Below are 56,581 nucleotides of genomic sequence, written 5' to 3'. Positions count from 1 at the left end.
CTTCGAGGCCGGGACGGCCTGCGCTGAAGTGCTGGTAGTCATGACTTATGCCTCGATTTCCTTGGAGCGGGTCGCGCGCAGCTGGAAGTACGCGATGACGACCACGACGACGACGAAGATGACGGCCTTGGCCTGACCCACGCCCTCGACGTTCATACGGTTGAACAGCGTGTTAACGATGTTGAGCGCGACCATCTCAGTTTGTCCGCCGGGCGCGCCGTTGGTGAGCGCAAGGTTCTGGTCGAAGAGCTTGAACGAGTTCGACAAAGTCAGGAAGAGGCAAATAGTGATGGACGGCATGACCATCGGGATGGTGACATGGCGAAGCATCTCCCACTTGTTGACGCCGTCGAGCTCGGCTGCCTCGATGAGCTCCGGTGGGACATTCTGTAAGCCGGCAATGTAAATAATCATCATGTAGCCGATGAGCTGCCAGTTAAGCAGCATGATGAGGCCGGCGTAACCGAACTTCCAGTCCGCACTGATGGTCGTGGCATAGTGCGAAAGCACGGCGTTGATCATGGTTTGCCAGGTATAACCCAGCACGATACCGCCGATGAGGTTCGGCATAAAGAAGACCGTGCGGAAAAAGTTGGTTCCGCGGAGTTTGCGGGTCAGCATCCACGCCAAGAGGAAGGCGAAGACGTTGACGGTGATCACAGAAACGATGACCACGAGGACGGTGAAACCGAAGGCCGAGATAAAACCTTCGCGTTGGGAGAAAGCTTTGGCGTAGTTGTCGATGCCAACCCACTTGGCGTTGGTGATGGTGGTGAACTTCGTAAAAGAGAGGAAGAATCCCACGATGAACGGCACCAAGAAGGCAATCATGAATGCCAGAAGGGTGGGCAAGACAAAGACTGGGAAGTACTTCTTCAGCGTTGCTTGCATGGTGGTGAAACCTTAATTTCAAGTGGTGCCACACGCTCCCTAGCGGGAAGGCGTGTGGCGAAGGGGGTGGGGACTTTAGGCCTAGCCCCAGTTGGATTCCTTCTCAGCAGCCCAGTTGTCCTTGAACTGCTTGACGACGTCCTCCCACTTCAGGGTGCCGGAGGCGTACTGCGACAGGGCCTGGCCGAAGTCATCCTTGAACTGCTGGGACGGGAAGTACTGGAAGTTCCACGGGTAGGTGGTCAGATCCTTGTTAGCGATAGCTTCCGCGACCTGCTCAGCGAGGGGATCATTCGGGGTGTCCTCGGCGGTGTAGCTTTCGAACGGTGCGATGAAGCCGAGGTCCTTAACCACGTGCTCCTTGCCAGTCTCGGAGGTAAACAACCAGTCCACGAAGTCCTTGGTGGCCTTCTGGTCGACCTCGGAGGCCTCAGAGTTCACACCCAAGTAGTTCTCGGTACCGACGTTGATGCCGTAGTTTTCTTCGTCCGGCAGGCCCATGTACATCGGCAGGAACTTGATCTTGTCTTCCTTGACCACGTTTCCAGAGGTCTCAGCGATCTGGGACCATGCCCAGTTACCGTTCTGGACCATGGCGGCCTTGCCCTGCGCAAACTCAGCCATGGAGTCAGACACGGTCTTGGAGGGGGCCAGGGTCTTCGCCACGGTGGAATTATCCAGGTAGAGGTCGAAGAGGTTCTTGAATTCCTTGTTGTAGGAGAAGTCGATTTCGTTGGTGTCCTCGACATTCTTGTCCTGGTACTCCTGCCAGATAGGAGCATTAGCCAGGTGAGTCTGCCAACGCCAGTCTTCGCCGGAAGTCAGCGAGGTGGAGGCGAAGGCGCCCTCGATGCCAAGCTCATCCTTCTTGGCCTGCATGTCCTCGGCGACTTCCTTGAGCTTCTGGTAGCTCTTGATTTCGTCGGTGGACTTGATCTTCGCGCCGGAGGTGGCGATGTACTTGTCGAAGATCTCGTCGTTGTAGATGATGCCGAAGCCCTCGACGGCGAACGGAACGCCACGTACCTCGCCATCTTCGGTGGTCAGCGGCGGAATGTCGTCGGTAAGCTGCTTGGCTACCTCGGTATCCGACATATCTGCCATGTAATCCTGCCAGGTGATGAAGCCAGCGGGGCCGTTGACCTGGAAGAGAGTCGGGGCTTCGTCCTTGCCAATCTCTGCCTTGAGGGTCTGCTCATAGGAGCCGGAGGCGGCAGTGACGACCTTGACCTTGACGCCGGTCTCTTCAGTGTAAGCCTTTGCGATCTCCTGGTATGCGGCGTCCTGTTCGGGCTTGAAGTTCAGGAAGTAAACATCGCCTTCCTCGTCGGTAGAGCCGGAGCACGCGACGAGACTTGCGGCGGCGAGCATGGAAGCCATGCTGATGGATGCGATGCGAGTAAGACGCTTCATGAGGTCCTCATCTTTCTTGATGAAAAGCGGGATGATGAGCCGAGATGGATACCCGGCCCGTATTCGGTTGTGTCTGGGATTCCTTCCGTGACGAAGGATTCTTCCCAGCGCCACCAAGTGCTTCATAGCGGATCGCAATCCAACTATGAACTGGTTAGCCTGTCTCCTACCTTAGTGAGGTATTCCACATAATCAAAAGAAAACGGACCTAGAACGCCCGATTGTGACTATATCCATATTCGGGCACGAAATCTTTCCCCATTTAAGGGGCAATCGGGCTTAAAACATACAAATCAATATAATAATCAGCTGAGAGCCGCGTTTTCGATCTGTGGTTTTGGAGGCCACTGGGGCACGCAAGCGGTTATGACAAGTCTCCGTTTGTGGGCTGTGCGTGGAGAAGCCGCGCCTCGTCTCGGCGGGCGGGCAGCACGGACTCAAGGTAGGATGCCGTCGCCTCCGGAAGGGACACGTCCTCTCCCCTCTCTTGGGCAAGGAACCAACGGTGGTCCACGATTTCGTGAAAAATCTGCGCGGGTTCGAGCTTCTGCAACATCTCTACGGGGACAGCGGCGATGGTCGGCTCGTACTCTTGCGTCATCCACAGGTGCGCGGCCTGGGTAAGCCCCACGTGAGGCCCACATTCGACGGCTTGGTAGGCCTGGATGGAACCCAAGAGGCGCTGGGCTTGGTGTTCCTCGACGCTTAATCCCGTCAAACTCAATAACTGCGCGCGGTAGTGGCCGGGATCGACCACCACTGGGCGAATCCGCACCACGTGTTTCGAATCGTCCTTCGTGACCTTGAGCTCGCCTACATCGAAACCCAGCTGATTGAGGCGGTCAATCCGCTCGGAGACGCGCCAATACTCGCTGGCGTCCACGGATTCTTCGGCGGTTAGTTCCGTCCACAGCTCGAGGTAAGAGCTCTCAACCAGGCTGCCTAGGGCGATGACATCGATGGAGGAATCCAAGCATTCTCCTGCTTGCAGGTCCATGAGTTCACCGATGATGTTGACGCGGGCGATGTCGACGTCGTAAAGCCTGCGTGATTCGGAGAGATTGGGCTGGAACTCCCCCGTTTCGGCGTCGACAAGATAGGCCGAATAGGTCTCGGCGTCCCGCCGGAAGAGGGTGTTCGACAGCGATACATCGCCCCAATAGAAGTTCAGCAGATGCATGCGCACGAGTAGCACTGACAGGGCCCGGATTAGCTTTTCCGCCTCGACTACCGTGAGGTGTCGCGAGAAGATCTCGCGGTACGGTAGGGAAAACTCCAGGTGCTCAGTGACCAGCGCCGCGGTGAGCTCCCCGTAGCTCTCTTTGGCTGGGTGTCGGCCGGTAATCACGGCAACAGGGCGCACACTGGGTGCGCCAAGACGCTGCAGTTCGCGCAGCATTTTGTATTCGTGGTGGGCGGTACGCGCGCCGATTTCCTTGACCGCGACGATGCCGCGGTTAATCCCCACGAAACGCACGATGTGCCGGGAAATACCCCTAGGAAGGGCCGCGATGAGTTCAGCGGGCCACTGTTCCAGGGGCGTATCCCACGGCAGCGTCAGAAGTGCCGACGCGTACGTCGAGGAGGTGATACTCATAGACTCTTTCACGTCGAGTCACTCCACCTTCGTAGCTGAATTAATCCTGGCTCTATGCCTATCCGTGCTGCTTGGCTCGCAGTAGCCGGGCACGGGCTACGGCAGGCGCTTTCCAGTCGAGGCTGAGAAGTTGTGCTGGCCGCCTTCGACGATGCGTGCATAGAAAACGCTGCCCGGGGCGGGTGCGGTGTTCGGTGCGGAACGAACGACGATCTGGCCGGATTCGGGGACATCCTCGCTCGAGGAGCCGAGGTCACCTTCGCCCACCAGCTTGCCGTAGAGGAAGGAATCAGAACCAAGTTCCTCTACGAAGTCGAGCTTGATGGGAATGGAGTGGTCGGTGGATTCGCCCTCCGGGATGATCTCTAGGGCCTCCGGGCGGAAACCGATGGTGATGCGATCATTGTCTTCCGGGGTCATGGCCGCGATGGTTTCCGGGGACAGCTTGATGCGGGCGTGCCCCGAGGTAGCGTCACCATCCTTGACCGTAAAGGTACCGAGGTTCATGGCTGGGGAACCGATGAAGCCGGCGACGAAGACATTGGCTGGGCGGTCGTAGAGCTCGCGGGGTGCGCCGACCTGCTGCAGGTAGCCGTCCTTGAGTACCGCGATGCGGTCACCCATGGTCAGTGCCTCGGTTTGGTCGTGGGTGACGTAGACGGTGGTGACCCCGAGCTTGCGCTGCAAAGCCGCGATCTGGGTACGCGTCTGCACACGCAGCTTGGCGTCGAGGTTGGACAGTGGCTCATCCATGAGGAAGACCTGGGGATTACGAACGATGGCGCGGCCCATGGCTACGCGCTGGCGCTGACCACCGGACAGGGCCTTCGGCTTGCGCTCCAAGAATTCGGTCAGGCCCAAGGTAGCGGCGGCTTCATCGACGCGCTTGTTGATCTCGTCCTGGGATTTGCCTGCGATCTTTAGCGCAAAACCCATGTTCTCGCGCACGGTCATGTGCGGGTAGAGAGCATAGTTCTGGAAGACCATAGCGATGTCTCGGTCACGCGGTGCGACGTGGGTGACGTCCTTGTCGCCGATGAAGATGGCACCGTCCGTGACGTTTTCCAAGCCGGCCAGCATGCGCAGCGTAGTGGATTTTCCACAGCCGGATGGGCCGACCAAGACGAGGAACTCGCCGTCAGCGATTTCCAGGTTGAACTTCTTGACGGTGGGTTCTGTAGCTCCTGGATAGGTTAGGGATGCATCTTTGAACGTTACGGTTGCCATAGCAAACTCTCCTCCATCGGCAGGTACGTGCCGAACGATCCGTAGTGTGAGAATGAAGTGAAACAAGTCACTGTGCACCGGATAAAGTGCCACTTACGACATTAGCACCGATGGTGGTTATTACCACAAAAGCCCGAAAGCCATGACAGGCCTTCGGGCTCGTGGTGAGGAAAGCAGTTTTAGCGGTTGAGTGTGCCCTTCACCAAGTTGGATACCTCGGAGACAAAGTCGGAAACAGCAGTCTTAGCGTTGCTGAACTTGGGGCCAAGCTCCATGTCCTTTACCGTGCGTGAGGTGATCTTGGATACCTCAGAGGTAAAGTCGCTGACCTGCTCGGAGCGGTGCGCAACGCCCCACTTGGTGACCTCCAGCAGGGAATCCTTGACAAAGGAGCCGTCAAGCTTCGACTCACCCAGCTCGCGCTCGGTAAAGGTAATCGGTACCTCGCGGACATCGAAGCCATCCTTGATGGCGCGGAAGGCAACGTCAACCTGGAAAATGTAGCCGGCGTTAGAGAGCTCATCGAAGTCTAGGTGCTCGAGTAGCTCGCGACGGAAGGCACGGTAACCGGCGGTCATGTCGTTGATGCCGGTGCCCAAGGCGACCGAGATGTACTTGTTGCCCAGGCGGGAGAGCAGCTCGCGGTTGGCCGGCCAATTGACGGTCTCACCGCCCGGAACATAGCGAGAGCCGATGACCAAGTCAGCACCCTTGTCAATTTCCTCGAGCAGCAGGTGCAGCTGCTCCGGCGCGTGGGAGCCGTCTGCATCCATCTCGCACAGCACCTGGTAGTCCTTCTCTAGGCCCCACTTGAAACCGGCGATATACGCGCCGAGAAGTCCGCCCTTGCCCTCACGGTGGAGAACGTGCAGGTGGGAGTCCTCAGCGGCCAGCTTATCCGCCGCGTCACCGGTGCCGTCCGGGGAGTTATCGTCCACAATCAGGATGTGAACCTCCGGCGTTGCCTTGCGCACACGCCCGGTAATGAGCGGTAGGTTCTCAATCTCGTTGTAAGTAGGGATGATGACCAGGGTAGATTCGCGGGTCGAGCTCACTAGTTCCTTGCTCCTTTAGATTTCTTTTTCAGGCGCGCTGCGTCGTCCGGACAAGCGGGTGGAATAGATCGCATACAGCGCACAGACCGTTCCAATAATAGCCATGAGCCATTGCAGGAGCGAACCATAACGCACCGCAAATGTGCGCCCTTCTCGCAGCGGAAGCTCTTCTTCGAGATATGCCGGTTCAAAGATACCGCTGGCTTGGCTCACTGAGCCATCCGGGTAGACGATCGCCGAGACTCCGGACGTAGCCGCCACAACGACGGCCCGATCCGCTTCGATCGCGCGCAAGCGGCTCATGGCCAACTGCTGGTAGGTCATGTCGGAGTCACTAAAGGTGGCATTGTTCGTCGGTGTCGTGAGGATCTGCGCCCCGTTGTTGATGGCGGTTCGGAACGCCTGGTCAAAGCTGACCTCATAACACGTGGCAACGCCCACTGCGGTCCCAGCCATGGTGACCACGCCCGGACCGTCGCCGGGCTTCATGTCGCCCGCCAGGTCCACCAGATCGGTGATCTTCCTAAAGAAATCACGCATCGGCATCGTCTCACCAAAAGGCTGCAGGTACTTCTTGTGGTGGTACTCCCCTGCCGAGCCATCCGGATTAAACACCTGCATGGTGTTCCGTGCGCCAACCTCATCCTGGGTCAGCGTTCCGACGAGGATTGGGGCATCGATGTCGCGGGCGGCGCCGTCGATAAGCTCCCGAGCGTCCTCATTGGCAAAAGGATTGATATCGGAGGAGTTCTCCGGCCAAATGACGATATCCGGTCTGGACCCATCCTGCGCGGCCTGCTCGGTCACGCGGACGTGGTTATCCAGCACCGCGCGGCGTTGGGCGGCAAAGTCAAGGCCCAGCCGTGGCACGTTTCCTTGCACCGCGGCGACCGTCACCGTGCCTGTTGTGCGGCCCGGGCGGTCCACGCTCTGTGCCGCTAGCAAGCCAGCTAGCAGTGGCACCGCCAAAAACGCACATGCCAGGCGCGGTGAGCGGGCAAGCCCCACCAATCCTGCGCCTACGCAGACCACCGCGCAGGTAATGAGTGCCGGCCCGCCCCACGAGGCAAGGTTGGCGAGTGGGCCCTCTATTTGCCCCCAGGCGAGGCGCACCCACGCAAAACCGCCAAAGGGCACTGAGGAGCGCAGCATTTCTACCGCCACGTAGAAGAACGGGAAGAGAGCGAAACCGTAGTTTAAGCGCAGCAGCGCCGCCCCGCCGATACCAAGGAGGATGCTGTACAGAGACAGGAATAAAGCGAGCGCAATATAGGGCATGTTGCCCACTAACTCACCAATCCATGGCAGCGTGAACAAGTACAACACCGCGCTATGTACACAAGCGACGAGGGCCGCCCACCCCAGACCGAGGGGTTTTCTCCACGGTGAGAGCGCTGCCACGAGCATCGCCATGCCGATTATGCCGGCGGCCCACCAGCCGCGTGGCTCAACGGCAAGGTAGGTCACCGCGCCCGACGCAGCAGCGAGAGCGAGCCGGGCCACAAGTACCAGCACTACTTCTTTCCGTCCTCAAAGTCTTCGGGCTTGACGTGTTGGGTCCACGTGCGGATTTCATCTTCATCCAAGACCTCATGCGACTGGCCAGTTTGATCCATGCCCCCCATTCCATCACCGCTGGCGCCTGCGTCAAAGGTGCCGAAGGAACCATAGGAATCGCGGTGCTGGGCCATGGGTGAGGCTTCGTACACGCGCACGCCCATGTTTTCGATCTTCCGGAACATCGATGCCGCAAGTAGCGTGCGGATGATGGACCGCGTGGGCGCAAAGATAAGCAGTGCTCCGAAGACCGTGGAGACAAATCCGGGCAGTGACAGCAGGATTCCGCCCACCATGGTCAGGCCAACGTTGCCTGCCGTCTTGCCCGGGGTGGGATCCTCCATGACGTACACACCGTCATCGGTTTGACGGATGCGGCTGACCATCATGCGGCGGACTTCCCAGCTGGCGATAGTCATGCCGAAGAGCATGGTCAGCGCCAAGGCAAGCAGCGCCCACAGCACACCAATCCACTCGGCAACGGCCCAAAAGGCCATAGTTTCTAGGAGGATGTACGCGATGAAGAGAACAAACGGCATGTCGCCCACCATACTTGCTGGGCTTGGCGCTTCGCAGGAGACCCTCCCGGAGCGACTAGACTGTCCCACCATGTCCCTCCCTGAGTCGAAGCATCCCGAATCCGCTACCTTGCGCTTCCATCCCGCCGGCGGCGTCGTCACCCCCGAGCAGTGGCTCGCTCTGGGCCAGGCCGCCAGAGAACATGGCGATGGCAATGTGTACCTAGAGCAGCACAGCGTCATCGGCCTGCGAGGCGTCGCCAATGCGCAGGTGCTTGGCGACGTCCCCCTGCCCACCACCGCCGCTCACGTGCTGGCCTCTCCCCTCTCGCTGCGCGCCCGTCAGGTAGCGCAGCGGATCGCGGAAGCCTTAGCCGACGTCGATCAGGATGCCCCTGCGATAGCCCGTGCCGCGCTTTTTGGTGTGGATAGCGGTGCTGGTGATCTCCTCACACACGGGGTGGCGGCTGGCCTTCAGCTCTCTGGTGAGGAGGCGGAAGACGATGAAGATACCGCCACCGCGCGCCTGATCCGCGACGGTGAGCCCACCGGGCCGCTGCTGGGGCTTGCGGATGCCATTTCCCAACTCGTGGACTTTGCGGAAAAGGTCTCTGCAGATCACCTGCAGGACTTAGAACGTGTCTCGGATGCGGCAGGGTCAGCTCCCACTTCGCCTGCGCTGCCCATCGGCTGGCTGACTGAGCACACGAAGCCCGGCCGCGTCGATCTGGGCGCGGGCCTGCAGCATGGCGTGCTGCCCGGAGAATACGCTGGGCTTATCGCCCAGCTGGGCGCGTCCATCTCGGTAACCCCCTGGCGCGGATTGGTCATCCACGATCTAGCCGAGGGAGATGCTGACGTTGTGTTGCGCGTCCTTGCACCGCGCGGATTCATCTTCGATGCGAATTCTCCTGCCCTCGGGCACCGCTAGCGCGGCATGTGCCGCCAGATGGGACGCGGTACCAGCTTCATCACCCACGCTAAGAGCTGAAGAGGCCGTGGAATCCATAGCGTGCGGGAAGCCGGCCGCGAACCTGCCGAGGACTCAATGGCCTTGACCACCGCTTGGGCCACAACGTCAGGGGTAACGGACAAGGGCGCGGGTGTCATGCCTTTAGTCATCGACCCAATGACGAAGCCGGGGCGCGCGGTGATCAGCGCTAGGCTGCTGCCCTGCAATCGATCCGCTAAGCCTTGGCAGAAGGCATCCAGGCCCGCCTTGGTCGAGCCATAGACATAGTTGGCCCGGCGGGCCCGCCACCCAGCGATGGAGGAAAAGGCCACGATGTGCCCTCTCGTCATGACGTCGGCAAGCACGGTGAGCATGGATACCTGCGCTGCATAGTCCACCAGCGCTATGTCGAAGGCGTGGGCTTCGTCGTGCTCCGCGCGCTCCTGATCGCCCAGAATTCCGAAGGCGACGACGGCCGTGGTGATCTCTGCCCCTGCGAGTGCTGCGGCTTGTTCGATGACCGCGCGGTGGGAGGAAACTTCCGCAGCGTCGAAGGACAGCGTGTGAACGGACGACGCCCCGCTGCTGAGGAGTTCGGAGTGCAGCCTGTCCATACCGTGTTCGCCCCGCGCGGCGAGAACTACCGGGCGACCCTCACACAGCCGACGTGCAAGCTCCCCACCGATGTCGCTGCGCCCGCCAAGAATCAGTAGCGCGCCAGTTTCTCCCATTAGCGCAACCCCCGCGGTGCCTGGTTCAGGGACTCGTAGCCGGACTCGGTGATTACCACGATGTCCTCAAGGCGCATTCCCCACTTGCCCGGTACGTAGATACCCGGCTCGATCGAGAAGGCCATGGACTCGGAAAGTTCCAGCCCGTTTCCTTCCATGATGAAGGGCTCCTCGTGCGTCGACAAGCCAATGCCGTGTCCGGTGCGGTGCGTGAAGAACTCACCCCAACCGGCGTCTTCGATCACGCTGCGCGTCGCTCGGTCGATCTCCTGGGCGGTCGCACCCGGGCGCGCAGCAGCTCGGCCGGCAGCCTGGGCCTTCTCTAGGACCGCGTAAGCCTCGCGAAACTCTGCCGGCGCGGCAGCAGGATCGGCGCCAACGACGTAGGTGCGGGTGCAGTCGGAGTGATAGCCCGAGGGCAGCGTGCCGCCAATATCCACCACCACGGGATCACCAGCGGCGAGTACTCGGTCCCCAAAGTCATAGTGTGGATTGGCTCCATTCGGACCGGAGCCCACGATGATGAAATCCACCTCGCGGTGCTCGCGCAAAATGAGCTCCCGCACATCTGCGGCTACGTCGGCCTCGGTGCGCCCCGGCTGCAGGAGGCGCGGCACCTCGGCGTGGACAGCGTCGATAGCCGCCGCTGCAGCGCGTAGCTCAGCCACCTCATCTGGATCCTTGCGGGTAAAAAGCTCAGCGAGGGCCTCGGTGGCCAGAACATACTTTGCGGGGTGCTGTTCCTTCGCAGTACTAGCTTCGAGGTTGCCAATTGCGGACTGAAAGCGCAGCACGTGATCGGCGGTGAGTGAGGATCCCAAGGCAACGGTGGAAGGACGCGCACCTTCCAAGGCCAGCGCATAGGGATCCTGCCCATCGCTCCATCCCACCAGCTGGGTCGCAACGCCCTGAAGCGACTCAATGTCGGTGCTGGGGGCGACGATTACCGGTTCGGCATCGGGACGGATAACCAAGCAGGTCAGGCGCTCGTGGGAGGAGACCCACGAACCGGTGAGGTACGCGAATTCGGCACCTGTACCCACTAACAGGATGTCGATGTCCTTAGCAGCTGCGATAGCGCGGGACCGGCTCAGTCGGGACGCATAATCAGTCATGACAGTTAGCCTACCGCCCGCCTTTGTCCAGTTAAGCTGGGAGGCGTGAATTCCCATCCCGCTGCCGTCAAGCTCCGGACTCGCACAAGCTATTGCTCGGGAGTGCTCATCGATGCGTCCTTAAGACCCCGCTCCCAACAGGCAACCCGGTTGGTTCTGACCTGCGCGCACTTCTTCCGCGACGGCCTTGACAAGGGGGATCACTACAGGGTGAGTGGCGGGTTCAACCGGCGCGTCGCCGTCGTGCGCACGATTGACGGAACCGACATGGCGCTGTGCTTGCTCGACCGGCCGGCCCCGCCCCGGGACCTTCCTGGGCTTGCGGAAAACACCCCGCCATTCCGCGCTCCAGTCACCACCTGGGGATATGGCGGAAAAGCTCGCCGTGCCCAACAGCGCAGTGGGCTTTTTCTCCTTCCCTTCTTCCGCACCTGGTCCATTGACTTCCTCACAACCGTCTCCCCCGCCGGATTTGTCTTCAACACGATTCCGGCAGTCAAAGGTGACTCGGGCGGTCCAGCTTTAGTCGATGACGCTGTTATCGGTACGCAAGCTCTCATCCTTAACCCGTTGGGGCGCAACCTCAAGCTCGCCACCGTGGCGCTCGTTGCGCCCCACCGCCAAGCAATCGGTGCGGCAGCCACGGCGCTGCTTCGCGGTGGCACCGAAGACTAGGCGCTAAGCCTAGGCGCCGATGGCGACGACGCCGCGCTGGATCGCGTCGATGGCGCGCCGGGCATTGCGACGAATTTCGTCCTCGTAGCCCGTCTTTGCCACCTGCTGAAGCAGGTCAATGACCTGGCGGCACCAGCGGACAAAGTCACCGGGGGTTAGCTCTGCACCAGACTCGTTAGACGCGCCCATGCAATAGGCCAGCGGCGCGCCCGCCGTCCACTGGTGGATAGCTAGCGCGAACGACGGCTCCGGCTCCCTCGTTTGCGGCAGGTTATGGCGTTTCTCATCGGCGACGAGCTCGCTATAAATGCGCCATGTAGCGTCCATGGCGTTAGCCATTGCGTCGGTAGCCGCACCGGGTTCCCCGCGAGTGGTCTTGCGGTTTTCAAAGACACAGAGGGAGGCCACACCGGCCAGCTCCGCCGGGTCGAGGTCGTTCCAGATACCGCGCTTGAGGCATTGCGCCACCAGTAGGTCCGATTCGGAGTGGATTTTAGCCAGACGCTCGCCCTCATCCGTGATGACCGGCTCGCGGTTTTCGCCGTAACCATCAAACTCCACGTAGTCCATCTCCGCCAGAAGATCCACGATGCGCTCGAAGGTGCGGCCAAGAGTATCCGTGGCGCGCTCGACCTTATCCTCAAGCCTGGCTAGCTCGCGTTCGCGGCGCGCCAGCTTCTGCGCCACCCCGGCCAGCTGCTCGCGGTCGGTCGCGGGCCAATGGTGCACCGGATGTTCGCGGAGGGCATCGCGCAACTGCGCGATCTTCTTGTTGGGGCGATTCCGCGGCTCAGTGCGCATCTTCTTCGGACGCTTGTAGTAGTCGCGCTTGAAGGACTCCTGGACAAATCGGGTATGGCGGCGCGGGTTCTTCTGCGCTGCGCGCGGGAGCTTCATGTGCCCAACGACGATCGGCGGATTATCGATACCGGCGGAATCGATGCGTCCAGACCATCCCGTTTCAGTGGTTACCCAGGGGCGTGGATCAGCAGTCTGGTTGGCCGGGGTAATAACGACAGCCAGCGTTGGCCGTTTCTTGGTTGCGATGGCGATGACTTCACCCACCTGCAAGCGAGCCAGTACTGCGGCAACTTCCTTGTTTCTCTCCTCCTTCTTGAAGGCCCGCGCTGACTTCTCCTCCTCGGTCAGCGCTCGGCGCAGACGCATATAGTCCATGAGAATCTCAGCGGGGTCTTCGCCATCGGTGGCAGGCGGAGCCAAGTTAACTACGGCCTGCTCCAACTGTGCGCGTAGTTCGCGGACGCGGTGCTCAGCGCGCTCAATCTCTCGGGTTTCCTCCACAACGGATCCATCCGCCTGGAACTGGGCGAAAGACTTCTCCAGCAATCGGAGCGAGTCATCAAAGCCAAGCATGCCCAGCAGGTTGATAGCCATGTTGTAGCCGGGCTCGAAAGTGGAAATGAGCGGATAGGTACGAGTTGACGCAAGCCCCGCCACCGCGGTGGGATCCATAGCGGGTGCCCACTGAACGACGGCATTGCCCAAGGTATCGATGCCTCGCCTACCGGCGCGGCCGGTGAGCTGTGTGTACTGGCCCGGTGTCAGGTCCACGTGTGCCTCGCCGTTAAATTTCACCAGTTTTTCCAGCACCACGGTGCGCGCCGGCATGTTGATTCCTAGGGCCAACGTTTCGGTGGCGAAGACTGCCCGCACGAGGCCCTTGACGAACAGTTCCTCTACGATGTGCCTAAAGGCCGGCAGCATTCCTGCGTGGTGAGCGGCGAAGCCACGCGAGAGTGCTTCGCGCCAACGTTTGAAATCAAGGACCTTGAGGTCTTCTTCCGGAATGCCTTCCACGCCCTTATCGACGATGGCCTTGATCTCAACAGCCTCCTCCTGGGAGGTCAGCACCATGCGGGAGCGCAAGCACTGATACAGAGCACCGTCGCAGCCCGCGCGGGCGAAGATGAAGGTAATTGCCGGCAGCATCTCCATTGATTGCAGCTCTTTGAGAACCTCCGGGCGGCCAAGCGGACGGTAACGGTCCTGCGCACGAGGCGCGCCGCTGCGCCGATCACTGTGCCGGTCGCTGCGCCCGCCGCCTTTGTGACGGGCGCGGGCGCGGAAGCTCGCACGGTTCTGGGCATAGTCTGCGCGGCCATTATCGGTATCGCCGGCCTCCAGACGTTGGATACGCCGTGCGAGCTCAGTGTTTACCTGGCCGCCTGAGTCGGGTTCAAAGAGCGGATAGATTTTGCGGCCGACCATCATCCACTGGTCCAGCGGTACGGGGCGCTTATCGGTAACGATGACCTTGGTATCTCCGCGCACGGTGGTTAGCCACCGGCCGAACTCCTCGGAGTTGGACACCGTTGCGGACAAACCGATAATGGAGACATGTTCCTCCAGGTTGAGGATGACCTCTTCCCACACTGCGCCGCGCGAAGCATCCGCAAGAAAGTGGATCTCATCCATGACCACATGGGTCAAGCGATCCAATGCACCTGAGCCCGCGTAAATCATGTTGCGCAGGACCTCAGTGGTCATCACGAGGATGTCCGCGGAGGAGTTAATGGAGACATCACCGGTCAGCAGCCCGACCGCATCCTCACCATGCGCGTCAACTAGGTCGTGGTACTTCTGGTTACTCAGCGCCTTGATGGGTGTGGTGTAGAAACAGCGGGTCCCTTGGCGCAGCGCCAAGGACACGGCGAACTCACCCACCACGGTTTTACCCGCGCCGGTGGGCGCACAGACCAGAACACCGTGGCCAGCTTCGACGGCTTGGCATCCTTGGATCTGGAATTCATCCAGTGAGTACGGAAGCGCTTGGGTGAACTCGTCCAGATGCGTCAGTGTCATAAGTCCCCAGGGTACCTGTCAGGGACGGCGTACTAGTGCGCCGGTCCCCGGCGCCAAGCAGAACGATTGAACAAGTTCGCTAAGAAGGCTGACGAGGTTAGAGAACGTCGTCGAAGAAGCCGCTCTGCGGGGGCTGAGTATTCGTCTGTTGAGGCTGCGGTACCCGAGCGTCAGGAGTCGAAGCCGGGGCGACAGGCCCGGAAGATACCGGCCGCGACGACGCAGAAACGCTCGTGGATGCAGACACCGGAGTCGGTGCGCCAATGGCACCCGGACCTTCATCCAGCGACGAGGCAGTTTCATCGTCCAAGTCCATCCAGTCTGGGCGCTGGCGCTTTTGGCGCTTGTCGTTGATGCGGCAGAACTGGAAAGCTATCTCCACAAGAACCACGAGAGCACCGGCCAAAACCAACATTGAGAAGGGTTCTTGGCCCGGTGTAACAACCGCGGCGAAAATCATGATGACGACAATGATGATGCGGCGCTTATCTTTGACGTGGTCATATTCCAAAACACCAATCAGATTAAGGCAAACCACGAGTAGTGGGATCTCAAAGCTCACGCCAAAGATGAGGAGCAACGCCAGCAGGAAGTAGAAGTAACGCTCACCCGTGAGCGCTGCGGTCTGGTACTCCGAGCCCATGCCCATGAGGAACTCCAGACCCACGGAAAGGATGACGTAGGCGAGAACCGCGCCGAGCACGAAGAGCAGGACCGCAGTCGAGACAAACAAAAAGGTAAAGCGGCGTTCGTTCTTGTGCAGGCCGGGCACGATGAAGGCCCATATCTGGTAGAGCCAGACCGGTGAGGACAGCACAGTGCCGGCTAACGCGCCAACCTTGAGTCGGAGCATCAGCATTTCGAAGGGGCTGGTTGCGAGCAGACGGCATTCGCCGTCCGCGGAGAAGGAAACACGGCTCTCTTCGGGGAGTGAGCAATAGGGACCGCGCAAAATCTCACCTAGCGGTGACATGCCAAACGGGGCGTGTTGGTACCAGATGAATCCGATGATGGCACCCACAACGAGGGCGAGAAGGGAAATGACGATGCGTCGGCGCAGCTCCTGGAGGTGCTGAACTAAGGTCATCTCCCCCGTTGGGTTCTTGGGCTTGCGGCGTAGCTTTGAGCTCCATTTTTGCTTCGGCGCGTTAGAAGCAGGATTCGACGGTGTACTCGCGGTACTCAAAGCAAGACCTCCACAGAAAAGCCCACGACGGCAGGCGAGGCCTCAGCACGCCGAGGGACTCGGAGTGTGGTCTGCCTGCCGGGAAAGATTATTAGTTCTGGTTTCCGTCAGCCGGCTTGGAAGTGCGCGGCTGCATCTCCGGGCTGTTCCAGAAGTCCTCGTCGGACTGCTTGGAGCCCGCGATCTGGCCCTGCTGCTCAGAGGTGTTGTTCTCCTCTTTCATCTCCTTGACTTCGGACTTGAAGATGCGCATAGACCGGCCCATGGAGCGAGCCAGCTCCGGCAGCTTCTTAGCGCCGAACAACAGCACGATCACGAGAACAACAAGGCCGATTTCCAAAGGTCCCACGGTCATTGAGGGTGCCCCTTCTTTCTTGGTCGATGAAGCGTGCTTGTTCACACAGCGCGACGCTGAGCGACGTGCACGCGGGAGAGCTCTTAGTCTGGCAGTTGAGTATAACGCTCCAGTGCTCGTTTTCTATGCTCCGAAATGGCGTCAACGAGCTTCTGCGGCCCCACAACCCGCATGCGATCAGCTTGGCCGAGCGCGAAACGGCTAAACCACGCCTCCGAGCCGACCGGCATCGTTGCAGCTATGAGGCCATTTTCTAGGGTCTCGCCAAGGGTGATGTCGTAGTGTTCCGCTAGCCAGGTGAATTCTTGGTGAATCTCCAGCTCCGCAACAAGAGTGTGATCTAGACCAAAGGGTGAATCTGGGTTGAAATCCAGTTCGCGCACATGTGGGGTGGCGGTTGCGTCAAGCACCTCAACATCACTCATGCGGTCGAGGCGGAACGTTCGGTGCTCCCCCACCGACTCGTCCCAGGCCACCAAATAGGGTTCGCCGTCCACGATAAAGATGCGGGCCGGGTGCACGGTGCGCTCGCTGGTGCGGTTGGAGGACATACTCCAGTAGGTAAAACGCACTTGCCGGCGCTTGTCGACGGCCCCCGCCAACGCCGCTTGCACCTCGGACTCCTCGGGATCGGTCGTGGCCAGCGAGTCATAAATGGCGGCGGTCTTTTCGTCCATGATTGCCCGCAGCTTCGCGGCGGCGGAATGGACGGCGGTGACGTCGACAAGCCCCGGCATCGCTTCCAAAGATTCCAGGGTAAGCAGCAACGCGCCGGCCTCAGTTGGGGTCAGTCGCAATGCCTGGGTCAGGCCCTGGTCGTTGTAGATCTCGATGCCATCGCGGTAGCTAAAGCTTAAGTCGATAAGGTCCTCGGTATTGCGGCCCACACCGGAGCAGAAGAGACGGTCGATAGCATCCTTAAGCTCAGCAGGGGTCATCCCTAAATCCTCGGCAGCCTCCATCGGGGTCAGCCCCGGGTGGTTACGCAGGTAAGGGATGAGGTTGAGGGAGCGAACAAGGGACTGCAGCTTGCGGGGTTGATCAACCATGGCGGGCCTCCTCGCCAGACGCTGATGATGGGGCATCACCGACACTTAAGAGTGTGATGATGTCGGCACGAACCTCGGGTGGCTCGATAACCACGACATCTGGTGCATAGCCCGCAGCGGTGCGCACCAACCAATCGTGGTGTACGTTGGTGAGTTCTAGAAGTCCATCCTCGCGCCTGCGTCCGGCGTCGACAAGCTCGGCGGCCTGCCCCTCGGGAACCTCGAGGACTGCATTTACCGTTTCGCCCCGCTCCAGCGCCTCTACAACGAGATCCTGCAGTGGTGCAGTGGGCTCGAGGTGCGTGGCCGCAGCGCGCGAGCGCCTGACGTTGTCCACGCGGGTAGCGCGAAAAGTTCGGGGAGCCTCGCGGTCCACATCCCAACCGACGAGATAAACACGATCCCGGTGGTTGACCAGCCCCCAGGGATCCATATGGCGGCGAACCGCCTCGGCAGAGGGCGTGGCGTAGTAATCGAAGGAAATGCGCAGCCCAGCACGCACTGCGGTGATGACTCCAGTGACGAGCTCTGGGCTCAACCTGGACATGTCGTTGACTGCGGTGTACACCGGCGCTCCGCTCAAGTCGCGGGAGGCGCCTGAGGCTGCGATCTTGGTCCACGCGGAGAGACTGAAATCGCTTAAGCCTCCCGGAGTGCCGATGCCGCCGGCTACGCCGAGAACCATGGCCTCCTCCGGCGTGAAATCGACGGGAGGTAGCTGGTAGTTTTCGGGATCGAGCCGGTACAGCGAACCTTCCGCGCCGCTGCTGTGTACTACTGGCACACCGGCGCGCTGCAGGGTCACGATGTCGCGGGAAAGCTGCTTGTGAAAGGCTTCATCGCTGCGTGACTGGTAGCCCTCGACGTGGCTGCGGATCCACGCCGCGCTGCGGTCCGGAACCCCGCCTTGGTGCGCTGCCCCATGCAGGGCAAAGGTGAGGTTGGTGAGCCTTTCGATAGCGCGGTCTCTGACCGGCGTCCGGGCTGCAGTGCGATCTACTGAAGGCATAGTGGCAGGTTCCTTGATCAGCTCTACGGCTCTACGAGCCTGGGTGCGAACGCATGTAGTCTAACAACCCATCTAGGCGCGGGTCCTCGGACACAAAGGGGTCGGAGAACTCCTCGGTCATCGGTTCAGGCCGGTTGACCTTCATCCGCGTCCAATCCACCGTTACCGCGGCATCGAGCTCGCGGGCAACAGCGAGAAACTCCCCGCGCAGCTTGGCACGGGTGGTCTGCGGGGCGGTGTCGACTGCGGCGTTGATTGCAGCATCGTCGATCCAGCGTTTCACCATGCCGCGCTGCTCCAATACGCTGTAGAGGCCGCGACCTGGACGGATGTCATGGTAGGTCAGGTCAATCTGTGCCAGCTTGGGGTGCGACCAATCCCCGCCCAGGCGCTCGCGGTAGCGGTTCAGCAGGCTGCGCTTGATGACCCAATCGATCTCGCGGTCAACGCCGGAGAAATCCTGAGTGTCAATGGCCTGGAGGGTGCGCTTCCACAAGTCCACGACCCGGGCCAACTCAACCGTCGGAGTGCCTGCGTCCTCGCGGTGATCCAGCCAGCGCTCGGCAGCGGTACAGAGCTCCTGCTGCACGGCGAGCGCGGTGGTGCTGCCGCCTCCCTCAAGCGGAAGCTCGGTGCGGCCGGTGGGGTCGAGCGCGATGGCCCTAATGTGTTTAATTGGCTCGAGTACCGAGAATGCCGGCACCTCAAAACCGGCTTCCAGCATCTCCAGCATGAGCAGCGTGGAGCCAACTTTGAGGGCCATCGTGGGTTCGGCCATGTTGGAGTCGCCAACGATAACGTGCATGCGGCGGAAACGCTTGGAATCACCATGCGGTTCGTCGCGAGTATTGATGATGGGGCGCGAGCGAGTCGTCGCAGAGGACACACCTTCCCACACCTGGTCGGCACGTTGGGAGAGCACGAAACGCGCGGGTTCCTCTCCCTTGGCAGGTCTAACCATCCCTGCGCCACAGATGAGCTGGCGGGTGATCATGAACGGCAGCAGAGCTTTGCCGAGGTCCTTGAGCACCACGTGGCGGCCGATGAGGTAGTTCTCGTGGCAGCCGTAGGAATTGCCGGCCGAGTCCACATTGTTCTTGAACAAGTAGACAGCGCGCTTCTCCCCCTCCGCCGCCAGTGTTTCCTCCGCCTGCACGGCCATGCGATTGACCACAGCATCGCCGGCGCGCTCATAGGCAATGAGCTGGGTTAAGCTATCGCACTCCGCGGTAGCGATCTCCGGGTGGGAACCCACGTCGAGGTAGAGGCGGGAGGCGTTGGGACTAAAGATATTGGAGGAAGAGTACTTCGACACGATGGGCCGAAAAAGCACGCGGGCGATCTCATCCGGGGACATCACCCGCTGTCCATCGCTTGCGCTCGCTGTAATGCCGTACTCGGTTTCGATGCCCATAATCCGCCGTGCATAAACGGGGGCGCTATCGGAGGGCTGCTCCACCTTTATTCGCCGCCCTTTTGGACGTAGGAGCGCACGAACTCCTCGGCGTTGGACTCCAAAAGGCCGTCAATCTCATCGAGGAGGTCATCGGTACCCGCGCTGTTGATGCTGACTTGTCCGGCGTCGAACTCCGGAGTGTCGCCTCCTTGACCGTTGCCGCCACCGGCGTTGATCTGAGACTGCTGTCCGCTCATTCTTAAGAGCTCCTTTCGCGAGTGGAAAATGCTGCGCTAATACAGTGTAGGGTACTCGATTCGCACCCCGAGCTGGCGCAAACTATTAACGAAGTCGGCGGCGCTGTCCGCAGATTCCAGCAGAGCGCCCACCTCGTCCTGCCCGAGTCTTTTTGTGTCGTCGAGTGCCACGCAGGCAGTACCAGAGTTGGCTCCCTCGGCCTCACCGATGCGGAAGGTCAGCGACTGCCAGGACGCCGCCAAGACATCCTCCCCGAACTTTCGGGTGGCGTGGCCGCGCAGGTAGGCGCGGGTATCCGCGGGCGGCGTTTCCGCTGCAGCAGCAATCTCTTCCTCGCTGACCAAGGTACGCATCTGCCCCTTGCGCACGAGCGCATGGTAGAGGGACTTTGCCGGATCGATGTCGGTGTACTGCAGATCGATCAGCGCCAGCTTCGGATCATCGGCCGCCACGCCGCGGTCCAGGTAGCCCTTAATCAAGCGGTATTTTGCTACCCAATCCAGCAGGTGGGCGGCCTTGAGCGGGTTGTCGGCCAGAAGCTCGACAACCTCGTCCCAGACGGTGAGTACCTTTTCATCCGCTTCGGAGGCGGCGGTAACCCTTTCCCGGTAGATGGCCAAGATGTCGAGGGCGGTGAGGCGGCGGCCGTCGTGAAGCTTAAGCTGATGGGTCAAGGTAAGGTCGCGGCTCACCCGCTGCACCTCCTCCACCGGTTCCATAAGGCGCATGTCACTAAAGTCCACGCCGCTCTCGATGGCATCGAGTACTAGCGAGGTCATGCCTAGCTTGAGCAGCGTCGAGGTGTGGGACATCGTGGCGTCACCGATGATGACGTGCAGGCGGCCGAAGTCCTCGGCCACCGCGTGTGGCTCGTCGCGGGTGTTAATGATGCCGCGGTTGAGGGTGGTTTCTAGGGAGATTTCCTGCTCGATGTAGTCCGCGCGCTGCGAAATCTGGAAACCTGGCTCCTCTCCATCGACGCCCACACCCATGCGGCCGGCACCGGTGACCACTTGGCGGGCAACGAAGAAAGGAATCAGCCCCTGGGCAATATCATCGAAGTCGGTGTTCCGAGAGTACTGGTAATTCTCGTGGCTGCCATAGGAAGCCCCCTTGCCGTCCACATTGTTCTTGTAAAACTTCAGCGGCGGGCAGGGATCGTGTGTGGCCAACACGGACGTGCCCTGCGCGGTCAGCGATGCTACGGCCTCCCCTGCACGGCGCAGGATGAGGTCACCGGCGGCGTCGTAAAGCATCGCATCCCAGGCATTCGTGCACTCCGGTGAGGAGTATTCGGGGTGGGCGTGGTCGACGTAGAAACGCGCGCCATTGGCGGTCACCACGTTGGCCACACCCAGCGCGTTCGGGTCCACCACCGGCACGGTGTGGTAGCGCTTGAGATCGAAGCCGCGGCTATCGCGCAGCGGGTGCTCCTCCCGAAAATCCCAGCGGGAGCGCGCGCCGGTATGCAGGGCGGCATAAGCCACAACAGCATGGGTGGAGGTCACGATCGGTGACAGCGCCGGGTTGGACGGCGTGGAGATTCCATACTCAGTTTCGGTTCCTAGAACACGGCTCATGGCTACACTCCCATCAATTCGACCTGGGTGACATACGCGCCAGCAGAGGTACCTGCGACGATCTTTGCCCACTCTTCCGGGTTGGCGGAGGTGGGGACGTATTCCGATTCAGCCTGTTCCGCGGCTATAGCCTCGTGGAGGTGCGCTGCGGTTATGCCGGTGGACTTCGCCCCATCGGTGGCAGTGGCTGCGTCCAACGCTTCCTTGATCGCCAGCTTCTTGGCACGGGAGACGATGTTGGCGATCATTGCGCCGGACACGAAGTCCCGGTAGTGCAGCACACGCGGATCCGCGTTAGCGAAGTGGAGTTTGACGAACGGCCGCTCGGCGTAGAGATCGTCGACCGCGGTATCGATGAGCTGGGAAAGGTCGCCTTCGTGCGGGACTGATTCTGGAAAGTGGCGCGCAAAGATTTCCCGCGCGCCCTGCTTGGTCGGGCGGTTGACGCGAATCTTGATATCGAGGCGCCCCGGGCGCATGATGGCGGGGTCGATGAGTTCCTCGCGGTTGGTGGCGCCGATGACGATGACGTTGCTGAGCTTCTCCACACCGTCCAGCTCCGTCAGCAGCTGCGGGACGACGGTGGTCTCCATATCGGAGGACACGCCGGAGCCACGCGTGCGGAAGATGGATTCCATCTCATCGAAAAAGATGATGACCGGGCGCTGGCTGCCATCCTCGGTGGGCTCGGAAGCAAGCTCGCGGGCGCGTTCGAAGATGAGGCGGATGCGGCGCTCAGTCTCGCCTACGAATTTGTTGAGCAGTTCTGGGCCCTTCACATTGAGGAAGTAGCTGGGGGCACTAGCTGCCAGTGATGCGGACAGCGAATGCGCCACCGCCTTGGCGATGAGCGTCTTTCCGCAGCCTGGCGGGCCGTAGAGCAGCACGCCCTTGGGCGGCTGGAGGTCATACTGGCGGTAGAGCTCTGGGTGGAGGAAAGGCAGCTCGACGGAATCGCGGATAAGGGAGATCTGCTCGTCCAAACCGCCGATGTCCTCGTAGGAGACGTCAGGAACCTCCTCCAGCGTGAGCTGCGCTACCTCAGTCTTGTGCACGCGTTCGGTGGCTACACCTGATTTGGGCTCGACCAAGAGGGTATCGCCGGCGCGCACGGTATCCCGCAACGCTGCGGCGAGGAGAATAACCTGCTCTTCACCAGAGGAATTAATGACCACGGCGCGGTCGGTGCCGAGACGCTCTTGTAGCGTGGCCAGCGCGCCGGTATTTACAGGGGCGCAGGCCTCCACGATAACGAAGCCCTCGCCCAAGCGCACCTGCTGCCCTACTTTCAGGGAGCCGGGCTCGAGGTTCGGCGAAATCTTGACCCGCATGGCTCGACCGTTGGTATAAACCTCAGCGTCGCGGCGCGAATCGTGCGCACGCCCGGAATAGCCCAGAAAGACACCGTATGTGGAGGCGGGCTCCGCAAGGGCGTCAACCTCCGCGAGCATCTGCTGAAGCTTCGTGCGAGCATCCTTCAACAGGGCAGCAAGCTTGGCATTGCGTTCAGCGAGCTGCTCTATCTGGCGACGCTGCTGGCCAAGTTCCTGGGAATGAGTGGCATCGTTCATAGATCCCACCCTAGCGCGCAGCAACCCACGATTAGTGTGAAAGGGTTTACTTTCGGGCGCGGCGCTGTGGGCGGGGTGGCGTGACGCCGTCGGCAAGCCGGCGTGTCCAGATCAGAAACGCTGTGTGCGCGTTCATGCGGTGCTCCGGGCGGGTGGCCAAGCCCTCCACCTTCCATTCGCGCACGAGGGACTCCCAGGCCCGCGGCTCCGTAAAGCACTTGAGCTCGCGGATGCCCTCCATCACCTTCATCAGCTGCGGCACGGTGGCGACATAGGTCATGAAAACGCCGCCCGGGATGAGGATATCGCGCACCTTCTCGAGGTGCTCCCAGGGCTCGAGCATGTCCAGGATGACGCGGTCCACCGGGCCACCCAGATCCTCGACGGTGACATCGGCCAAGTCCCCCAGACGCGGGCTCCACCATTCGGGCTGCTTACCGAAGTATTCGGTGACGTTGTCCACGGCGTATTCCAGGTGATCATCGCGCACCTCATAGGAGAAAACGTGGCCTTCCGGCCCCACGGCGCGCAACAGCGTCATCGAGAGAGCGCCGGAACCGGCGCCGGCCTCGAGCACGCGTGCGCCCATGAAGATATCGCCTTCGACCAGAATCTGCGCGGAGTCTTTGGGATAAATCACCGCGGCACCCCGTGGCATCGACAGGACATGGTCCACCATGAGGTGGCGAAACAAGAGGAAGGAGCTGCCCAGAGTCGAATCGATGACGGAGCCTTCATCCATGCCGACGACATCATCGTGGTTGATGATGCCCTTGTGCGAATGGAACTGGCCTCCCTCCTCGAGGACGATGGTGTAGTGACGCCGCTTGGCATCGGTGAGCTGCACGCGGTCGCCGTAGCGGAAGGGGCCAGAATAAGCCATGGCGTGGGTACCTTTCACATAGTTTGGGTGGCTAGGATTAACCCACCAAGTATGCCTCAAGGGCGTTACCAAGCCATAGTTGGTCGCGCTCGCCCACCAGCTCGCGGGCTGAGTGCATCGAGAGCATCGGCACTCCCACGTCGACGGTGGGAATACCCAAGCGGGTGGCGGAAATCGGCCCGATAGTGGAGCCGCAGGGCACGTCGTTATTGCCTACGAAGCGCTGGTAGGGCACCTCGGCGCGGCGGCAGGCAGATTCCCACAGGGCCACGGTGTTGGCGTCGGAAGCGTAGCGCTGGTTGCCGTTGATCTTGGTCACCGGCCCCTGGCCGATGATCGGGTGGTGGGTGGGATCGTGCTTTTCCGCGTAGTTCGGGTGCACGGAGTGGGCGGCATCGGCCGACACACAGCTGGAGCGCGCGAACATTTGGAAGCGCTGCTCCTCATTGGCGCCAAGCGCCCGAGCGGTGCGGGTAAGGATATCCCCCAGAATCGGCCCACCCGCGCCATAGCGCGAAGAGGAGCCAACTTCTTCATGGTCGAAGGCCGCCATGACGAGGATGTCCTTGTGCTCAATCGAGTCGGCGTTGCGGGCAGCGGCGAGAAGGGCACGCAGGGAGGCGTGGACGGAAGAGAGGTTATCCATGCGTCCAGCAGCGATGAGCTTTTCGCCGGCGCCAAAGACTTCACCGCGCTGGGCATCGGCGGTAATGAGGTTGAAGGAAGCAATGTCTTCTGGGGCAACGCCGAGTTGCTTGCCGACGACCCCCATCACCGACGTCTCCGGTGTACCTACGGAGAGCACCGGCTGCATGTGGCGCTGGCGATCCGGCTTGAACTCATCCTTGCGGTAGAGGTGGATAGCCAGCGAAGGCAAGCGCAGCAAAGGGCCGGTATTGACCAAGTGGCGGCTACCATCCTTCGTGATGACCTGGCCGCCCACGGTGAGCTCGCGGTCGAACCAGCTGTGGAGAAGGACTCCGCCATAAACCTCGACGGCGACCTGCTGCCAACCGGCAGAATCGAAGTCCGGGGTCGGTTTGAGAGCCAGCCCGGGCGAATCCGTGTGGGAACCGATAATCCGGAAGCCGGAGTCCGGGCTCGCGCCCTCGGGGACAAACCATGCCATGACCGCACCACCCCGGACCATGACGTGGCCGCCCGGTTCGGCTGACCACTCGGCGGACTCATCCTGGCGGCTAAAACCCGCCTCAACGAGTCTGCGCGCTACCTCCTCAGCCGCGTGGTAGGAGGACGGGCTGGCGGCGATGAAATCGAGAAAATCTTGCGTAGTGCTCATGCTTCCAGCTTGCCACGGACTGCCGGGTGATGCCGGAAGGACTGTGGGTGCCTATGCGCTAGGCTGAGAAACATTATGCCGAAACGACTAGCCCTCTCCCCTTCCCGCGCCTCCGATTACAAGCAATGCCCGCTGCTCTATCGCTTCCGGGCCATCGACAAGCTCCCCGAGCCCAAGACGAAGGCACAGGTCAAGGGAACGCTGGTCCACGCCGTCCTGGAAAAGATGCACCAGCTACCCCGCGAGGAGCGGGAGTACCCGGTGGCGGTGAAGATGATTAAGCCCGTATGGGCAGTGATGCTTGAATCCGATCCCGAGCTACGCGATCTGGTTCCCGAGGGCGAAGAACTCGACTTCTTCGTCGAAGCACGTCAGCTCATCAAGGGCTATTTCCAGATGGAAAACCCCCAGGGCTTCGACGCCCACGAGTGCGAGATGTACGTCGATACCGTGCTGCCCAACGGTGTGCCGGTGCGCGGGTTCATTGACCGCGTAGACGTTGCTCCCACTGGCGAGGTGCGCGTGGTGGACTATAAGACCGGAAAGAAGCCGCTCCCCCGTTATTCCCAGGACGCGCAGTTCCAGATGAATTTCTACGCATTGGTCTACTGGCGGCTGCTTGGCACGATCCCCACGCAGTTGCGGCTGATGTACCTCAAGGTACTGGACTCTATGTTCCTCACGCCGGGACCGGAGGAACTGGAATACTTCGAGCGCGACCTAGGCGAGCTCTGGGCCAAAATCGAAGGCGATGGCAAGGCCGGAGACTTTAGGCCGAAGACTTCAAAGCTGTGCGGTTGGTGCTCGTTCCAAGACCTCTGCCCGGCTTTTGGTGGAACGCCACCCGAGTATCCCGGGTGGCCCGACCAGACGGCGTAAACTGCGCTGAGTAGACCGTACGGCGGCTTAGAACAAGCCGGAGATCGATCCGTCAGCGGCAACGTCGATGTTGTTTGCCGCGGGCTTCTTCGGCAGGCCCGGCATGGTCATGACGTCACCGGTTAGGGCAACGATGAAACCAGCGCCGGTGCGCGGCTGCAGCTCGCGGACGTGGAGGACGTGGCCTTCCGGAGCGCCGAGCTGGCTGGGATCATCGGAGAAGGAGTACTGGGTCTTAGAGATAACGACGGGGAACTTCTCCCAGCCGTTGTCCTTGATGTACTTGAGATCCTTGAGCGCCTTGGAGGAATACTCGACGCGTTCTGCGCGGTAAATTTCCGTGGCGATGGTCTCGATGGATGCCTCGATACCATCGGCGGGATCGTAAAGCTGGTGAGAGGAGCCTTCGGAGAGGCTGTCCAAAAGGCGCTCAGCTAGCGCTGTGGCGCCGGCGCCTCCCTTGGCCCACACCTCTGCTTCCTCGAGCGCGACGTCAAAGTCTGCCGCCCACTGGCGCATGAACTCGCGCTCGGCATCGGTATCGCTGCCGAAGAGGTTGAGGGCCACCACTGGGGTCAGACCAAACTTGCGGAGGTTCTCCACGTGGCGCTCGAGGTTGACCACGCCCTTCTTCAACGCTTCCAGGTTTTCCGTAGTCAGTTCCTCACGTGGCTGGCCACCGTTGTACTTCTGGGAACGGATAGTCGCCACGACGACGGCGCCGGCGACATCGAGGTTACCGAAGCGGGACTTGACGTCGAGGAATTTTTCACCGCCGAGATCCGCGCCGAACCCTGCCTCCGTAAGAACGATATCGCCGAAGCGCATCGCGGTCTGGGTAGCGAGGAGCGTGTTGCAGCCGTGAGCGATGTTGGCAAATGGTCCGCCGTGGACGAAGGCCGGGGTTCCGCCGAGAGTTTGCACCAAGTTGGGGTTGAGTGCATCGCGCATCAGTGCCGTCAGCGCGCCTTCTGCCCTCAACTCGCGGGCAGTGACCGGCTTCTGGTCATAGGTGTAGCCCACGGTGATGTCGCCGAGGCGCTTCTTCAGGTCTGCCAAGTCGGTGGCGAGTCCCAGGATGGCCATGATTTCGGATGCCGCGGTAATGGTGAAACCGGTCTCCCCCGGTACACCGTGGGCCGGGCCGCCAAGACCGGTGACGACATTGCGCAGCGCGCGGTCGTTAACGTCGATACAGCGCTGCCAGGTGATGCGACGCGGATCGATGTTGAGAGCGTTGCCTTGGTGGATGTGGTTATCGATGATGGCGGCCAAGGTATTGGTCGCCGCAGAGATGGCGTGGAAGTCACCCGTGAAGTGGAGGTTGATGTCCTCCATGGGAACAACCTGGGAGTAGCCGCCTCCGGCGGCACCTCCCTTAATGCCCATGACGGGGCCCTGGGAGGGCTCGCGCAGTGCCACGATAGCCTTCTTCCCCAGTTGGGTGAGGGCATCGGTCAAACCGATAAGGACAGTGGATTTGCCCTCACCTGCTGGAGTCGGCGAGACACCAGTAACGAGGACGAGCTTGCCGTTGGCGGGTGTATCCCCAACTTGGGTGATATCTACTTTGGCTTTGTTCTGCCCATAAGGGATAAGGGCGGGCGCTGGGATACCGGCGCGGGCGGCAATATCAGTGATGGGTTCGAGCTGGTGGGCTTGAGCGATCTCAACATCAGAAGGTTGCGTAGTCATGCCCACCAGCTTAGCGCGCTAAAGAAGTGTCTTGAGCAAAATCAAATAATTTTTTGATGATTCTAGAGAACGACTGCGCCGATGGCGTAGCACAGGAGGACCGACAAGGCGATGCTCACAGTGCCAGGAATGATGAACGGGTGGTTGAAGACAGCCTTTCCGATGCGGGTCGAGCCAGTGTCATCCATTTCAACGGCCGCCAACAGGGTCGGGTACGTCGGCAGAATGAACAGAGCGGATACCGCGGGGAAGGCAGCGACTGCGGTCAGCGGGTTGACGCCAAGGGCCAGGGCCGCAGGCATGAGAGCCTTGGTGGTGGCTGCCTGGGAGTACAACAGCGCCGCAGCAAAGAAGAGCACGATGGCCAGCAACCATGGGGCGGATTCGATGACGGACCCGGAAATGGCCTGGATGTCCTCCATGTAGTGGTTAATCAGCGTGGTGCCCAACCAGGCCACACCAAGCACACAGATACAGGCAGACATGCCAGACTTGAACACTGGGGTGTTGAGAACATCGCCAGCGGAGATCTTGGTGATCATGACGATGAGGGTTGCAGCGGTAAGCATCACCGTCATGATGGCTTCGTTACGGGGCAGAGTCGGCTCTTCGATGAGTCCTACCTGGGAGGAGGTCAGGGTGGCCCACAGCATAACGATGACGATGGCAACCAGGAAGATGATTACGGAGGTCTTGGCGCCCTGCATCGGGCTGTAGTTGTGGGAGCCCTGTGGCATCTTCACCAAGCCTTGGGCCTTGCGTTCTTGGTAAACGGGATCATCTTCGAGCTCAGCGCCTGCTCGGTTGGCAATCCAGGCGGCAGGAAAAATGGAGAGGAACGTCGCAGGAATGAGCACGGCGAGGATCTGCAAATAGCCCACGCCCATGGGCTCCAACAGGGAGGCCAGCAAGACGACGGCCGCAGAAATGGGTGAGGCGCAGATGGCCATCTGCGAGGCAACAACCGCGATGGACAACGGGCGTGAGGGGCGGACCTTGCCTTCCTTGGCTACCTCGACGATAACCGGGAGCGTGGAAAAAGCGGTGTGTCCAGTGCCTGCCAGAACGGTCATCAGCCACGTGACGACCGGGGCGTAGAACGTGATCTTCTTCGGGTTTTTACGAAGGAATTTCTCTGCCAGGTAGACCAGATAGTCCATGCCGCCAGCGCGCTGCATGGCAGCGATGGCCGCGATAACGGTCATGATGATGCCGATGACATCGAAGGGGATATCTTCGCGGGTGACGGGGACGCCGGTGAGGCCTAAAAGTAGAACGCCCAAGCCGCCGGCCATACCAATGCCGATTGAACCGATTCGGGCACCGAGATAGATCGCCGCAAGGACGATGAGGATGTGCACTACAACCATTGTGTAACTCCAATATGTGCAGTTGAACTGCAGTATGGGTGGTAATTCGCGCGGCGGTCAGAACACGACCATGGCGCGAGAACTGACAGTTTTTATTCTTCCCTATTAGTGTGGCTTTAGCGAGTATTCAGGCCCGATTGTGTCCGTTTCCACAAAAGTGCGCACCGACGGCTCGGTCTCGAGAGAGGGCGTGATACCTGGTGTGGTTGAAAACGGGCACACGCCCGCGCCGCCATCATTGAGGCAGCGCGGGCGTGTGTTGTACAGTATGAGCGATTCGCTCTCGCTAGTGCTGGGCGACGATTTATTCGTCGATGTACAGCTGGCCGCGGAACTCCGGGTGCATGAGGTTTTCCACGGACAGAACCTTGTTGAGGGTTTCCTCGTCGAGCAGGCCCTTCTCCAGAACCAGTTCCTTGACTCCCTTGCCGGTCTTCAGGGACTCCTTGGCAATGAGGTCACCGTTGTGGTGGCCGATGAACGGGTTCAGGTAGGTGACGATACCGATGGAGTTCTCCACATAAGCACGGCAGACGTCAGCGTTGGCGGTGATGCCCACGACGCACTTCTCACGCAGGGTGTCGACGGCGTTGCCCATGATGCGGATGGACTGGAACAGAGCCTCACCGATGACCGGCTCCATAACGTTGAGCTGCAGCTGGCCTGCCTCAGCGGCCATGGTAACGACGTGGTCATTACCGAAGATCTTGAAGCAGACCTGGTTAACAACCTCCGGGATAACCGGGTTGACCTTACCCGGCATGATGGAGGAACCAGCCTGACGCGGCGGCAGATTAATTTCTGCCAGGCCAGCACGCGGACCAGAGGACAGCAGGCGCAGGTCGTTACAGATCTTGGCCAGCTTCATTGCAGCGCGCTTGATCGTGGAGTGCAGAAGCACGTAGGCGCCGCAGTCCGAGGTTGCCTCAATGAGATCGCGGGCGGTCTTAATCTCCAGACCAGTGACCTCGGACAGTGCGGCGGTGACCTGGTGGCGGTAGCCGGCCGGGGTATTCACGCCGGTACCGATAGCGGTTGCGCCGAGGTTGATCTCCAGCAGACGCTTCTGGGCGTCACGCAGGATGGCCTGCTCTTCCGCAAGGTTGTGCGCGAAGGCCTTGAATTCATCACCAAGGGTCATCGGAACGGCATCCTGCAGCTGGGTGCGGCCCATCTTTAGGATGTCAACGAACTCGTTGCCCTTGGCGTGGAATGCTGCCTGCAGGGTATCGATGCGCTCGATGAGGTCTTCCATGGCGTAGTAGATGCCCAAGCGGAAGCCGGTGGGGTATGCGTCATTGGTGGACTGGGACATGTTGACATCATCGTTCGGGTTGATGACGTCGTAGGAACCCTTTTCCTCACCGAGGTACTCGAGTGCCAGGTTGGCTACAACCTCGTTGGTGTTCATGTTGAGGGAGGTACCAGCGCCACCCTGGAAGACATCCAGCGGGAACTGGTCCATGCAGCGGCCCTCTTCCAGGATCTGGTCACAAGCCCAGATGATTGCCTCTGCCTTCTTCTTAGGAAGGACGTGCAGACGGCGGTTAGCCATCGCGGTAGCCTTCTTGACCTGCACCATACCGCGGATGAAATCCGGGATGGTGTTGATGGTCACGTAGGAAATCTGGAAGTTCTCGATAGCGCGCAGCGTATGAACGCCGTAGTACGCATCGCTCGGAACCTCTACGGAGCCGAGAAGATCAGTCTCAGTACGCGTCTTTTTGCTGGACGGGGACTTCGGAGCCTTGTTGGTGGCTTTTTCCTCGACCTGGGACTTCACGTCCTTGGTCTCCTTGGCCTCCGGCTGAGCATCCTTCTTAGTTGTCTTTGCCATCGGGGCTGACTCCTTGCATAAAAATCGAAGAACGATGATGGTCAGCCCCCATCGTAGCTAGGAGCGCGAATAAAATGCTTGGATTCTCCCCCTAAAAGCGGGCAATTCGCAGATCCGAAGCCAAGATTGCCTCGGCGCCAAGCCCTTCCAGCGCGTCCATCACCTGATTAGCCTGCTTGCGGGGCACCATGACGCGCACAGCCACCCACCCTTCGCGTGCCAGTGGTGAGATGGTGGGACCAGTCAAGCCGGGGGTCACAGCTTCGACGTCTGGGAGCTTCTCTTCCGCCACGTTGTAATCGAGCATGACATAGTGGCGGGCGTTGAGGATTCCGCGAATGCGGCTGAGCACAACGTTCTCTTCGGCCGTGACTTCTTCGCCCTCGCGCTTGATCACGACCGCCTCGGAAGAAACGATGGGTTCGCCAAAGGGCTTAAGCCCTTGCTGACGCAGGGTAGTTCCCGTTGAGACAACATCTGCGATCACGTCTGCGACACCGAGGTGAATCGAAATCTCTACCGCTCCGTCGAGGCGAATGACGTCAGCCTCAATTCCATTCGCGCTGAGGTGATTGCGCACAACGTTAGGGTACGAAGTGGCGATGCGCTTGCCCTGGAGCTTCGGAACATCCCACTGCTCCCCCGCTGGTGCTGCGTAGCGGAACGTCGAGGCGCCAAAACCGAGGTCCAAGACTTCGTTGAATTTCGCGCGCGAATCGAGAGCCAAGTCGCGGCCAGTAATCCCGAGATCAAGGACACCCTGCGCGACATAAATGGCGATATCTTTCGGACGCAGGAAGAAGAACTCGACGCCGTTGTCCTCATCCACTACGTTCAACGATTTATTGTGACCACGGCCCTTATATCCTGCTTCCTTGAGGATCTCCAGAGCGGCCTCGGACAGAGAGCCTTTGTTAGGGACGGCGATTTTGATCATGAGTGTGCGGTGCTTTCTACGGTGATTGCGCTGGTTGTTGAAACTGCTGGAAGCCCTCGTACTGGGCGGCCGATTAGAGGTAGGTGTAAATGTCCTCGAGCTTCAGGCCACGCTTGTGGGCCATGACTTGGAGCCAGTACAGCAGCTGCGACATCTCCTCGGCGAGCTCTTCATCGGACTGATACTCTGCGGCAATCCACACTTCGCCAGCCTCTTCGATGATTTTCTTGCCCAGGTGGTGGATCCCTTTGTCAAAAGCTTCCACGGTGCCGGAGCCTTCAGGGCGCTCGGCGATTTTCTGGGACAATTCCTCAAACAGGCTCTCAAAACTCTTCACAATGGCTTATTCTTCCACACTGCTGCATAAAATGCTTCCTCCCTAGCCGAAATCCCGACGGAAGGAGTCAACCGCTCCACCGCCCCGCAGCGAATCCGCGGCGGCTAGAGTGCGCGTAGGCGGTTGTACCAGTCGTGGACGTCGGCGGCTGAAGCGCCGTCGAGATGGCGGTGCTGGGTTCCGCGCAACTCGGTGATGACGGTCGCCTCCTCCGGTACCGCAACGTGGTCGCCCTCGGGCAACGCGATAACGGTGCAGCCGGCGTCGACAGCCGCGCGCATGCCGGCTGCAGAATCTTCAAAGACCAGGCAATCCTGCGGTAAGGCGCCTACCCGGCGGGCAGCTTCGGCATACATGTCCGGAGCGGGCTTGCCCCGCGGGACTTCGTCACCGCAAATCGTGTCCACGAAGTAGTGTCGGCCTAAAGCAGCAATCGCGGAGTCAGCCACGTAACGTTCGGTATTCGTGGTCACCATCATGGACACACCCAGCTCCTTGAGCTCACCAAGCAGCTCCGGAATACCCGGGAAAATCTCGAGGTGTTCGGCGAAAAGGGACTTGACATAGTCGAACATGAGCCGGCGGTACTTTTCGGTATCTCCCGGCTGAAGCACGACGCCCGCCTTATCGGCGCAGATGGCTAAGGTGTCCTCGAACGTGGCACCTACCGTGGCTAACCGCTCCGTCGGCGTTAGTCGGCGTCCCAGCGTTTCGGAGAGGTGGAAGGTGGCTTGCTCCCAAAGGGGCTCGGAATTAGTAAGGGTGCCATCCATATCCCAGAAGATCGCTGCGGGACGGGTAGCACCTGCAGCCTGCTCGCTATCAGTCAATTAAAAATCCAGTTCCGGTAGCTGTGCCAAGGCATCGTCATCCGCGCCGGTGGCCGCCGAGGCAGAGTGGATAAGCTCCGTGAGCTCCTCCTTTTCCTCCGGCTCCAGCACTGCGTCAGCATTCTTTCGGTTGAAGGCGGCGAGTTTCTCCACGGAGGGGCGCACCGCTGCACTCAACAGCCCACCTTCCGGATCATCGGGCAGCTTATCCAGATCATCGAGGAAGGACTCGAGGATGCTGCGAAGATCCGGAAGCACCGTTGCATCGAACGGTGCCTCCCAGAACTCCTTTTCCTCTTCCTTGAGGTAATCCCCGGTGGCAAAGGACTCTAGGTTAGACATGAACTCATCTACGGTGGGCTGGAATTCGGCGCGAATCGTCATGAGCTAAATCATGCCTGAAGTTGTCTAGAGGCGCACGCCCAGCGAAGAATTAAGTGCAGTGCGCAGCAAGCTGGACGCCTCCTCATCCGGAGCACCATCCTGCAGTGCCTTATCTGCCCATTGATCGATAACCTCAAGGGCACGTGGCGTATCGAGGTCGTCGGCCAAGGCACGACGTACGTGGTGCACGACCTCCTTGACTTCCTCCACGTTGCCTGCCGTGCGGGAAGCCGCGCGCCAGCGCTCCAGCCGCTCCTGCGCGGTGTTCAGGACCGCATCGGACCAGTCGCGGTCGGCTCGATAATGGCCGGCGAAGACACCGAGACGGATGGCCGAAGGGTCGACGCCAGCCTCGACGAGCTTGTGGACGAACACCAGGTTGCCCAATGACTTCGACATCTTGGTGCCGTCCAAGCCGATCATGCCGGTATGCACATAGGACTGGGCCATCCGCTCCACACCCAACGCCGCTTCCGCATGGGCCGCGGAGAATTCGTGGTGCGGGAACTTCAGATCCGATCCGCCGCCCTGGATATCAAAGCTGGACCCGAGCCGGTTGGTCGCGATGGCGGAACACTCGATGTGCCAGCCCGGACGCCCCGGGCCAAACGGAGATTCCCAGGCGGGCTCGCCCTCGCGGTGGGCGCGCCAAATGAGCGCATCCAAAGGATCCCGCTTGCCGGGACGGTCCGGGTCACCGCCGCGCTCGGCAAAGAAGGTCTCCATCTGCTCGCGGGAATAATTCGACTCGTAGCCGAAGTTCTTCGTGGCCTCAATGGAAGCGTAGATATCCGGGAACTCAGGATCGTCGACAACGTAGGCTGCATCGGCGTCGAGAAGCGCCTGCACCATGACCGTAATCTCGTCGATGGCCTCCATCGCTCCGACGAAGTGCTGAGGCGGAAACACGGAGAGCAGCTCCATGTCCGAGCGGAAAAGATTAATCTGCGAGGTGCCCAGTTCGCGCCAATCCACACCGTCGCGCTCAGCGCGCTCGAAGAGCGGATCATCCACGTCGGTGATGTTCTGGGCGTAATTCACGGTGTAGCCGTTATCCAGCAATTGGCGGTAAATCAGATCAAACGTCAGATAGGTCGCTGCATGGCCCAGGTGAGTGGAATCATAAGGGGTAATGCCACAGACATACATCGTGGCGGTCTCCCCCTTGATGTTGAGCTTCTTTACCTCTTCATCAGCGGAATCATAGAGGTGAAGCGGCGACGGGGCGCCAGGGACGGAATCGATGTGCGGGACAGGCCAAGATTGCATGGGCACCATCCTAACGTGTGGTCCCACCGCCGCGGGCGCATGGCCGGTTAGGGGGCAAGAACCCCGAGGCCCAGCAACAGCATGACGAGAAGCCCGACAGGAATGCGGTAGGCCGCAAACCATTCGAAGGAGTGGCTGCCCACGAACTTCAGCAGCCACGCAATAGACGCATAGCCGACGACGAATGCGATGAGCGTGCCGACGAGCAGCTGGGCGCCGGTGGCAGACTGCCCCACGGTGGGGCCGAAGGCGTCGCCAAGCGAAAACAGCCCCGAAGCCATGACCGCAGGAATGGCCAAGAGGAAGCTAAAGCGCGTCGCCACCTCGCGATCCAAGCCCAAAAAGAGGCCGCCCGAAATCGTTCCTCCCGAGCGCGAGACACCTGGGATAAGTGCCAAGCACTGGCACAGGCCCATGACGATGGCATCGCGCATCGTCAGTTCCTCGAAGCTGCGTTCCTTCTTCCCTACCCTCTCGGCGATGATGAAAACGAAAGAGAAGAGCACAAGCATAGATGCGGTAATCCACAGGTTGCGCAGGTTATCCCTAATCAGGTCCTTGCCCAGCACACCCAGGATGCCGATGGGGATAGAACCGACGATGACCATCCATCCCATGCGATAATCCTGGCCGCGCTGCTCCTTGTGCACGAGGCCTATGAACCAGCCTTTGAGGATCTGCCAAATCATTCCCGCGAAGTACACGATCACTGCCAACTCGGTGCCGAGCTGGATGACCGCAGTGAAGGAGGCACCTGCGTCTTGGCCCCAAAACAGGGTGGACACGATGCGCAGGTGTCCGGAAGAGCTCACGGGCAGGAATTCGGTGAGGCCTTGGACGAGGGAGAGGATGATGACCTGCATCCATGTCATGGCTTCAGTTGTCGCTGTTGTAGTCACCCGCGACAGCCTACTAGCGCGGTCCATGGCTTCCGGTTTCCACCACGCTGACTGCTAGGATGAGGGATCGTGAAAATGCGTCGTGTTCTGCTTTCTTCTGCCCTTCTCACCAGCGCCTGCGCTCTTGCCGCCTGCAATCCCACGGTTGGTGTTGGCGCAGATCCCAATTCCGCGGTCTATGGCAAGGCCGAACCCGCCTCCTCCCCGGCGGCCACCAAGCCGGTGGGCAACGTCGTCCCCTTCGATGCCGTGTCGGATCTCGCCGCAGTCGGTGACGTCCTTGCAGTTCGCACCGATGAGTCACTCGCCGTAGGCACCGCCGATGACTTCTCCGAGGAGAAGGCCACCACAGTATCCGTCGATGCGAAATGTGGCGACCTGACTGCCTCCGACCAGCACTTCCTTCTCGCCTGTGGGGATAAGGTACTGCTCTTTGATCCCCAGAAGCCGGATTCCCCCCAGGAGTTAGCAGTGGATGAGGAGACGCCGGTGACGGTGGCCGCAGAGGCCTCCAGCGGCGAGGTTTTTGTGGGCTCTCGGGAGTCCACGACTATCGGGGTCTACGTGGACGGTGAACGTAGCAGCGATATCACGGTGGAAGCAGGCTCGGATCAGCTCATCTCCGTCCCCAATCCGGATGGCGCCGACGGCATCGTCCGCATCTTCAGGGAGGACTCCACAATTCAGTCGTTGGACTGGGAGAAGGATCGCGCGGGCGGACGCCTTCGCTCGGGCCAGGGCGTGGGACAGATCGCGGGCGGTGAGGGCGCCGTGGTCGTAGCTTCAGACACCGTGGGCAAACGCGTGGCCATTTACACCGCCAGCGACGTCATCCGCCTACACCAGTACGGAAACATCGACGGCACGCCGTGGGGCGTGGCCTGGGACGCAGAGCGTTCCTTGGCTTGGGTGACCACCACTGACAACAATCTGTTGCACGCCTTCACCGTCGCTGCGGGTGTTCCGGAGTCCGTCGGCAGCATGGCCACGGTGGCGGACGCTCAGAACGTTGCCGTGCTTGGCGACGGCACCCTCGTCACCGCCTCAGCTAGCGGTGACGGCCTCCAGTTCATCAGCGATCCGCAACTCGACGAGACACCCCGCTAACTTTCACCATCCCGCCCCTTTTGATTTTCACTTCTTTTTAAGGACACCGCATGCAGTACTCAGCCCTTGACCGTGCCCGCCACGCGGCCTACCAGGCCGCGTTGAAGGGAATGTTCAAACTCAGCCCGGAACGTATCCACGGCATCATCAATGGCGGTCTCGCCGCGCTTCAGGTCGCCTCGCCGCTTAACCGTGCGCTGGGCAAGATCGTACCGGTCACTGATCCGGTCCTAGCGCAAGAGGTCTTTGGCGTGCGCTTCCCGCGCCCGCTGGGGCTGGCCGCAGGTTTTGATAAGAATGCGGCGGCTGCCGATGTCTGGTCCCCCATCGGCTTCGGATACGCCGAGCTCGGCACCATCACCCCGAAGGCGCAGCCGGGCAATCCAGCTCCCCGACTTTTCCGGCTCAAGGCTGACAAGGCCATCTTGAACCGCATGGGCTTTAACAACGAGGGCGCGCTGGTGGCTGCCCGCAACCTACGCAAGCGCCGCTCTAACGATGTCGTGGGCATCAACATCGGTAAGAACAAAGTCACTGAAGCTGAGCATGCGGTGGATGACTACCGCCAATGCGCATCAGTGTTAGGGGATCTGGCCGATTATGTCGTGGTCAACGTCTCCTCCCCTAATACCCCGGGCCTGCGCGACCTGCAGGCGGTGGAATCCCTGCGCCCCATCATGGAGGCCGTGGTGGAATCGACGTCCTCGCCGGTCTTGGTGAAGATTGCACCGGACCTCAGCGATGAAGATATTGATGCCGTAGCTGATATGGCCGTAGAGGTTGGACTAGCAGGCATTGTGGCCACAAATACCACCATCTCACGCGAGGGGTTGGTAACCCCGGCTGAGGAGGTCGCGGCGATGGGAGCCGGCGGCGTGTCCGGCCCTCCGGTGGCTGCGCGCTCGCTGGAGGTCCTGCAGCGCCTCCACTCCCGCGTGGGCGATAAGCTGGTTCTGATCTCGGCTGGTGGTATCTCCACCCCGGAGCAGGCGTGGGAGCGTATCACTGCAGGAGCCTCGCTGCTGCAGGGCTACACCGGCCTGATCTACGGCGGCCCGGATTGGATCCGCGACATCCACCGTGGCATTGCCCAGCAGATTCACGCTCACGGCTTGAGCAACATCTCGGAGGCTGTAGGTTCCGGCCTGGGATGGGCGGACTAGCCCGCCACCGCGGTTCTAGCGCAAGGTGCGACGGATAATGACCGCACACAACCCTGCTGCGACGGCGTACAGGAAGACCACGTACTGGCCCATCGTCGTGAGAACCGTGTTGGGAAGCGCCCGGCTGGCGATGATGAGGACGAGCGCCAGGACCAGGGCGATGATTTGCTCGCGGCTGCCCCGCTGATCGCGGCGTTGGGTGCTGAATGCGCCGACGAGAAGCGCCGCACCCACAATGGCCAGGCGGCGCCATGTCCATTCGAAGGTAGCTCCCCAGCCGTCGGTAAATATGGATACGAGCCCGAATAGCGCGAGCACGGCGGCCAGCAGCATGAAGGCGCCGCCCACGCGCAGGGCGGCGGGGATATCTACTCCGTCAGTGGTGGGGTTGGTCTCCGGATTCTTACTCATTGTGATGAGTGTAATTGGCCCCTTTAGTGGGCTTCGTACCAACCCCAGGTAACCGCACGGCCAAGCGTGTGGAAGAAGAGGTTGAAACCGAGGACCGTCGGGGTGGCGTCTGGATCAATATCCAACGTCTCTACGTCAACGGCGTGTACGGCGAACAAGTAGCGGTGCGGAGCATGCCCGGCTGGCGGCTGGGGTCCGTAGTAGACGCGTTGGCCGCTATCGCCTCGCAGGCTGATGACACCGTCGTGGCCGAGGTCTTCAGCAGAGCCGGCACCAGTAGGTAGCTCGCGGACATCGGCAGGAATGTTGAAGGCCGCCCAGTGCCAGAAACCTGAGCCCGTTGGTGCGTCAGGATCAAAGCAGGTGACGGCGAAGGACTTAGTTCGCTCCGGCACGTCGGACCACGACAGCTGCGGCGACACATTCTCCGGCGCGCGGAAACGCTCCGCGATCTCTGAGCCTTCCTCGATGTCAGAGGACGTCACGGTGAAGCTGGGGACTTCCCCCAACGGTGCGTAAGGGTCCGGGCCCGGGAAACGAGAGTCAGCTGCGTAGTTCACGGTGGAATCTAAAGTGTTGCTAGTCATAGATCCCTTTGTACCGGAAAGCTATATTCAGCGCGCCGATTTAGGGTGCAGACGCCATATACAGGGCTTGCGGGTGCACCGTCCGGAACTCGCAAGAGCTAACGAACAACGTACTTCCACCGGTGTGTTTTCAACCCTTAAAAGTAACGTGAAAACATGGTGTGTAGTGCTGATTTGTGAAGTGGCACCGGTTCGGGATACAGTATTCGAGTGCCCAGCCGAGAGGCTGAACAAACACCCTAGCCCGGGTGGCGGAATGGCAGACGCGCTAGCTTGAGGTGCTAGTGTCCTATTAACGGACGTGGGGGTTCAAGTCCCCCCTCGGGCACAACCGAAACCCCGTGTCTCGCACCATCGGAAAAGATGATGTGAGACACGGGGTTCCTGCTTTCGTATGTCCGGCCCGGGGGGTAGCCCATCGGCGGGCGGCCGCCCCGACTTGGCGGCTCCCTAAAGCCCCTATCCCGCTGTAGTAATAGTGGGTTCCCGCTCTTCGACCACCGTGGCTTTCTTCTTCGACGTGACGTAGCTGTGTACTGCCTTGATCGCAATGGGAGCTACTGACAGCGCAATAATGAGCAGCATGATCTTCTCAATCGAGTTGGCGATGCCCGGAATATTGCCCAGAAAGACGCCGACGAGGTTCATAGAAAGCACCCAAGCCACTGCCCCGCTGACATTCCAGCCAATGAACTTCTTATAGCGCATCCCGGCCGTCCCGGCAGCCACCGGGATGAAGGTACGTACGATCGGAACGAACCGTCCCAGCACCAAAGCAAGAGGGCCGTGCTTGCGGAAAAAATTCTCCGCGGTGTTAAGGTACTCCAACTTGAGGAGCCGTGCATCCTGCTGAAACAAGCCGCGCCCGAAGCGGTGGCCAATCCAATAGCCCACTTGATCACCTGCAATAGCAGCCACGATACCCACGGTGATAAGCAGCCACAGTGAGACATGAAGATCGTGGCGCAGAATTGCGGCGGTCACCAGAAGGGAGTCTCCCGGAAGAAACGGAAAGAGCACCCCTGATTCGATGAATACAACGAGCGCAATTCCGCCAATCACCCACGGCCCGAACGCTTCGAGTAAGGTGGCCGCGTCCATATAGGACGAAAGGTTATGAAGAAAGTCCAAGATCCACTCCAAAGAGAACATCGGTGTCAGGACAGACACGAAAGGAAAGCAGTGCGGATGCGCACCGCTCTTCAGTATCCTCCGCGAAGTCCATATCATATGCACTGGATCGGGGCTTGCCAGCAAGTTGGGGCGAAACTGCCAGCACCTGCCCAGACGGCGTCGATATCTGCTTTTCTTTCCTCCCCGTTGGGGATGGGTGCGAGTTTTCTTCATGCAGCCTGAATGAGGGATCAGCAGCCTTGTAGCGCTAGGCTTGAAGCCCTATGAAATCTGGTTGGGTGCGCAGCGTCGGTGACTTCTTCGTGTCACTGGGAAGATCGGCGCGGCAGAGCTTTCGTCGCTGGAGCTGGAAGCGGTGGGCAGCAGTAATCGTCGCCGGCGCGGCGTTGATTGTAGGTGCCGTGCTTGTCGACGTCCCCTCGCTCGCCGTGCTGCGCTCGTGGTCGGAGCACCTTGGGCCTTGGTTCGTTGTGGCCTTTACAGGGGCCTATGTTTTCTTCACGCAGTTTCCTATCCCCCGAACCGTATGGACGCTCGCCGCTGGACTGCTTTTCGGTCCGTGGCTGGGGTTGGCCATCTCCCTCGTGGCGCTGACCATTTCCGCTACCGTTTCCTTGCTCATTGTGCGCAGCCTGCTCGGTGAGTGGATTCGTCCACACCTCACGCACCCAGCGGTGTACGCAATCAACGCTCGACTCGACCGGCGCGGCTGGCTGGCTGTAGCGTCACTGCGGATGGTGGCGGGAGTTCCTTTTTCCTTACTCAACTATGTCGCCGCGCTGACTCCCATTTCGGTCATGCACTTCTCCGTAGCCACGCTCATCGGCTCTATCCCCACGACCGCCATCGGCGTCTTCTTTGGGGATGCGCTCACAGGCTCCACGAGCCCCTACACCATTGTCGCCTTCCTGTTAGCGGCCGCGCTCGGGGCCGCGGGGCTCATTCTTGACACGCGTTTGCCTCTTGCCCCCGGAACGCGCGGCTCGGTCAAGCGCAAGGGGTAGACTGGGCCTTGTTTCTCTCTGGAAGGAGTCCCGCACTGTGCTAGCAGTCCACGCCCGTTACCGCGGCCGCTCGGTACGCCGAGCTGATTTGGTTCAACGCTCCGCCGCTGCCTTGTCCACCCTGGAAGGCATTGGTGAATTCGAGGTTCTCGGTGTCGAGGATATCTGCGCCGTGGCCTATTCTTCTTCCGCAGTCTGCGATGTTGTGATGGCGCTGCTCGCGGACGGTGATTGGGCCATCGGCATCGGAGTTATCCCCGGCCAAGGGGCCGGTGACGCCGAAACTCGGGCGGTGGCTACCGCCGCGGTCAAAGGCTCCGCTCGTGCGGGGCACGTCTACGCCAAGGTGGATCGTCGCGGGCGGGCACAGCAAGCGCAGGATATTGCGGCGGCCTTCGCCCTTTTAGGCTTTGTCTTGAACAAGCGCACGATGGAGGGCCGCGAGGCCACCTCGCTGGTACGCGGCGGGCTGAACCAAAATGAGGCCGCTGAAGAACTGGGCATATCCAAACAGGCGATGTCCCAACGCCTGCAAGCTGCGGGCTGGGCGGCAGAGACCGCCGGCTGCCAGCTGGCGGTCAACCTCATCGACCGAGCAAATGCGGATTAGAGTAAATCCTCTTTGCTCAGCTCCGGTGTGGTGACGAAGTCCACGAGCCGCTCTACCGCACCGATCAGCGTGGAATCCAGATCCCGGAATGACGTCACGGCGTTGTAGACGCGGCTCCAGCCTTCCTTAGGGTCAGACCATCCAACACGGCGGCAGATGCCAGTCTTCCAGTCCTCTCCAAAGGGCACGTCCGGCCAGGCTCGCAGCCCGAGGCGCTCAGGTTTGACTGCTGCCCAGATATCAATGAAGGGATGCCCGGTAACGAGCACGTGCTCGCCGACCGTCTGCGTCAACCGCGTCTCCTTCGATCCTTCGACAAGGTGATCCGCCAAAACCCCTACGCGGCGTCCAGGGCCCGGCTGAAATTCGGCGAGACGTTCCTCGAGGTTGTCCAGACCTTCGAGGTATTCGACGACCACACCTTCCACGCGCAGGTCGTGGCCCCACACCTTTTCCACGATGGCGGCATCGTGGATGCCCTCGACCCAAATGCGTGATGGCGCGGCTACCTTCGCTTCCACATTTTCCACGCGGCGTGATCCTGAATTGGACTTGCGGGGTGCTTGCTTTTCGACGTAGCGGGTCAGCGTAACCGGCTGCCCCTCCAATAAAAATCCACCTTTGACGAGTTTGAAGACACGTGCGTTTCCGTGCCGATCCTCGAGCCGCACTACTGGGCCCCACACGGTCTTGTCAACGCCTAAGACCGCTCCCACAAAATCATCACCGCGAACCTCGACCACCATGCCTGGTTCTGCGGGTACCTCGGGGTACTCCGTCTTCTTGTTGCGTGCATGTCCGGCAAAAATATCGCCGCCATAGGGGTCCCGGGAATTCAAGCTCATAGCGGTCTACCCTATCGTCTACACTGTCCAGCCATGGATATGCGCGCCGAAGTCTGGTCCCCTCTACAAAACGTTGCCGTGTGGCTTGGAGCGTGGTTGTGGGGCCAGGAATCTACCGATGACTTCCTCGACGCTCTCACTGAGCTTGGCGGCGAGCAAGTAGCCGCTGACGGTAAGCCTTTCGTTAATGTTATGTCACTTCTAAGGCGCGAGTCGGCCGCGATCATCGAGCGCGGTGAACGCGAGCCATTGCTGCGGCTGGTCCTTTCTGGGCCCGGCGAAGCGCCGGCTCTTCCGGCGGGATCCGAGTCCGCTAAAGCTGCGGCCGAAAACCCGGCCGGCGCCATCGTTGTGCGCACCAACGATGCTGATAGGAATTTAGTGCTTATCCCCACCTACATCGCAGGTGTGACGCGGTGGACGGTGATTGAGGAAACGCACCCGTTGCCCTCGCCCGCGTGGCTGAGCCCAGGAGAAGCGGATGCGCTGCTGAGCACTGCAACGAATGAATCGGCCTCTCTCATCGAAGCAACGGGGTATCGCAGCGATGCTCTCCCCAACCCGCGGCTGACCGTAGGTACGCTGAGCGACTTCTACGACACCCCGGGCTTGCCCTCAGCGGTGCCGGGGCGTGCGGCAAAGCTCTTTGCTCGGGCAGACCGGGTTGCTGCCATTATCGAGACGGTGACTGATCGAGTCCAAGACCACAGCCTCGATCCGCAGCTTCTGCGCCTGTGGCGCCACATCCGCCAAGCGCGCATGGCGGGAGTGGCCTACGCGCTAAGCGAATTCGCACGCTAGTGAGGCTTGCGCAGCGACCAAATATCGCAGCAACCATCGGCGCAGGGCTCGCCGTTGACCGTGCACCCCTGCACTGTGACGTCGCCGAGAGACGCGGGCTCACTGCCCTGTTCTAGTTCCTCAATCAGATCCACGATCAGCGACGCAAAGCGCTCAGACGGCCCGGCGGTGCGGGTGCGGTAGACACTGACGCCCATCGCATTGGCGGCCTGCTTGAGCTCGGAATCGAGATCCCAGATCACCTCCATGTGATCAGAGATGAATCCGATGGGACAGACGACGACGCCGTCGACGCCTCCCTCTTCGTGGATCCGTGTGGTGTGGTCTACGATGTCTGGTTCCAGCCACGGTGTGGCCGGGTTACCAGAGCGCGATTGCCACACGAGGTCATAGTCCTTAACGCCGGCGGCCTCGGCGACGAGGCGAGAGGCCTCCGCCACCTGGCGGGAGTAAATATGTTTATCCCCTTCGGCACCTCCCACCGCATCGTGTGCCGTGGGCACCGAGTGCGCAGTGAAGAGCATACGAGTGCTAGCCAGCTTGTCGTCCGGAACCTGCGCGTAGGCCTCCCGGACAGCGGCAGCCATTTCCTCTACAAACTTCGGGTGATCGAAGAACTGGCGCAGCTTGGTGAAGGTTATGTCTGGAAGGTTCTTATCCTCAACGTGCTGACGCAGGGCAACGATGTCTTCGTTGTATTGCCGGCAGGCGCTGTAGCCGCCCCAGGCCGAGGTGGCAAACACGGCGACGCTGCGCACTCCGTCCGCTGCCATCTGGTCAACGGCCTCTGTCCCAAAGGGATGCCAGTTACGGTTGCCAAAATAGACCGGCAGATTATGTCCGCGATCCGAAAGCTCTGCCGAGATATTGTCGATGATCTCTCGATTCAGTGCATTGAGCGGGCTTACGCCGCCGAAATGAAAGTAGTGCTCCCCTACTACTTCGAGGCGCTCACGGGGAATGCCACGGCCGCGGGTTACATTCTCCAAAAATGGAACAACCTCCTCGTTTCCTTCCGGGCCACCGAAAGAAAGAACGAGGAGGGCGTCAAATGAGGAGGGCACCGAATCGGTGCTGTGGGCGTTGCCCTGGGCAGTACGCAGTGTGTCAGTCATACAGCCCAGTCTAGCAACGCGCCTTGTTAGATCAGGCGCACGGCATAGGGGGCCATGCCGCCTTGGCGTACGGGGGTGATACTCACGTTTTGACCTGATTGTGGGGCTTCAACCATGGTGCCATCACCAAGATAGATCGCCACGTGCTGGCTGCCGCTAGGGCCATAGAAGATAAGGTCGCCGCGCTCCATTTCGCTCGGGGAAATCTTCGTTCCCTTCTGGTACTGGTAACCGGTGTAGTGCGGTAAGGAAATACCCACGCCGGCGAAGGCATACAGAACCAGACCCGAGCAGTCGAAACCAACCTTGTTGTAGTCACCGTGGGAGTCTGCAACGCCTCCATCACGGATGCCCTTGGTAGGGCCATTTGCGTCACCGCCGCCCCACGCATACGGAACACCGACCTGGGAGGTGGCACGCTCAATCACGGTCTCGATCTTTGCTTCGCGGGAGGCGTCGCCCAGCGTTGCCGATGCCTCCTTGGTCACGCTGTCGGTGGTATCAAGCTCTTCTAGGACGCCGGACAGATCGGAGGCAAGAGAATCCTCGTCCTCAGTGGACGTCGTCGTGGATGCCGAATCACTTGTCGACGTCTCGGTGGATCCCGCCGCCGTAGATCCCGTGCTCTCCCCTTCGCCCTGAAGGGCAAAGAGCTTCGAAGAGCCCTGCACCAGTGCGTCGATCTCGTCCTGGGTCAAGCTGTTGTTGTGGTTAGGCTGGGACGCCGCCACCATCGAGGCGACGGTTCCAACTACGCCGATGCCGAGGGCAACCGTCTCAGGATCGATGTCACCCGGATCAAAAGAGCTGCCGCCTCGGGGCAGCCCCGTCTCCTTCTTCTCAGAGCCCGTTGCGCGAGTAGAAGACAGCTCCTGCACGTTTGGATCCGAAGCAACCGCGTCTGCAGCGCTTGAAAGTTCCTTCATTTCCTCCGCAGAGACCGTAGGGGTCGACCGCTGCGCTTGGAGCGTAGGAGTCTTGGCTTCAGAGGCCGAAGGGCCAGCCGGTGCGTCGGTCGTGGACTCGGCGGCAGTCGTTGTGCTGGCGGGCTCGGACGGGGCTACCGTGGGCTCGTCGGCGTCGTCAGCGGTCTCGGTAATGTCCTGCGTATCGCTCTGCACCTCCGAAGTCAACGGCCCATCATTGACCTCCAGACTAGTCTCAGGGGTTGACTCTTCATCGCCGTCAAGCCCCTTAGCCTGATTGAGGGCCTTATGGAGAGCGGAGAGTTGTGAGAGAAGATCATCGCGTTCGGACGCCGAATCCTTGATGGAGGCTTCGGAGGCGGTGAGCTGATCGCGTGCTGCGGTCTCGGCATCAGCGGCCCGGTCCGCGCGCTCCTCAGCAAGCTGCTGGGTCTTGCGAAGCTGAGATTCCTTATTGGCCTTTTCCGTCCGCTGCTTTTCCAAGTCACGCAACACCGCCTGTTGCTTATCGGATTGCGATCGTAGATAGGACTGGCGCTCGAGCATATCCGAGCGGGCGTCTTTACCTGCTGCATGCGCAACAGTGTCGGAGGTATTGGCGCGGCGGTAGGCCGAACGTGAGACCTCGTCCAACTTTGCTTGCGCATCCGCGACATCCGCCTGCGCGGCGTCGAGTTGCTCGCGCGCCGTCGTGGTCCCCTGGCGTGCCTGGGCCGCCTTGGTCCGAGCGTCGTTGAGATCGACGAGCGCCCGGTTCACAGATTCGCGTTGGATACCGATGGCCGCTTCAGCTTGAGCGATACGTTCCTCGATCTGCGCGATAGCGCCGGCGAGTTCAGCGATGGACGGATTATCGGAGGATAGCAGGGAGTCGATGTTGAGCTGCTCAGGTTCCGCCGCCACTGCAGGAGTGAGCGAGGAGGCAGTAGATAAGGCTGCAGTGGTCGCAATAGCAGCGAAGGCTGCTTTGAAGCGCCGGAAGCCGAAGGATGATGTGGTGGCCACGAGAGTTATCTCCTAGACACCTACCCATGTAGTTGTGCATCCCTACAGTATTTCCTCATGGCTGGGCGAAGCCGGATGCGGCAGCAGAAAACGCCGCCGGGACTTGAGGATGCTTCTTCGCCAATAGCGAGTAGGTACTGCGGGGAGCGTCGCCTCCCCCACCACTTCGAAGCTGAAAGGTTGCATGCGTGCCTAAGGAAAGCCGTGCGCTTCCTAGAGTTACGCCTTCGAGGCTGATGAAGCGGAGATGGATACGCGAACAAGAGTGGTCGAACGAGGCATGTACGTCCTGGCGCAGGCAGGAGTATTCCTGCGTTCGTGCCCCTAAAGGGCACTGTGTTCTGCCAACAACGGAGACACTAAAGGTACTGCGCAGGCGCTGTGTGTACACCAACGTCTCATCAGACCGCCGTCCCAATCTTCCAGTTGCAGAGCGTCCCTCGCTCGATAGCGAGTACGCCTAGGACTAGCCGCGATCCGACGACGAAGGGGCACACCTCTGGCTGAGGGCCACGTCTCTCACGGTTCCTCCTCGCTGGACGCCGCGCTCGTGAAAGCAGCAACTCGCGCCCACATGGCACGAGTGCCCGCCTCCATGGCTGGCACCCAACCGGAAACCGGAAGAGCATACGGCCGCTTCTTGCCCGCTACAAAGACGCGCACAATGAAGTGTGTGAAGCCTCTTCCACTCGGAAGGTAGGTGTTTCGATTTTTAAAAGTTGAACACTGGTACCGACTGCCTCGGGCAAACTGTTCCGCTACTCGCGTCAGCAGTGACACGACGTTCATCCACCAGGCGGTGAACCCCAACTGTTCCCTTCGCTCGTGGCGTGCTTCCCCACATACCCGTGCGACAAATCAATTGAGAGTCAAGGCTTGGTCCATGAACGTATGGAGCAATAGTCAACCCGTGAGTCGATACGTGAACCATACGTCACCGACACTCCATCTCGCACACTTTCCTCAATTTTCACATCAGCCACGTGCGGGCACAGGGCATGACAGGAGCACCTAACCTGCAATGACTTTGTTACCAAGGTGTGATTGTGATGTTTATCACGTTCGAGTAACGCCTACTTGTAAGGTCTGCTTTCGGGGCTACCTGGCAGTGAATGTACGGTGTCACGCCTTGAGGCTTGTCTCACCGACCGCTCTCGTGGTTGCTCCGGATCGCTACATTCGCCCTTCATGGCGGCCTGGGGCACGAAATTCCAACGGGACCACGTGACCCTTGGTGAAATTTCACGGCCCGGCATGCCTCTCAGTAGTGGATGCCTTGTCGTTCGGCGCGCGACGCCAACCACTCCCCCGCTTCGAAAGTAAAGGGATAGTGGTTGACTTTTGTCACTTCCCCACTCCCCCTGCCGTCAAGCCCCAACGAGTAGCGAAGTGCGCGCCGTAGTTATTCCGCCTATTTTTCGGCGATCAAATTGTGCCGAGCAGACGCGCGGAAGGCTATCCATCCGACGGCCGAAGCGAGGCAGAAAAGGAGCCCCAGAATGATTCCCCATGGTGCCGAAAAATGGTCAGCGGTGGCATAGAAATCATTGAGCAGCGTGACCTGATCGAGACCGGTTGGCAACGCATCTTCGGCCGCCTCCAAGGTTGCGCGGTCATAAGAATTGCTCACCGCGGAGACCTTCATGGGCGCCTGCAAGATGACAGTGTCTAGCCCTGTCTGTCGCTGGAGGGTTGTCGCTAAGTCGCGGAGATCCGGAATCTTCTCCGGGAAGACGTCAACCACTGCGATACCGTGTCCGGGTTGTAATGAGGCTGAGATGTGGGCCTGGAGGTCGTCGTCAAGCGCCAGCTCCGGATTAGAGAAGGCAACGCCGTCGGCTGACAGCTGTGCGGCAATATCGTCTACATTTACGTCCGCCGGGATCATTTGCCACTCCTCGTTATCTTGTAGCGCTTCGGTTCCCCAGATTCGTGGTCGAGCCTAAACCGCCGGACCCGGGCAAGCTTCGCGACGCGCCGCTACCCCCGAAATGGATGAAACAGAACGCGCGTACTGTTATAGTGGTGTCGACCGAGGGTTCTTACATCTACAATGTATTAGAGAACATGCGTGTTCAAAGATCGTCGACACGCTTGGCCTCCTGAAAGGTCAGTGCTAGTCGGATAGTTCGACGAACCCTCGACAAGTGTTCGATAACCCACAAGCGAAAAGCAAGGAATGGAGCTCCTTATGACTGAAAGCCTGAACTCCTTCGGCGCCAAGAAGACTCTTGAGGTCAACGGTAAGTCTTATGACTACTTTGACATCAACGCAGTCGAGGGCCTGGAGAAGCTTCCGTACTCCCTCAAGGTTCTGGCTGAGAACCAGCTGCGCTACGAGGACGGTAAGAACGTAACCAAGGATCACATCAACGCTTTGGCCAATTGGGATCCGTCCGCTGAGCCGGATACTGAGATTCAGTTCACCCCGGCCCGCGTTCTCATGCAGGACTTCACTGGCGTCCCTTGCGTGGTGGACCTCGCAACCATGCGTGAGGCTATCACCGCACTCGGTGGCAAGCCGGACCAGGTGAACCCGCTCAACCCGGCCGAGATGGTTATTGACCACTCCGTCATCGTCGAAGCCTTCGGCTCTACTGAAGCCCTCGAGAAGAACGTGGAGATCGAGTACGAGCGCAACCAGGAGCGCTACCAGTTCCTGCGCTGGGGTGCTGAGAACTTCTCCAACTTCCGCGTTGTCCCCCCGGGAACCGGTATTGTCCACCAGGTCAACATTGAGTACCTCTCCCGCGTGGTCTTCGACAACGACGGTCTCGCATACCCGGATACCTGCATTGGTACCGACTCCCACACCACCATGGAGAACGGCCTGGGCATCCTGGGCTGGGGCGTTGGCGGCATCGAGGCAGAGGCAGCGATGCTGGGCCAGCCGGTGTCCATGCTGATCCCGCGCGTTGTGGGCTTCAAGCTCACCGGCGAGATTCCGACCGGCGTGACCGCTACCGACGTGGTTCTGACCATCACCGAGATGCTGCGTCAGCACGGCGTGGTTCAGAAGTTCGTTGAGTTCTACGGCAACGGCGTGAAGGCTGTGCCGCTGGCCAACCGCGCCACCATCGGTAACATGTCCCCCGAGTTCGGCTCCACCGCTGCGATCTTCCCGATCGACGAGGAGACCATCAAGTACCTCGAGCTCACCGGTCGCCCACAGGAGCAGATCGACCGCGTCGAGGCATACGCCAAGGCTCAGGGTATGTGGCTGGAGCAGGATGCTCCGGAGGCAGAGTACTCCGAGTACCTCGAGCTGGACCTGTCCACCGTGAAGCCGTCCATCGCTGGCCCGAAGCGCCCGCAGGACCGCATCCTCCTCTCCGAGGCCAAGGAGCAGTTCCGTAAGGACCTGCCAACCTACGCTTCCGGTGACGTCGTCGTCGACGAATCCACCGTTGAGGCCAAGCGCATGACCGCCGAGGGCGGCGACGAGAACTCCCTCGTTGACGTGACCGGTGGCCTGAACAAATCCCGCGCAGGCGAGGGTGAGTCCGCTGCTAAGGGCAGCTCCGGCCGCCAGTCCAACCCGGTGACCGTCACCTCCCCGAACGGCGGCGAGTACACGCTGGACCACGGTATGGTTGCCATCGCTTCCATCACCTCCTGCACCAACACCTCCAACCCGTCCGTCATGGTCGGCGCTGGTCTTATCGCACGTAAGGCTGCTGAAAAGGGCCTGAAGTCCAAGCCGTGGGTTAAGACCATTTGTGCTCCGGGTTCCCAGGTTGTCGATGGCTACTTCCAGCGCGCAGACCTGTGGAAGGATCTGGAGGCCCTGGGCTTCTACCTCTCCGGCTTCGGCTGCACCACCTGTATCGGTAACTCCGGCCCGCTGCCGGAGGAGATCTCCAACGCCATCAACGAGCATGATCTGGCTGCTACCGCGGTGCTTTCCGGTAACCGTAACTTCGAGGGCCGTATTTCCCCGGACGTCAAGATGAACTACTTGGCTTCCCCCATCATGGTCATTGCCTACGCTATTGCCGGCACCATGGACTTCGATTTCGAGACCCAGCCGCTGGGCCAGGATCAGGATGGCAACGATGTCTTCCTCAAGGACATCTGGCCTTCCCCGCAGGAGATCGAGGACACCATCCAGCAGGCCATCTCCCGCGAGCTCTACGAGGCTGACTACGCCGACGTGTTCAAGGGTGACGACGCATGGCGCAGCCTGGACGTTCCGGAGGGCGAGACCTTCAAGTGGAACGAGGACTCCACCTACATCCGCAAGGCACCGTATTTCGACGGCATGCCGACTGAGCCGGAACCGGTTCAGGACATCAAGGGCGCTCGCGTTCTTGCTAAGCTCGGTGACTCCGTGACCACCGACCACATTTCCCCGGCCTCTTCCATCAAGCCGGGTACCCCGGCCGCTCAGTACCTCGATGCCAACGGTGTGGAGCGCCAGGACTACAACTCCCTGGGTTCCCGTCGTGGTAACCACGAGGTCATGATGCGCGGTACCTTCGCTAACATCCGCCTCCAGAACCAGCTGGTCGACGTCGCTGGTGGCTACACCCGCGACTTCACCCAGGAAGGCGCACCGCAGGCCTTCATCTTCGACGCCTGCGAGAACTACAAGGCAGCCGATATCCCGCTGGTTGTCCTGGCAGGTAAGGAGTACGGCACCGGTTCCTCCCGTGACTGGGCTGCTAAGGGCACCAACCTACTTGGCGTGAAGGCTGTCATCACTGAGTCCTTCGAGCGCATCCACCGCTCGAACCTCATTGGTATGGGCGTTATTCCGCTGCAGTTCCCGGAGGGCGAGTCCCACGAGTCCCTCGGCTTGGACGGCACCGAAACCTTTGACATCGAAGGTATTGAGGCTCTCAACGAGGGCGGCATTCCGAAGTCGGTTCACGTAACCGCCACCAAGGAATCCGGCGAGACCGTTGAGTTTGATGCCAAGGTTCGCATCGACACGCCTGGTGAGGCCGACTACTACCGCCACGGCGGCATCCTGCAGTTCGTTCTGCGCCAGATGGTCAAGGCCTAAACCACCCTTGCCCACCATGCAGGTTCCCCGGATACGGTGCGGCCTGCATAGTTAGGCGGATAGGCCAGCTAGCAACATCGAGTGCTGGCTGGCCTTTCTGCTTCTCTCCCCCTCATCCCCTCATACTTCTGTCACCTGTCTACCCCCAGCCGTGCTTTAAGGAGCTTTCCCCAACCATGCCGATTATGAGCGACTCCGAACTGAACCGCCGCCGCCATGACATTCTGGTCGGTGCACGCAGATGCTTCGCTGAGCACGGCTATGAAGGTGCCACGGTTCGACGCCTCGAAGAAGCCACGGGCAAATCGCGCGGGGCTATCTTTCACCACTTCGGCGATAAAGAGTCTCTCTTTTTGGCCCTGGCCCGGGAAGACGCGGCCCGCGAAGCCGAGGTTGTAGCAAACAACGGTCTCGTTGAGGTAATGAGCGAGATGTTGCGTCACCCAGAGCGCCACGATTGGCTCGCCACCAGACTCGCGGTGACCTCGATGTTGCGCACCGATCCCTCCTTCGCTGCTCGGTGGCATGAAGAGCAGCAGGTTTTGGATAAGGCGGTTCGCGCGCGCTTGGAATCAAACGCCGAGAAAGGCCGGCTGCGCGACGACGTCTCTATTGATACCCTCGTGACTTATCTGGAGACCTTCATGGACGGCTTTATCAACCGCCTGGCCCTCGGGGACACAAAGAATCTAGAACAGGTGTTGTCCTTAGTAGAGCAATCGATTCGTGGCCCACACGCCGGTCACTAAGCGCTTAACACTCAGTGCCGGAGTGTGGTTGACGCTACACTGTGGCGCATGGACCATACTCCCCTACAGCTTCCGCGGACGCAGTGTGGAATTAGTCTGAACGCCACACCCCTGCTTGCCCCGAAAGAACAGCGTGCCCACGATGCTCAGCCGAGCCCGCGAATGGACAATTCAGGGATCCGCGAGGTCATCGAGGAGGCTGGGCCCCAGCCTGGGCGCCTTAAGCTCAGCGACCTGGCAGTCTGGGTCATCATAGGTCTAGTTGGACTATTTATGTGCAACATGACGTTCTCTTTCTTCGCTGGTGATTTTGGTCCTCCGCGATTCAGCTTCTCTGACATCGGCATATTTTCGCTAATCCCTATCATTTTGTGTTTCCTCAGCGCGACCTTTGTCGCTGTGAGCCTGTGGAACATCCTCAAGGAAATCGGTAAAGCTCGGCGTTTGCGCACCGCGTGGCGCAATGGCTGGGTAGAATACCGTCCCGCTCTCATCGGTGAGTTGGTTTACCTGCGCAGCAAAACCGAAGGTCCCGATGATCGTGAACGGACCTATTTCTATTACTCCGCGCCGCTCATGATCCTTCAATCAGACGGCGCACTGGCGAAGGCCATGTCCGGTGAGTTCCGCGCAAACAACCCGAACTGGTTGAGATCACGTGGCGCTGCACTGGCAGAGGGCTCCCGGATCGCTACCGTGGATACTGCGAACAATAATGGCTGGACCGTCGCTGCTTACCGCACCGACGGAACGAGCTCAGAGGCGGAACTCTCCAATGGACTCACCGGCCGCCAAGTTGATGCCGTTCTCCAATTCGCCGAACAGCATTGGGTGCGCTAAGCCGCTGTTCGATTGGTTGGTCCGCCGCCCAACACGGGTCCTACTCCCCATTGGGTGTTGAACCGACGAGAAAGGCAGCTCTAACCCCTTTACACTGTGATCCATGACGCAATCTTCTATTCAATTGCCTCGGTCACCGCTGAAATTTGATGCAGCCAGCGCCGGCTCCCTCGCGCCTAAGGAATTAAAGGAGCACGATCAGCAGCCGAACCCTAACGTGGACCGCAGCGGTATACGCGAAGCTATCAATAGTGTCGGGCGACCGATCGGCCATACGAATCTCGGCGCGATCATCTTTGGATTCATCTTCATCTCCATGGGTGTCATGTCCCTATTCTTCACAGTGTTCCATGTGCTATTCCTCTTTGTCCTATTTCCGGGCGCAGACGGAACGAACGGCGGGATACCAATAGCCAGCATTATCAACGGGCTTGCCGCACTGGTATTCATCTTTGTCGGAGTCATGCTCGTGCGGGGTCGCTGGGGAAGGAGAACTAGGTTGCGGACCGCCTGGGCGAATGGGTGGGTTGAGTACCGTCCTGCGTTAATCGGGGAGCTCGTCTACAAGCGCCGCGTCGACTACAACGACAACACCGACTACTATTACACCGCCCCGATACTCATCTTGCAGCCAGACGGCTCGTTGACAAAGGGCATGACAGCGGAGTTCATCGCTCCGAACCCGAATTGGCTGAAGCTTCGCGGCCGGCTGCTCGCCGATGGCCCCCTTGTCGCCACCGTTGACTTCAACCACAATAACGGCTGGAGTGTGGTGGGATACCGCGCCGACTCGGACAAACCGCAACTAGAACTCCAGCATGGTCTGCGCAAGAAGAACATCGAGGCGGCGCTGTCTTTTGCTGAGCAGAACTGGGTAAAAGGTTAACGCTCAACAGCGTGCCATCGTGACGCCCACCTTCTTCAGGAGCCCACCACAATGTCTCAGCAAGCGATAGCCCCCTTCGACTTTCCGGATCATGAATACTCCGAAAGGCTCATTCCTCGTAGCTTAAGGGAAGTATCTTCGCCAAACCCTTCTCCTACAACAGCTGCCGTCGGTCGCGCCATTGCCGCAGCTGGGCCACTGCCGGGTGGATCCACATCTGGATGGAAGAACCTGCGAACCAACCTCATCGTGGCGGTAGTGCTACTCGCTATCGCGATATCAGCCATTATCGGCGAAGATACGTCCATCAGCTCGGGGTGGAAGGGATTGGCCGTCGCAGTCTTTGTCCTCGTGCTCGTGGTCGCGGCAGGGAGACAGATTCGGTCCATTCGCAGTTCGACGTGGGGCGCACGCCGACTGGGCACCGCCTCAGAAAAAGGCTGGATTGAGTACTATCCCGCTCTGCTCAGCGAGATCTGGCAGACCGGTCGGCACGTGCCGCATGCCGATCCCACCGAGTACTACTACAAAGCCAAGGTGCGCCTCTTCCTCCCCGACGGCACGGTTCAAGAAATCATCAGCGACGAGTTTGAATCCCACACGTCTCCCCGGTCCTTCCGCGAGCAAGGTATTGCCGTGGTGCGCTTCCAAAGCCAAGCCACCTTCGAGCACACCACGGGGTGGTACATCGCCGCCCACCTCGCTACTAAACCTTTTCGCCAGGCGAGCTTGCACAACGGTCTGACCCGCGAGCAAGTAAGTGCTGGCCTTAACGCCGCGGCGTCTCCTGCATCCTAGATGTCCTTAACGCTGCCTTCACCATCGATGAACTCCAGAGGCGAGGCCGGGAAGCTATCGCGGCGAGCAACCTCAGCGACAACCTCGGCGACAAGCTCCCGGGAAGTCGTCATATCGCTGGTGCGCTCGGCATCGCTATCGAGCACAGTGATGCCCTGGGAAGGCTCTTCCGTGAGCGCTGCAGGACCCAGAATGAGGTAGTTGAGATCCGTCGAATTCAGCTTATTGTCTACGGCCTTCTTGGACTCCACGTAGGCGTACCACGACTCATCGGAAGGATCGGTCGTGTTCTCCGTAGCGCCGATGTAGGAAATCATCACGTAGGCCGGGGTGTGCTTCCCCTCCTCCGCTAGCTTCTCCAAGCCAGCGATGGAGGCAAGTGCCGCATCGCGGTCGACTGCCCACGTCACTTCCGCACCCGCGCGGCCACCGTTTCCAGCGCCCCACACGACGACGTCATAGTCAGCCAAAAGCTCTGCCCAGTCCTCAACAGAAAGCTCGGTGAGATCGCGCACCACTGCGGTGGCGCCTAGGGCTTCAATATCAGCGACCTGGTCGGGGCTACGGATAAGGGAATGGACGGTGAGGTTGGCGTCGACAAGCTTGGGCGCCGCCAAAAGCCCAACCTTTCCGTGGCCGCCGATGTACAAAACCTTCTTGCGTGCAGTTGTTGTCGTATCAGTCATGTGCGCCACCGTACGCGCTATCTGATCTCACTGCAGGACCCCAGGGCAGCTGGAAAAACGTACAGGTTACAATCTAGTCATGATCGCCATCATGACTGTTACCGGTGTCGATAACACCGGCATTATCTCCGCCGTGTCCACCGCCCTCGCAGAACTTAACGTCAATATCGTTGACGTCTCCCAGACGCTCATGTCTGAGTACTTCACCATGATCTTGCGCGTCGAATTCGATGAGAACGAGGTCAGCATCCAGCAGCTCCAGGAGCGGATGAACACCGTCGGTGAGTCCATCAAGCAATCCATTCGCGTGCAGTCGGAAGCGCTGTTCACCGCAATGAACGAGATTTAGGGACGATAACCAGTCATGCTTAACCGCTTCAATACCGCCAGCATTCTCGACACCATCGAGATGATCGAGAAGTACCGTCTCGATATCCGCACCGTCACTATGGGCATTTCGCTGCTCGGCTGCACCCGCTCCACTATGGAAGCCACCGCCGAGGCCGTGTACGACCTCGTGACATCCCGCGCCGCACACCTGGTTGAGGTGTGCGAGGGAATCGAGGCCGAGCTCGGCATCCCGATTGTCAACAAGCGCATCTCTGTCACCCCCATCGCGCTCATCGTGGCCGGTATCGAAGGAAACCCCGTGGACGTTGCCCGCGCGCTGGATCGCGCTGCCGCAGCGACCGGTGTTGACTTCGTCGGTGGCTACTCCGCGCTCGTCGAAAAGGGCGCAACGACCGCCGAAAAGGCGCTTATCCGTTCCATCCCGGAAGCCCTGGCAGAGACAAACCTGGTCTGCTCCTCGGTGAATATCGCTTCCTCCCGCGCCGGCATCAACATGAATGCTGCGGCACAGATGGGACGCATCATCAAGGAAGCTGCCGAGCTCACCAAGGAGCGCAGCGCCATCGGCTGCGCCAAGCTCGTGATCTTCTCCAACTCCGTGGGCGATAACCCCTTCATGGCCGGTGCCTTCCACGGCATTGAGGAACCGGACTGCGTCGTTTCCGTAGGTGTATCGGGCCCGGGCGTGGTCGATCGCGCGCTCGGCTCCCTTGAGGGCGCCACCCTCAACGAGGTCGCCGAAGAGGTCAAGAAGGCGGCCTTCAAGGTCACCCGCGCCGGCCAGCTCGTGGGTGAAATGGCTTCGGAGCGCCTCGGTGTCCCGTTCGGCATCATTGACCTCTCCCTTGCTCCCACCGCAGAGCTGGGTGACTCCGTCGCGCACATCCTGGAGCACATGGGCCTCGACCAAGTGGGCACGCACGGCACCACGGCAGCGCTCGCACTGCTTAACGACGCCGTCAAGAAGGGCGGCATGA

53 protein-coding genes and 1 tRNA gene (1 of these 54 running past the window's edge) are annotated in these 56,581 nt (G+C 60.3%); 16 read left to right on the top strand and 38 right to left on the bottom strand.

Features of this window, described 5'->3' with window-relative positions:
* The 8 genes from HMPREF2526_RS12620 to HMPREF2526_RS12585 form a co-directional block, all read right to left on the bottom strand.
* Positions 1 to 42, bottom strand: the start of a protein-coding gene (locus tag HMPREF2526_RS12620; protein ID WP_049154663.1) for a carbohydrate ABC transporter permease. The gene continues 873 nt to the left of window position 1, outside the view; the window shows 42 of its 915 coding nt (coding positions 1-42); it begins with the start codon at positions 40 to 42; its stop codon lies beyond the left edge, outside the window.
* A 3-nt stretch (positions 43 to 45) separates the two neighbouring features.
* Entirely contained in the window at positions 46 to 891 is an 846-nt protein-coding gene (locus tag HMPREF2526_RS12615; protein WP_046649167.1) for a carbohydrate ABC transporter permease, read from the bottom strand.
* 81 nt (positions 892 to 972) lie between these two features.
* Positions 973 to 2,304 carry an ABC transporter substrate-binding protein gene (locus HMPREF2526_RS12610; protein ID WP_070517788.1) on the bottom strand — a complete coding sequence of 444 codons (1,332 nt, stop codon included), beginning with the start codon at positions 2,302 to 2,304 and terminating at the stop codon, positions 973 to 975.
* Between the two features lie 364 nt (positions 2,305 to 2,668).
* On the bottom strand, positions 2,669 to 3,913 hold the full coding sequence (locus HMPREF2526_RS12605; RefSeq protein WP_049157730.1) for a DUF4032 domain-containing protein: 1,245 nt from the start codon (positions 3,911 to 3,913) through the stop codon (positions 2,669 to 2,671).
* Positions 3,914 to 3,997: 84 nt separating this feature from the next.
* Positions 3,998 to 5,128, bottom strand: coding sequence for an ABC transporter ATP-binding protein (locus tag HMPREF2526_RS12600; protein WP_049157728.1), 1,131 nt, complete (start codon positions 5,126 to 5,128; stop codon positions 3,998 to 4,000).
* A gap of 179 nt (positions 5,129 to 5,307) precedes the next feature.
* Positions 5,308 to 6,183: a polyprenol monophosphomannose synthase gene (locus tag HMPREF2526_RS12595; RefSeq protein ID WP_049157726.1), complete on the bottom strand. Its 876-nt coding sequence runs from the start codon at positions 6,181 to 6,183 to the stop codon at positions 5,308 to 5,310.
* Positions 6,184 to 6,198: 15 nt separating this feature from the next.
* The gene (lnt, locus tag HMPREF2526_RS12590; RefSeq protein ID WP_246819898.1) at positions 6,199 to 7,695 is read right to left on the bottom strand and encodes an apolipoprotein N-acyltransferase; all 1,497 of its coding nucleotides are present in this window, start codon (positions 7,693 to 7,695) and stop codon (positions 6,199 to 6,201) included.
* 2 nt (positions 7,696 to 7,697) lie between these two features.
* Positions 7,698 to 8,279, bottom strand: coding sequence for an FxsA family protein (locus HMPREF2526_RS12585; protein WP_070511899.1), 582 nt, complete (start codon positions 8,277 to 8,279; stop codon positions 7,698 to 7,700).
* Positions 8,280 to 8,349: 70 nt separating this feature from the next.
* On the opposite strand from HMPREF2526_RS12585, the gene HMPREF2526_RS12580 reads away from it, so the two are divergent.
* Positions 8,350 to 9,189, top strand: coding sequence for a cobalamin biosynthesis protein (locus tag HMPREF2526_RS12580; RefSeq protein ID WP_070547439.1), 840 nt, complete (start codon positions 8,350 to 8,352; stop codon positions 9,187 to 9,189).
* On the opposite strand, the gene HMPREF2526_RS12575 is transcribed toward HMPREF2526_RS12580, so the two are convergent.
* Both HMPREF2526_RS12575 and HMPREF2526_RS12570 read right to left on the bottom strand, forming a co-directional pair.
* Positions 9,186 to 9,941 carry an SDR family oxidoreductase gene (locus HMPREF2526_RS12575; protein ID WP_070547438.1) on the bottom strand — a complete coding sequence of 252 codons (756 nt, stop codon included), beginning with the start codon at positions 9,939 to 9,941 and terminating at the stop codon, positions 9,186 to 9,188. The genes HMPREF2526_RS12580 and HMPREF2526_RS12575 overlap by 4 nt on opposite strands.
* Positions 9,941 to 11,056, bottom strand: a complete 1,116-nt coding sequence (locus tag HMPREF2526_RS12570) for a M24 family metallopeptidase (protein WP_070547437.1) — start codon at positions 11,054 to 11,056, stop codon at positions 9,941 to 9,943. The genes HMPREF2526_RS12575 and HMPREF2526_RS12570 overlap by 1 nt, the downstream gene beginning before the upstream one ends.
* A gap of 45 nt (positions 11,057 to 11,101) precedes the next feature.
* On the opposite strand from HMPREF2526_RS12570, the gene HMPREF2526_RS12565 reads away from it, so the two are divergent.
* Positions 11,102 to 11,731 (top strand): trypsin-like peptidase domain-containing protein, encoded by a 630-nt coding sequence (locus HMPREF2526_RS12565; RefSeq protein WP_246819897.1) that lies wholly within the window; start codon positions 11,102 to 11,104, stop codon positions 11,729 to 11,731.
* Positions 11,732 to 11,740: 9 nt separating this feature from the next.
* On the opposite strand, the gene HMPREF2526_RS12560 is transcribed toward HMPREF2526_RS12565, so the two are convergent.
* From HMPREF2526_RS12560 to HMPREF2526_RS12510, 11 genes are all read right to left on the bottom strand, one after another.
* Positions 11,741 to 14,554, bottom strand: a complete 2,814-nt coding sequence (locus HMPREF2526_RS12560; RefSeq protein ID WP_070547435.1) for a DEAD/DEAH box helicase — start codon at positions 14,552 to 14,554, stop codon at positions 11,741 to 11,743.
* 97 nt (positions 14,555 to 14,651) lie between these two features.
* On the bottom strand, positions 14,652 to 15,641 hold the full coding sequence (gene tatC / locus HMPREF2526_RS12555; RefSeq protein ID WP_070547434.1) for a twin-arginine translocase subunit TatC: 990 nt from the start codon (positions 15,639 to 15,641) through the stop codon (positions 14,652 to 14,654).
* Between the two features lie 190 nt (positions 15,642 to 15,831).
* On the bottom strand, positions 15,832 to 16,095 hold the full coding sequence (gene tatA, locus HMPREF2526_RS12550) for a Sec-independent protein translocase subunit TatA (protein ID WP_046649155.1): 264 nt from the start codon (positions 16,093 to 16,095) through the stop codon (positions 15,832 to 15,834).
* Positions 16,096 to 16,178: 83 nt separating this feature from the next.
* Positions 16,179 to 17,144: a helix-turn-helix transcriptional regulator gene (locus HMPREF2526_RS12545; protein ID WP_070547433.1), complete on the bottom strand. Its 966-nt coding sequence runs from the start codon at positions 17,142 to 17,144 to the stop codon at positions 16,179 to 16,181.
* Positions 17,137 to 18,153 carry a helix-turn-helix transcriptional regulator gene (locus HMPREF2526_RS12540; RefSeq protein WP_070547432.1) on the bottom strand — a complete coding sequence of 339 codons (1,017 nt, stop codon included), beginning with the start codon at positions 18,151 to 18,153 and terminating at the stop codon, positions 17,137 to 17,139. The genes HMPREF2526_RS12545 and HMPREF2526_RS12540 overlap by 8 nt, the downstream gene beginning before the upstream one ends.
* Before the next feature lie 31 nt (positions 18,154 to 18,184).
* The gene (pafA, locus tag HMPREF2526_RS12535; RefSeq protein ID WP_049157703.1) at positions 18,185 to 19,567 is read right to left on the bottom strand and encodes a Pup--protein ligase; all 1,383 of its coding nucleotides are present in this window, start codon (positions 19,565 to 19,567) and stop codon (positions 18,185 to 18,187) included.
* 47 nt (positions 19,568 to 19,614) lie between these two features.
* Complete coding sequence (locus HMPREF2526_RS12530) at positions 19,615 to 19,806, bottom strand: ubiquitin-like protein Pup (protein WP_010186632.1); 192 nt, start codon at positions 19,804 to 19,806, stop codon at positions 19,615 to 19,617.
* 36 nt (positions 19,807 to 19,842) lie between these two features.
* A complete protein-coding gene (gene dop / locus HMPREF2526_RS12525; RefSeq protein WP_049157702.1) occupies positions 19,843 to 21,387 on the bottom strand; it encodes a depupylase/deamidase Dop in 1,545 nt (514 codons plus the stop codon).
* Positions 21,388 to 21,389: 2 nt separating this feature from the next.
* Positions 21,390 to 22,958 (bottom strand): proteasome ATPase, encoded by a 1,569-nt coding sequence (gene arc, locus HMPREF2526_RS12520; RefSeq protein ID WP_070511868.1) that lies wholly within the window; start codon positions 22,956 to 22,958, stop codon positions 21,390 to 21,392.
* Positions 22,959 to 23,004: 46 nt separating this feature from the next.
* Positions 23,005 to 23,841: a tRNA (adenine-N1)-methyltransferase gene (locus tag HMPREF2526_RS12515; protein WP_049157698.1), complete on the bottom strand. Its 837-nt coding sequence runs from the start codon at positions 23,839 to 23,841 to the stop codon at positions 23,005 to 23,007.
* Positions 23,842 to 23,878: 37 nt separating this feature from the next.
* Positions 23,879 to 25,141: a M18 family aminopeptidase gene (locus tag HMPREF2526_RS12510; RefSeq protein ID WP_070547431.1), complete on the bottom strand. Its 1,263-nt coding sequence runs from the start codon at positions 25,139 to 25,141 to the stop codon at positions 23,879 to 23,881.
* A 75-nt stretch (positions 25,142 to 25,216) separates the two neighbouring features.
* On the opposite strand from HMPREF2526_RS12510, the gene HMPREF2526_RS12505 reads away from it, so the two are divergent.
* A complete protein-coding gene (locus tag HMPREF2526_RS12505; protein ID WP_070547430.1) occupies positions 25,217 to 26,020 on the top strand; it encodes a RecB family exonuclease in 804 nt (267 codons plus the stop codon).
* A 27-nt stretch (positions 26,021 to 26,047) separates the two neighbouring features.
* Here HMPREF2526_RS12505 and HMPREF2526_RS12500 read toward each other — a convergent pair whose 3' ends face one another.
* The 9 genes from HMPREF2526_RS12500 to HMPREF2526_RS12460 form a co-directional block, all read right to left on the bottom strand.
* Positions 26,048 to 27,715 carry a formate--tetrahydrofolate ligase gene (locus tag HMPREF2526_RS12500; protein ID WP_070547429.1) on the bottom strand — a complete coding sequence of 556 codons (1,668 nt, stop codon included), beginning with the start codon at positions 27,713 to 27,715 and terminating at the stop codon, positions 26,048 to 26,050.
* Between the two features lie 62 nt (positions 27,716 to 27,777).
* Positions 27,778 to 29,085 carry an anaerobic C4-dicarboxylate transporter gene (locus HMPREF2526_RS12495; protein ID WP_070547428.1) on the bottom strand — a complete coding sequence of 436 codons (1,308 nt, stop codon included), beginning with the start codon at positions 29,083 to 29,085 and terminating at the stop codon, positions 27,778 to 27,780.
* A 304-nt stretch (positions 29,086 to 29,389) separates the two neighbouring features.
* Complete coding sequence (gene aspA, locus HMPREF2526_RS12490; protein ID WP_046649146.1) at positions 29,390 to 30,922, bottom strand: aspartate ammonia-lyase; 1,533 nt, start codon at positions 30,920 to 30,922, stop codon at positions 29,390 to 29,392.
* A gap of 91 nt (positions 30,923 to 31,013) precedes the next feature.
* The gene (gene hisG, locus HMPREF2526_RS12485) at positions 31,014 to 31,859 is read right to left on the bottom strand and encodes an ATP phosphoribosyltransferase (protein ID WP_046649145.1); all 846 of its coding nucleotides are present in this window, start codon (positions 31,857 to 31,859) and stop codon (positions 31,014 to 31,016) included.
* Between the two features lie 73 nt (positions 31,860 to 31,932).
* Positions 31,933 to 32,196, bottom strand: coding sequence for a phosphoribosyl-ATP diphosphatase (locus tag HMPREF2526_RS12480; protein ID WP_070547427.1), 264 nt, complete (start codon positions 32,194 to 32,196; stop codon positions 31,933 to 31,935).
* A 104-nt stretch (positions 32,197 to 32,300) separates the two neighbouring features.
* A complete protein-coding gene (locus HMPREF2526_RS12475) occupies positions 32,301 to 33,026 on the bottom strand; it encodes an HAD family hydrolase (protein WP_070547426.1) in 726 nt (241 codons plus the stop codon).
* Complete coding sequence (locus HMPREF2526_RS12470; protein WP_046649142.1) at positions 33,027 to 33,410, bottom strand: hypothetical protein; 384 nt, start codon at positions 33,408 to 33,410, stop codon at positions 33,027 to 33,029.
* 24 nt (positions 33,411 to 33,434) lie between these two features.
* Positions 33,435 to 34,679, bottom strand: a complete 1,245-nt coding sequence (gene mshC, locus HMPREF2526_RS12465) for a cysteine--1-D-myo-inosityl 2-amino-2-deoxy-alpha-D-glucopyranoside ligase (RefSeq protein WP_070547425.1) — start codon at positions 34,677 to 34,679, stop codon at positions 33,435 to 33,437.
* Between the two features lie 47 nt (positions 34,680 to 34,726).
* Complete coding sequence (locus HMPREF2526_RS12460) at positions 34,727 to 35,578, bottom strand: undecaprenyl-diphosphate phosphatase (protein WP_180963872.1); 852 nt, start codon at positions 35,576 to 35,578, stop codon at positions 34,727 to 34,729.
* 75 nt (positions 35,579 to 35,653) lie between these two features.
* On the opposite strand from HMPREF2526_RS12460, the gene HMPREF2526_RS12455 reads away from it, so the two are divergent.
* Together HMPREF2526_RS12455 and HMPREF2526_RS12450 are read left to right on the top strand one after the other, a co-directional pair.
* Complete coding sequence (locus HMPREF2526_RS12455) at positions 35,654 to 36,685, top strand: NHL repeat-containing protein (RefSeq protein ID WP_070547424.1); 1,032 nt, start codon at positions 35,654 to 35,656, stop codon at positions 36,683 to 36,685.
* Between the two features lie 50 nt (positions 36,686 to 36,735).
* Positions 36,736 to 37,848: a quinone-dependent dihydroorotate dehydrogenase gene (locus HMPREF2526_RS12450; RefSeq protein WP_070547423.1), complete on the top strand. Its 1,113-nt coding sequence runs from the start codon at positions 36,736 to 36,738 to the stop codon at positions 37,846 to 37,848.
* Between the two features lie 15 nt (positions 37,849 to 37,863).
* On the opposite strand, the gene HMPREF2526_RS12445 is transcribed toward HMPREF2526_RS12450, so the two are convergent.
* The gene (locus HMPREF2526_RS12445; protein ID WP_046649137.1) at positions 37,864 to 38,259 is read right to left on the bottom strand and encodes a hypothetical protein; all 396 of its coding nucleotides are present in this window, start codon (positions 38,257 to 38,259) and stop codon (positions 37,864 to 37,866) included.
* 23 nt (positions 38,260 to 38,282) lie between these two features.
* Complete coding sequence (locus tag HMPREF2526_RS12440; RefSeq protein WP_070547422.1) at positions 38,283 to 38,846, bottom strand: YbhB/YbcL family Raf kinase inhibitor-like protein; 564 nt, start codon at positions 38,844 to 38,846, stop codon at positions 38,283 to 38,285.
* Between the two features lie 242 nt (positions 38,847 to 39,088).
* Here HMPREF2526_RS12440 and HMPREF2526_RS12435 point away from each other — a divergent pair.
* A tRNA-Leu gene (locus HMPREF2526_RS12435) sits at positions 39,089 to 39,174 on the top strand.
* Positions 39,175 to 39,305: 131 nt separating this feature from the next.
* Here HMPREF2526_RS12435 and HMPREF2526_RS12430 read toward each other — a convergent pair.
* Complete coding sequence (locus tag HMPREF2526_RS12430; protein WP_046649180.1) at positions 39,306 to 39,947, bottom strand: DedA family protein; 642 nt, start codon at positions 39,945 to 39,947, stop codon at positions 39,306 to 39,308.
* Between the two features lie 296 nt (positions 39,948 to 40,243).
* Between HMPREF2526_RS12430 and HMPREF2526_RS12425 the strand changes: the two genes are divergently transcribed.
* Both HMPREF2526_RS12425 and HMPREF2526_RS12420 read left to right on the top strand, forming a co-directional pair.
* Complete coding sequence (locus HMPREF2526_RS12425; protein ID WP_049157680.1) at positions 40,244 to 40,984, top strand: TVP38/TMEM64 family protein; 741 nt, start codon at positions 40,244 to 40,246, stop codon at positions 40,982 to 40,984.
* Positions 40,985 to 41,021: 37 nt separating this feature from the next.
* Positions 41,022 to 41,594: a hypothetical protein gene (locus HMPREF2526_RS12420; protein ID WP_046649134.1), complete on the top strand. Its 573-nt coding sequence runs from the start codon at positions 41,022 to 41,024 to the stop codon at positions 41,592 to 41,594.
* Here HMPREF2526_RS12420 and HMPREF2526_RS12415 read toward each other — a convergent pair.
* On the bottom strand, positions 41,591 to 42,439 hold the full coding sequence (locus HMPREF2526_RS12415; protein ID WP_070547421.1) for a DUF3097 domain-containing protein: 849 nt from the start codon (positions 42,437 to 42,439) through the stop codon (positions 41,591 to 41,593). The genes HMPREF2526_RS12420 and HMPREF2526_RS12415 overlap by 4 nt on opposite strands.
* Positions 42,440 to 42,472: 33 nt before the next feature.
* On the opposite strand from HMPREF2526_RS12415, the gene HMPREF2526_RS12410 reads away from it, so the two are divergent.
* Positions 42,473 to 43,240 (top strand): hypothetical protein, encoded by a 768-nt coding sequence (locus tag HMPREF2526_RS12410; protein WP_070547420.1) that lies wholly within the window; start codon positions 42,473 to 42,475, stop codon positions 43,238 to 43,240.
* Here HMPREF2526_RS12410 and HMPREF2526_RS12405 read toward each other — a convergent pair.
* From HMPREF2526_RS12405 to HMPREF2526_RS12395, 3 genes are all read right to left on the bottom strand, one after another.
* The gene (locus tag HMPREF2526_RS12405; RefSeq protein ID WP_070547419.1) at positions 43,237 to 44,355 is read right to left on the bottom strand and encodes a ferrochelatase; all 1,119 of its coding nucleotides are present in this window, start codon (positions 44,353 to 44,355) and stop codon (positions 43,237 to 43,239) included. The two genes, HMPREF2526_RS12410 and HMPREF2526_RS12405, sit on opposite strands and share 4 nt — an antisense overlap.
* A 26-nt stretch (positions 44,356 to 44,381) precedes the next feature.
* Complete coding sequence (locus HMPREF2526_RS12400) at positions 44,382 to 46,286, bottom strand: DIP1281 family NlpC/P60 protein (RefSeq protein WP_070547418.1); 1,905 nt, start codon at positions 46,284 to 46,286, stop codon at positions 44,382 to 44,384.
* A 1,411-nt stretch (positions 46,287 to 47,697) separates the two neighbouring features.
* Positions 47,698 to 48,174, bottom strand: a complete 477-nt coding sequence (locus HMPREF2526_RS12395) for an Rv1476 family membrane protein (protein WP_070511802.1) — start codon at positions 48,172 to 48,174, stop codon at positions 47,698 to 47,700.
* Positions 48,175 to 48,477: 303 nt separating this feature from the next.
* Here HMPREF2526_RS12395 and can point away from each other — a divergent pair, with 303 nt between their 5' ends.
* From can to HMPREF2526_RS12370, 5 genes are all read left to right on the top strand, one after another.
* The gene (can, locus tag HMPREF2526_RS12390) at positions 48,478 to 51,294 is read left to right on the top strand and encodes an aconitate hydratase (protein ID WP_204370977.1); all 2,817 of its coding nucleotides are present in this window, start codon (positions 48,478 to 48,480) and stop codon (positions 51,292 to 51,294) included.
* Between the two features lie 176 nt (positions 51,295 to 51,470).
* Entirely contained in the window at positions 51,471 to 52,043 is a 573-nt protein-coding gene (locus HMPREF2526_RS12385; protein WP_070547417.1) for a TetR/AcrR family transcriptional regulator, read from the top strand.
* 48 nt (positions 52,044 to 52,091) lie between these two features.
* Entirely contained in the window at positions 52,092 to 52,883 is a 792-nt protein-coding gene (locus HMPREF2526_RS12380) for a hypothetical protein (RefSeq protein WP_246819896.1), read from the top strand.
* A gap of 103 nt (positions 52,884 to 52,986) precedes the next feature.
* Positions 52,987 to 53,769 (top strand): hypothetical protein, encoded by a 783-nt coding sequence (locus tag HMPREF2526_RS12375; RefSeq protein ID WP_070547415.1) that lies wholly within the window; start codon positions 52,987 to 52,989, stop codon positions 53,767 to 53,769.
* Positions 53,770 to 53,820: 51 nt separating this feature from the next.
* Entirely contained in the window at positions 53,821 to 54,567 is a 747-nt protein-coding gene (locus tag HMPREF2526_RS12370) for a hypothetical protein (protein ID WP_070547414.1), read from the top strand.
* Here HMPREF2526_RS12370 and HMPREF2526_RS12365 read toward each other — a convergent pair.
* Positions 54,564 to 55,253: an SDR family oxidoreductase gene (locus HMPREF2526_RS12365; protein ID WP_046649125.1), complete on the bottom strand. Its 690-nt coding sequence runs from the start codon at positions 55,251 to 55,253 to the stop codon at positions 54,564 to 54,566. The two genes, HMPREF2526_RS12370 and HMPREF2526_RS12365, sit on opposite strands and share 4 nt — an antisense overlap.
* A gap of 79 nt (positions 55,254 to 55,332) precedes the next feature.
* On the opposite strand from HMPREF2526_RS12365, the gene HMPREF2526_RS12360 reads away from it, so the two are divergent.
* Positions 55,333 to 55,602: an ACT domain-containing protein gene (locus HMPREF2526_RS12360; RefSeq protein WP_010186707.1), complete on the top strand. Its 270-nt coding sequence runs from the start codon at positions 55,333 to 55,335 to the stop codon at positions 55,600 to 55,602.
* A gap of 15 nt (positions 55,603 to 55,617) precedes the next feature.
* Positions 55,618 to 56,581: DUF711 family protein (locus tag HMPREF2526_RS12355; RefSeq protein WP_070547413.1), on the top strand; the 964-nt coding region annotated here is incomplete at its 3' end.

The sequence above is a fragment of the Corynebacterium sp. HMSC070E08 genome, assembly GCF_001808895.1.
Lineage (GTDB): Bacteria > Actinomycetota > Actinomycetes > Mycobacteriales > Mycobacteriaceae > Corynebacterium > Corynebacterium hiratae.
The sequence above is the reverse complement of the archived record's forward strand: the minus strand, read 5'-3'. Positions and strand labels throughout refer to the sequence as shown.

Bases quoted from the DNA above. Each gene is read 5' to 3' on its own strand.
- HMPREF2526_RS12370 (WP_070547414.1), top strand. From the start codon at position 53,821: ATGTCTCAGCAAGCGATAGCCCCCTTCGACTTTCCGGATCATGAATAC.
- HMPREF2526_RS12515 (WP_049157698.1), bottom strand. From the start codon at position 23,841: ATGGCTTATTCTGGCCCCTTCCGCTACGGCGACCGCGTGCAGCTCACC.
- pafA (WP_049157703.1), bottom strand. From the start codon at position 19,567: ATGGGCATCGAAACCGAGTACGGCATTACAGCGAGCGCAAGCGATGGA.
- HMPREF2526_RS12445 (WP_046649137.1), bottom strand. From the start codon at position 38,259: ATGAGTAAGAATCCGGAGACCAACCCCACCACTGACGGAGTAGATATC.
- HMPREF2526_RS12545 (WP_070547433.1), bottom strand. From the start codon at position 17,144: ATGGTTGATCAACCCCGCAAGCTGCAGTCCCTTGTTCGCTCCCTCAAC.
- HMPREF2526_RS12430 (WP_046649180.1), bottom strand. From the start codon at position 39,947: ATGGACGCGGCCACCTTACTCGAAGCGTTCGGGCCGTGGGTGATTGGC.
- HMPREF2526_RS12385 (WP_070547417.1), top strand. From the start codon at position 51,471: ATGCCGATTATGAGCGACTCCGAACTGAACCGCCGCCGCCATGACATT.
- HMPREF2526_RS12540 (WP_070547432.1), bottom strand. From the start codon at position 18,153: ATGCCTTCAGTAGATCGCACTGCAGCCCGGACGCCGGTCAGAGACCGC.
- HMPREF2526_RS12570 (WP_070547437.1), bottom strand. From the start codon at position 11,056: ATGACTGATTATGCGTCCCGACTGAGCCGGTCCCGCGCTATCGCAGCT.
- HMPREF2526_RS12500 (WP_070547429.1), bottom strand. From the start codon at position 27,715: ATGACTACGCAACCTTCTGATGTTGAGATCGCTCAAGCCCACCAGCTC.
- HMPREF2526_RS12375 (WP_070547415.1), top strand. From the start codon at position 52,987: ATGACGCAATCTTCTATTCAATTGCCTCGGTCACCGCTGAAATTTGAT.
- HMPREF2526_RS12450 (WP_070547423.1), top strand. From the start codon at position 36,736: ATGCAGTACTCAGCCCTTGACCGTGCCCGCCACGCGGCCTACCAGGCC.
- HMPREF2526_RS12405 (WP_070547419.1), bottom strand. From the start codon at position 44,355: ATGACTGACACACTGCGTACTGCCCAGGGCAACGCCCACAGCACCGAT.
- HMPREF2526_RS12395 (WP_070511802.1), bottom strand. From the start codon at position 48,174: ATGATCCCGGCGGACGTAAATGTAGACGATATTGCCGCACAGCTGTCA.
- HMPREF2526_RS12560 (WP_070547435.1), bottom strand. From the start codon at position 14,554: ATGACACTGACGCATCTGGACGAGTTCACCCAAGCGCTTCCGTACTCA.
- HMPREF2526_RS12440 (WP_070547422.1), bottom strand. From the start codon at position 38,846: ATGACTAGCAACACTTTAGATTCCACCGTGAACTACGCAGCTGACTCT.
- HMPREF2526_RS12380 (WP_246819896.1), top strand. From the start codon at position 52,092: ATGGACCATACTCCCCTACAGCTTCCGCGGACGCAGTGTGGAATTAGT.
- can (WP_204370977.1), top strand. From the start codon at position 48,478: ATGACTGAAAGCCTGAACTCCTTCGGCGCCAAGAAGACTCTTGAGGTC.
- tatA (WP_046649155.1), bottom strand. From the start codon at position 16,095: ATGACCGTGGGACCTTTGGAAATCGGCCTTGTTGTTCTCGTGATCGTG.
- HMPREF2526_RS12610 (WP_070517788.1), bottom strand. From the start codon at position 2,304: ATGAAGCGTCTTACTCGCATCGCATCCATCAGCATGGCTTCCATGCTC.
- HMPREF2526_RS12600 (WP_049157728.1), bottom strand. From the start codon at position 5,128: ATGGCAACCGTAACGTTCAAAGATGCATCCCTAACCTATCCAGGAGCT.
- HMPREF2526_RS12455 (WP_070547424.1), top strand. From the start codon at position 35,654: ATGCGTCGTGTTCTGCTTTCTTCTGCCCTTCTCACCAGCGCCTGCGCT.
- arc (WP_070511868.1), bottom strand. From the start codon at position 22,958: ATGAACGATGCCACTCATTCCCAGGAACTTGGCCAGCAGCGTCGCCAG.
- hisG (WP_046649145.1), bottom strand. From the start codon at position 31,859: ATGATCAAAATCGCCGTCCCTAACAAAGGCTCTCTGTCCGAGGCCGCT.
- HMPREF2526_RS12580 (WP_070547439.1), top strand. From the start codon at position 8,350: ATGTCCCTCCCTGAGTCGAAGCATCCCGAATCCGCTACCTTGCGCTTC.
- HMPREF2526_RS12470 (WP_046649142.1), bottom strand. From the start codon at position 33,410: ATGACGATTCGCGCCGAATTCCAGCCCACCGTAGATGAGTTCATGTCT.
- HMPREF2526_RS12415 (WP_070547421.1), bottom strand. From the start codon at position 42,439: ATGAGCTTGAATTCCCGGGACCCCTATGGCGGCGATATTTTTGCCGGA.
- HMPREF2526_RS12360 (WP_010186707.1), top strand. From the start codon at position 55,333: ATGATCGCCATCATGACTGTTACCGGTGTCGATAACACCGGCATTATC.
- dop (WP_049157702.1), bottom strand. From the start codon at position 21,387: ATGAGCCGTGTTCTAGGAACCGAAACTGAGTATGGAATCTCCACGCCG.
- HMPREF2526_RS12510 (WP_070547431.1), bottom strand. From the start codon at position 25,141: ATGAGCACTACGCAAGATTTTCTCGATTTCATCGCCGCCAGCCCGTCC.
- HMPREF2526_RS12365 (WP_046649125.1), bottom strand. From the start codon at position 55,253: ATGACTGATACGACAACAACTGCACGCAAGAAGGTTTTGTACATCGGC.
- HMPREF2526_RS12585 (WP_070511899.1), bottom strand. From the start codon at position 8,279: ATGCCGTTTGTTCTCTTCATCGCGTACATCCTCCTAGAAACTATGGCC.
- HMPREF2526_RS12505 (WP_070547430.1), top strand. From the start codon at position 25,217: ATGCCGAAACGACTAGCCCTCTCCCCTTCCCGCGCCTCCGATTACAAG.
- HMPREF2526_RS12575 (WP_070547438.1), bottom strand. From the start codon at position 9,941: ATGGGAGAAACTGGCGCGCTACTGATTCTTGGCGGGCGCAGCGACATC.
- HMPREF2526_RS12615 (WP_046649167.1), bottom strand. From the start codon at position 891: ATGCAAGCAACGCTGAAGAAGTACTTCCCAGTCTTTGTCTTGCCCACC.
- HMPREF2526_RS12530 (WP_010186632.1), bottom strand. From the start codon at position 19,806: ATGAGCGGACAGCAGTCTCAGATCAACGCCGGTGGCGGCAACGGTCAA.
- HMPREF2526_RS12410 (WP_070547420.1), top strand. From the start codon at position 42,473: ATGGATATGCGCGCCGAAGTCTGGTCCCCTCTACAAAACGTTGCCGTG.
- HMPREF2526_RS12425 (WP_049157680.1), top strand. From the start codon at position 40,244: ATGAAATCTGGTTGGGTGCGCAGCGTCGGTGACTTCTTCGTGTCACTG.
- HMPREF2526_RS12495 (WP_070547428.1), bottom strand. From the start codon at position 29,085: ATGGTTGTAGTGCACATCCTCATCGTCCTTGCGGCGATCTATCTCGGT.
- aspA (WP_046649146.1), bottom strand. From the start codon at position 30,922: ATGGCAAAGACAACTAAGAAGGATGCTCAGCCGGAGGCCAAGGAGACC.
- tatC (WP_070547434.1), bottom strand. From the start codon at position 15,641: ATGACCTTAGTTCAGCACCTCCAGGAGCTGCGCCGACGCATCGTCATT.
- mshC (WP_070547425.1), bottom strand. From the start codon at position 34,679: ATGCAATCTTGGCCTGTCCCGCACATCGATTCCGTCCCTGGCGCCCCG.